The sequence below is a fragment of the Kitasatospora sp. NBC_00240 genome (genome assembly GCF_026342405.1).
Taxonomy (GTDB): domain Bacteria; phylum Actinomycetota; class Actinomycetes; order Streptomycetales; family Streptomycetaceae; genus Kitasatospora.
The window spans coordinates 8,944,808-9,002,478 of sequence record NZ_JAPEMU010000001.1 but is presented as its reverse complement, the minus strand read 5'-3'; the positions used below and the strand labels follow the sequence as shown (position 1 = coordinate 9,002,478).

The following is a 57,671-nucleotide window of genomic DNA, read 5'->3' as shown; positions in this document are numbered from 1 at the left end:
GCCCTGGAAGGACCGGACGGGCGGCTCGTCCCGGACGTCCGCGGCGCCGGCTTCGCCGTCCCCGACTGGGCGCCGGTGCCGGCGGTGATCGCCCCGGCGGTGGCCGAGCGCGCGGCGCAGCGGGACTCCGGGCTGCCGTACATCGTGGAGCGGGTGCTCCACTTCTCCGACGCAGGGGGCGTGTACCTGGCCCGGGACGGGACCGATGGCCGGCAGGTGGTGCTGAAGGAGGCCCGGCCGTACGCGGGGCTGGACCAGCGCGGTGTCGACGCGGTGGCCCGGCTGCGCAACGAGCACGACATCCTGGCCCGGCTGGCGGGGGTGCCCGGGGCGCCGGCGCAGCACGGGCTGCTCACGGCCTGGGAGCACGAGTTCCTGGTCCAGGAGTACGTCGAGGGCCGCTCCCTCAGCGAGTGGCTGACCGCCAACTACCCACTGATCCACCCGGACGCCGACGAGGCCACGGTGGCGCAGTACACCCGCGAGGCGCTGGGGATCGTGGAGCGGGTGGAGCGGGCGCTGGCCGCCATCCACGCCCGCGGAGTGGTCTTCGGCGACCTCCACCCGCGCAACCTGATCATCCGGCCGGACGGCGACATCTGCTTCATCGACTTCGAACTCGCCAGCACCGTCGACGACTTCGTCCGTCCGGCGCTGGGCGCCGCCGGCTTCACCGCGCCCAAGGGCTACACCGGGACGCAGATCGACCGGTACGGGCTGGCCGCGATCCGGCTCTGGCTGTTCCTGCCGCTGGCCCAGCTGACCGCACTCGACCCCGGCAAGGCCGGCGAGCTGGCGGACGTGCTGGAGCGCCGGTTCCCGGTGCCGCCCGGCTACACCGAGGAGGTCCGCCGGCTGCTCGGCTCCTCCCCCGCCGACGGCCGTGCCCCGCGCCCCGAACTCGGGCAGCGCCGGGCGGAGACCAACGCGCTGCTGACCGCCCCGGCAGCTGACTGGCCGCGACTCAGGGACTCGCTGGCCGCCGGCATCACGGCGATGGCCACCCCCGAGCGTCCCGACCGGCTCTTCCCCGGCGACGTCGCCCAGTTCACCCGCGGCGGCCTGGGCCTGGCCTACGGCGCGGCCGGCGTCCTGTACGCCCTGCACGTCACCGGCGCCGCCGTCGACCCCGCGCACGTCCACTGGCTGGTGCGCGCGGCCCGCAACCGTCCGGCGACGCCGGGGCTGTACTTCGGCGGGCACGGCGTGGCCTACGTGCTCGACCTGCTGGGCGAACGCGGCGAGGCGCTCGGCCTGCTGCGGCGCCTCGGCACGGCGGCGGACGAGGATCCCGGGCCGGGCCTCGGCACCGGCGCCCCGGGCACGGCCCTGACGCTGCTGCACTTCGCGACCGCCACCGGCGAACCCGGGCTGCTGGACCAGGCCCTGGCGCTCGCCCGCACCTCGGCCGACGCCCTGGAGAAGGCCGGCCGCGGGGACCCCAGGCGCCGGGCCGGCCTGCTGGCCGGCGCCTCCGGCACCGCCCTCGCGTTGGTCCGCCTCTACGAGCACACCGGCGAGCACGCGCTGCTCGACCAGGCCGAACACCTGCTGGAGCTGGACCTCGACCGGTGCGCGAGCGTCGCCGACGGTACCTTCCAGGTGGTCGACGGCCGCCGGGTGCTGCCCTACCTGGAGACCGGCAGCGCCGGCATCGGCCTCGCCCTGGACGCCCTGCTGGCGCACCGCCCCGACAGCCCGTCGGCCGGCCACGAGGCGTCGATCCGCCGGGCGGCCGAACCCGAGTTCATCATCCAGCCCGGTCTCTTCAACGGGCGGGCCGGCCTGCTCGGGTACCTGGCGCTGACCCAGCACCGGGCGGACACCCGGGCCGGTACCGGGGCGGCGGACGGGACTTCGACAACCGACGGGACCTCCGCCGCCGAGCCGGCCCCCGGCGCGGCCCTGCTCGCCCGGCAGCGTGCCCTGCTGGCCCTGCACCAGGTCTCCTACCGGGGTGAACTCGCCTTCCCCGGAGACCATTTGCTGCGGCTCTCGGCGGACTTGGCCACCGGCTCCGCCGGCGTGCTGCTGGCGCTGGGCACCGCCCTGGCCGGCACGCCCTTCCTCCCCTGGACCGGCCCGTCCGGCGCGCCCGCGCCGACCGCCGGCACCCCCGGCTGACGGGCCCACCGGCCCGAACGCCCAGGGCGCGCCCCCACCGACTCCCGGCCGCCGGCGGGCGATCCACCCTCTTGATGAAGGAGACAGTCATGGCGATCCTCGACCTCCAGACCATGGAGCTGCCCGAGACAGAGACGGCCCCGATCGACGACACCCTCGCCAGCACCAGTTCGCTGAGCGTCCTCAACTGTGGCACCAGCACCGTCAGCACGCTGATCTGCCTCTGAGCCGTGCCCTCGCCCGCAAGGGCGGGTGACACGGCGGAGCCGGCCGGGCCTTCGGTACGGGCCCGGCCGGCCACCGGGCCGGAGCGGCACACCGCCGCTCCGGCCCGGTCCGCCTTCCGCCGCTCCGCCTCGCGCGAACCCACCCGCCGACTCCGAACCCACCCGCCGACTCCGAACCGAACCGCCGACTCCGAACCGAACCGCCGGCACCACCCCGCGGGCGACAGCAGAGCCGGCAACACCCCGCGGGCGCAACCACCGCCCGCACCGCCCGCACCGCCCGCACCGCCCGTCAGCGACAGCTCCGAACCACCAGAGAGGTTGCCGTGGCCGACCAGCCCCCTCCCCCCGCCCCCAGCGCGCCGGACCGGGTGCGGCTGCGCCGCGACCTCACCGCCGAGCCCGGCCGGCTCACCTGCGCCCTGCTGCTCGCGCTCGGCGCCACCGCGGCGGCCCTCGCCCTGCCGCTGCTGGTCCAGAAGATCATCACCGACTTCTCCGCGCACCGCCCGCTCGGCCCGGACGTGCTGATGATGTGCGTGGCAGCCGTCGGCGGGGCCCTCACCCAGGCGGTGTCCGGGTTCCTGCTGGCCAGGATCGGCGAGCGGATGACCTACCGGCTGCGGATCCGCATCATGGACCACGCCCTGCGGCTGCCGCTGGCCGTGGTCCGGGCCCAGGGCACCGGTGACCTGGCCGCCCGGATCACCTCGGACGCCATGCTGCTGCGCCAGGTGGTGGAGGTGGCCACCCAGCTGCCGCTGGCGGCGCTGACCGTCTCGGCGACGCTGCTGGTGATGGTGTGGATCGACTGGGTCCTCACCCTGGTCACCGTCGTGTCGCTGGCCGTGCTGACGGTGCTGGTGGTGCTGATCCTGCGCCGGCTGAAGGACACCGTCACCGGTCAGCAGAACGCGGTCGGGCAGATCGCCCAGCGCTTCACCGCCGACCTGGAGGCCCTCACCACCATCAAGGCCTACCGGGCCGAGCCGGTGGCCGCCCGCGCGCTGGCGGCGGACGCCGAGCGGCTGCGGGCCGTCTCGCTGCAGGGCGCCCGCCTGGGCGCTTTGATCCCGGCGGCGCTGACGCTGGGCAACCAGCTCGCGATGATCGCCGTGATCCTCACCGGCGGCGCCCGGCTGGCCGCCGGCGATCTCCAGGTGGCGGCCTTCGCCGCGTTCCTGCTGTACCTGTTGCAGACCGTGCCCTCGGTCAGCACCCTGGCCACCGGGTTCGGCCGCCTGCAGTCCGGCCTGGCCGCCCGGGACCGCTGCAACGAGCTGCTGGCCCTGGCTCCGGAGAGCGATCCCCAGGACGCCGGACGGATCGCCCCGACCCCACTGCCGGGCGCCCCCGCGGTGGTGTTCCGCTCCGTCTCCTACACCCATGCCGGGGCCGGCGACGCCGCTCTGCGCGGCATCTCCTTCACCACCGCCCGCACCGGCCTGACCGCCGTGGTCGGCCCGTCGGGGGCCGGCAAGAGCACCACGCTCTCGCTCATCGACCGGTTCATCCGGCCGTCCTCCGGCTCGATCAGCGTGCTCGGCCACGACGCCCGGCAGTGGCCGCTGGACGCGCTGCGCGCCCGGATCGCGTACGTGGACCAGGCGTTCACCCTGCTGGAGGCCACCGCCCGGGAGAACCTGCAGCTCGGCCGTGTCACCGAGGCCAGCGACGGCGAGCTGGCGGCCGCGCTGGACGCCGTCGGCCTCACCGAGGACATCGCCCGGCTGCCGCAGGGCCTGGACACGCCGCTCGGCCGCGAGTCGGACCTGTCCGGGGGCCAGCGCCAGCGGATGGCCCTGGCCCGCGCCCTGCTCTCGGACGCCGAGATCGTGCTGCTGGACGAGCCCACCAGCCAGCTGGACGGGCTCAACGAGCAGCGGTTCCGGGCCGTCGTGCAGGACTTGGCGGCCACCCGGGCGGTGATCGTGGTCGCCCACCGGCTCTCCACCGTCCAGCACGCCCACCACGTGATCATGCTGACCGGGGGCACCGTGGTCGACGCGGGCGACCACCCCACCCTGCTGGAGCGCTGCACGCCCTACCGGGAGCTGGTGGCCAGCCAGCGCGTGCCGGCGCACTGAGCCGGCCGGCGGCGGGGCGCTCCGCCGCCGGGCGGCCCGTCAGTCCTGCGCGGGCTCCCGCTCCGCGACCACCCGTCCGGAGGCCACCGCGTCGACCAGCGCCTGGAAGTCACGCTCGTTCTGGTCGGCGTACGCCTCGGCGAAGCCCACCAGCGCGCGGTCGAAGGAGTCGCCGCCGCCGAGGTAGGCGCCGATCGCGATCGGGTCCCCCGAGCGGGCGTGCGCCCGGGCCAGGGTCGCGCCGCACAGCTCGCCGAAGGCTCCCAGCCCCCGCGGCGACATCAGCTCGGGCTTCGCGATGCCCTTCCAGTCGCGCAGCTGGCGGATGTAGAAGTCGCGCTGGCGCCCGTCGATGCCCTTGGTCCGCTCCCAGCCGAGGAAGATGTCGCTGGTGGCCTGCATCAGCCGCTGGCCGGCGACCGCACGCTCGCCCTGATTGTCGTACTCGCTGGCACCCACGTAGGGGGCGAGGACGGACGTCCCGGCCTCCTTGGCCTGCAGGAACAGCGGATCCTCGTCGTCCCGGCCGAGCAACAGGATGATCCAGCAGCGGGTGCCGACACTCCCGACGCCGACCACCTTGCGGGCGACGCTGACCACCTGGTACTGGCTGAGCAGGTACCGCCGGTCGGAGGGCAGGGTGCGGGCGTAGCTCTCGACCAGCTGGCCGAACTGGTCCTCCAGGGCGGTGTGTTCCGAGTCCGGCATGATGTCGCGCAGCGGTACCAGCAGCGGCGGGTCGGCCGCGATCCGGCGCCGGCCGTCGACCAGTTCGGTGAGCCGGTCGTAGGCCTGCAGGCTGTCCCGGGAGTGGGCCTTCTCCACGGCCTTCTCCAGGTTCTTGCGCCCGGCCTTCTCCAGCCGCCCCGCGGCCACCTCGCGCAGGCGCTCCACGTCGGCCTGGGCGTACCAGACGTCGATCCGACGCATCCCGCCGAACTCGCGCATCCGCTGACGGTACGAGCCGACGGCGGCGCGCACGATGCCCGCCCGCTCCTCGTCGGTGAAACCGTTGGCCCGGCCGGCGATCACCAGGCTGGTCGACAGCCGCTTGACGTCCCACTCCCAGGGTCCCGGCAGGGTCTCGTCGAAGTCGTTGATGTCGAAGAGCAGATGGCGCTCCGGCGAGGCCATCAGCCGGAAGTTCAACAGGTGCGCGTCACCGCACAGCTGGGTGCGCAGGCCGGAGTCCGGGCTCCCGGCCAGGTCGGCCGCCATGATCGCGGCGGCGCCCCGGTAGAAGCGGAACGGGGACTCGGTCATCCGGCCGTAGCGGATCGGGATGAGCTCGGCCAGCCGCTCGGCCGACTGCTGCTCCAGGAGGTCCACCGGGTCCGCGCGGCCCGCCGGAGGATCGAACCAGCCGTGGCCCGACCTGGGCGAGGTCGTCCGGGCGGCCTTGCCCCGGGCAGCCCGCTCCTGGGGCGTGTGGCTCCGATCGAAGGTGAGCCCCGCGGGTGCCGCGTTCTCGGCGGGTGCCGCCTCCTTGGCAGGTGCGGCCTTCCTGCCGGGAGCCGCCTTCTTGCCGGCGGGGGCCTTGGCCCGTGCATCTGTCATGAGAGGTCCTCCTCACGCGGCGCGAACGGCGGGAGAGGGCGGCTGCCCCGGCCCGTCGCCGCGTCCAGGTCCCGGAACGGCCGCTTGGTGCACGGCGCGTCCGGTCCGCCTGTCCGACCCGGCGGCTGCTCCGATCATCGCCGGTCACGGCGGCCTCGGCATCCTCTGCCGCCGCGCCACGCCGGGCGGGCGTACCGCCCCGACCCGACCTACCCGCGGGTAGCACCCCGCCGGCGCGGACCGGGCCAGGGCGGGCGGTTCGCCCCGGCCGCAGCCGCGCAGCGCATCCGCCGGGTTCACCGCCCGGCACCGCGCTTCACGCTCCGTCCTCCTGCACGGGTCTATCCGGACGACCCACCCCACCGATAATGTCCATGCCACAAACCGCCATCACCGGAGGTAGGCGCCCGTGAGTCCGACCGACAGCACGATGACCAGGCGCGTCTTCACGCGCGGAGCACTCGCCACCGGCACGGCGGGGCTGCTGGCGGGCCTCGGCCCGGGCACCGCCGCGGCCGCCGCCTCCGCGCTGCCCGGCGGCGCGGACTGGATGGGCGCCCTCGACGGGCGGACCCCGCTGTCGCGAATCACCGTCCCCGGCACGCACGACACCTGCTCCCTCCACGGCGGCGCCCTCACCGAGACCCAGACGCTCCCCCTGGCCGCCCAGCTGACCGCGGGCGTACGGTTCCTGGACATCCGCTGCCGGGCCGTCGACGGCGTCCTCGCGATCCACCACGGCCCGGTGTTCCAGCAGATCTTCTTCGGCGACGTGCTCAACGCCTGTCAGGCCTTCCTCCGCGCGCACCCGCAGGAGACCCTGCTGATGCGGGTCAGGCAGGAGTACTCGACGGTCTCCGACGCCGAGTTCGGGGCGATCTTCGCCGGTTACCAGGACCGCTGGCCGGGACTCCTCCGGACGGAGGACGGCATCCCCCGGCTCGGCGAGGTCCGCGGCCGGGTGGTGCTGCTCGCCGACCACCGCGCCCTGCCGGGGATCCGCTGGGGCGGCCCGCTGACGGACATCGAGGACGACTACCAGATCGGCACCATCTTCGAGCTCAATTCCCGTAAATGGCCCGAGGTCTCCGCCCACCTGGACGCCGCCCGGGCCGCCACCGACCCGCAGCGGCTCTTCCTCACCTTCACGTCGAGCTCCGGCTGGGGGCTGTGGCCGCACACGGCCGCCGACGCGATCAACCCCCGGGTGGCCGGCTACGTCGCGGCCGCCGGCCGCCCGGCGGTGCTCGGCACCGTCCCGATGGACTTCGTGACCGAGCCGGACGTCCGGCGGCTGTACGCGCTGAACTTCGCGGGCTGATCCCGGCGCCCTCGGCGGCGGGGAATCGAGCGCCAGGGGCCCACGGCCGTCCGGCGGGGAGTCGACCACAGGGGGGCCACGGCCGTCCGGCGGGGCGCGGCCCCGTGCCCCATTCGGCGGCGCGCTCCGCTCCCCGCCGGGTCCCGGCCCGGTCGGCGGCATAGAAAGGTACGGGCGACAGGCCGGTGGCGGCCGCCCGGCCCTTCCCCCGCACCCGTCAGGAGCCCCCCATGAAGGCCCTCGTCTCGACCGAGTACCAGCCGCTCGACCGGATCTCCCTGGCCGACCGGCCGAAACCCGCCGCCGGCCCCGGCCAGGTCCTGGTCAAGGTCTCCGCGGCGGCGCTCAACCCGCTCGACCTCGCGCTGATCACCGGCGCGATGAAGGAGTTCTACCCGGTCGACCACCCGCATGTGGTGGGGATGGACGTGGCCGGCACGGTGGCCGAGGTCGGCCCCGAGGCCCCCGGCTACGCGCCCGGGGACCAGGTGCTCGCCTTCGTCGGCTCCGGCGGCACGGTGGCCGAGTACACCGTGGCGACGGTCGGCCCGAAGCTCGCCCGGCGGCCCGCCGGCCTGGACGCCGAGCACGCGGCGGCGATCCCCGAGTCCGGCATGACCGCCGTCTGCCTGCTCCGGGCGGTCGGCCTGGGCGCGGACGAGAGCGTGCTGGTGATCGGCGCCACCGGCGGCATCGGCCTGTACGCCGTCCAGCTCGCCACCGCCCTCGGGGCCCGGGTGATCGCCACCGCCGGCCCGGACGACGCCGGGTACATCCGGGAACTCGGCGCCACCGACACGGTCGACCACCACGCCGGGGACGTGGTGGAGCAGACCCTGCGGCTGCTGCCCGGCGGTGTCGACGTGGTGCTGGACCTGATCAACCGGGGCGACGGCCTGGCCGCCACCGCGAAGGCCGCCCGGCCCGGCGGGCGGCTGGTCTCCCCGCTGTTCGGGCCGGCCGAGCTGGAGCGCGAGGTGACGCCGGTCTACATCGGCTCCTTCGACCCGGCGCCCGGCGACCTGGAGGACCTGGCCCACCGCGCGGCGGACGGCCGGCTGCGGGTCGAGCTGGGCGCCCGCTACCCCTTCGACCAGGCTGCCCGCGCGGTGGCCGACTTCGCCGGGAAGCACACCCGCGGCAAGATCGTCGTCACCGTCGACGCATCCTGACCGGCCCCGGCGTCCCGCCGGAGCGGGCCGCCGGCGGCGCGGCGGCGGAGCGGCGGCGCCGGTCACCGGCCGCGGTCCGGACCGTACCGGGGCGCGGGCCGGTCCTCGGGCGTCATCGGCAGCGGCTCCAGGAGGACCGGGAGCCTCGCCGAGTGGCTCCACCGCTACCTGATCGGTGAGGACATGTTCGGCCCGGACAGCTCGGCCGACCACCGCGGAGAACCTCTTCCTGGCCCGGCTGCCCGACGGCGAGGGGTACCGGATCTGCGCGGTGGAGCACGACGGCGCCTGGTACGAGCACCGGATGGGGATCGGCCCCGGGTGTCCGCGGCGATCCCCGGCCTCGGCCGGTCAGCTCTCGATGAACTGGAAGTCGCTCCTGATCCGGCCGTCCTCGTCCAGCAGCAGGAACTCCAGCCCGACCCCGCCCACCTCGCCCGTCCCCGTGTCCACCGCCTCCCAGTGGAACTTGACCACGTCGTGCAGCCGCTCGGCGTCGGCACGGGCCCGGAACAGCAGGCCGCCGGGCGCCACGAACTCCTCGTGCGCCCGGCGGACCCTCGCCTCCAGCGCCCGGTGCCCCCGGGCCTCCAGCACCGGGTCGGCGAAGCCCAGCTCGACGGCCGACCTGCGCATCTCCTGCGGCGGCTGCAGCACGTGCACGCCGTCCGGCCGCCACAACTCCTCGACCCCGGTGCGGCGGGCCTCGGCGTCCGGCTCGTTCCACAGGGCGGCGTAGCGGTCGGCAAGCACCTGCGGGTCGGTCTTCGGCATCGTTGTTCCCCTGACTTCCGGACTTCCGCCGACGGTCCTGCCAGCGGTCACCCAGACTCTCGCCCGCCGCCGTGCGGTCGGACAATTCCCTTCCGGGAATGGGCCGTCGGCGCGCCGGGCCACCGGCCGGCGGACGTGCAGCAGCCCCGGACCTGGGGGGGTAGGTCCGGGGCTGCGCTGCGGGCGGCCCGCCCGGGGGGAGTGTACGAGCCGTCCCGACAGGACGTCTGACCCGGATTCCCGGGAGCAAACCTGGCCAGCCGGAACTTTTTCACAGACCTGCCGAGGCCTTCCCGATCAGGGCGGCAGCCCGGTCAGGCCGGGATCCGCCGTCGCGCCGCGTGCCGGGCCCCGCCGCGGCTATGTCGCCGGAACGCCGACGGGCGGGCCCGTCGATGGCCGCGGCCGGACCCGGCCAGGACGACGGCGAGCAGCAGGGGGGCGGTCAGCAGGAACAGGGTCACCATCGGGACGCCTCTCGTACGCGGGGCCTGGTGGCACCAGCGTGTCCAGGCGCAACCTGCGGAAATCCCGTTCAGGGCCGTTCGGCCCTCATGATCACCCGCAGGGCTGAGTCGTACACCTACGGTCGGCCCCACCGGCGCGCGCCGAGGCCCTTGAAGCCCCCAATCGTGACCCTGGGGGAGCAGCCGGATCCGGAGGGTGTTCAATGGGCAGGCCCGTCAGGGCACGAGCGGAGAGGACACCCCGGGATGGGACGCAAGAAGATCGGCAAGCCGCGCCGGGAGCGGGCCGCGGCCGAGTACTCGCTGCGGGAGCTCCGGCCGCCCGGCTACGACGAGTGGATCACGGTCGCGCCCGGGATGAGTCCGGACAAGGCCGCCGCCGACCCCCTGATCACCCCGGGCGCCGTCGGCATGATGCGGCGTCTGGCCAGGCTCCGCCCGCTGTACGGGCCGCAGGTGCCGGTGCAGGCGCTCTGGCTGGACCTGGCGGTGGACGAGGGCGAACTGCGGCTGCGCCGGCCCGGCGGCACCGACAGCCTGCCGGTGGCGGAGCTGGCCGGCCGGCTCGGGGCACCCGACGGATCGGCCGAGGACGTCCGGACCGGCCTGCACGAGCTGCACGCCCGCGGTGTGGTACTGGTCGAGCCGGACGAGGAGCGGACCGTCCTGCGGGTGGTGACGGGCCGGCCCGTCCGCCCGGGCGGGCGGTGGCTGTTCGAGGAGGAAGCGAGCCCGGCCCGCTGACCCGGCGGCCGACGGCCGGTCGAGCCGGCGCGGTCCGGCGGCGGGTCGAGCCGGCGCGGTCCCGCGGCGGGTCGAGCCGGCGGCAGGAGTCAGCCCTCGGCCTCCTCCTGCTCCTTGCGCACCTCGTCCTCCGCCGTCTGCTGGGCGGCCCGGACCTCCGCCTCCACCGCCTCGGCGGGGCGGCGGACCAGGCGCCCGCCGTGGCGCTCGGAGATCGCGTCGACCGGGTCGGGCGACTCCTCCCGCAGGTCCAGGATCAGCATCGACTCGCCCTCGGCGAGCCCGCTGCTGAAGACGGTCAGGCCCTCGGCCGCGTCCTGGAAGCGCTTGAACTCGGTCGCGCCGCCGAGCACGGTGCCGGCCGTCCAGCCGAGGAAGAACCCGACCGGGCCGCCCAACAGGCCGACCAGGCCGCCCAGCAGCCCGCTCACCACGGTCGGCGTGCCGGCGCCGTGCACCCAGCTCTCCGGCACGTCGAGAATGCCCTCGGCCGAACGCTCCAGCACCGCCGCCTGGCGCACCCCGTGCAGCTCCCTGACCTCGTCGTAGGCGGCCCGGACGGCCGCCGGGTCGTCGAAGGTGACGAACAGCATGCTGTGCGATTCCGGCATCGGAAGGACCTCTCGTCGTGTCCGGCGGGTACAGGCTGCACGTTAGACCGCCGAACGGGCGCACGGTGGGAGCGGCGGTGCCGGGCGGGCCCGGTGTCACCGGGCCCGCAGGCCGGCCGGAGGCGGACGTCGGGTGCGCCGCGGACCGTCCGGGTGCGGCCGCGGAGCACGGCCGGCAGCAAGTCGGCAGCGCCCCGGCGGCGCCGAAATGCGGTGTCGCGACGGGTGCCCGCGCTGCGAGGATGGGGCCCCCTCAGGTCCCTCTCCGCACCGACCTCCGCCCCAGGAGACGTTCATGGCGTTGCCGGAAGGCCCGCTCAGCCACCGCTACCGTGGCGAACACCCCGTCCGTACCCTGCTCTACCTGTTCCATCCCGACCGGCGGCGGGTGCTGCTCGCCGTGCTCGCCTACTTCGCCAAGCACACGCCGGTCTGGCTGCTCCCGCTGATCACCGCGAACATCATCGACGTGGTGGTTGAGCACCAGCCGATCCCGGTGCTCTGGTGGAACGCCGCCGTCCTGCTGGTGATCCTGCTGCTCAACCTGCCGCTGCACCTGCTCTACGTGCGCTGGATGCACGGCAGCATCCGCCGTACCGGCACCCGGCTGCGGTCGGCGCTCTGCCACCGGATGCAGCAGCTCTCGATCGGCTACCACTCGCGGGTGAGCGCGGGGGTGCTCCAGGCCAAGGTGGTCCGGGACGTCGAGGGCATCGAGAACGCCACCCAGCAGACCGCCGACATGGGGCTGGGCGCCATCGCCACGCTGACCGGCGGCGTGGTGGTGCTCGCCGTGCAGGCCCCGGTGTTCCTGCCGGTGTTCCTGGTCGTGGTGCCGGCCTCGGCCCTGCTGGTGGTCCGGCTGCGCGAGCGGCTGCGCTCCGACAACGAGTCGTTCCGGGTCCAGGTCGAGCAACTCTCCTCCCGGATCAACGAGATGACGACGCTGATCCCGATAACCCGGGCCCACGGGCTGGAGCGGACCGCGCTGCGCCGGGTCGACCGGACGCTCGGCTCGGTGCTCAGCGCCGGGCTGCGGCTGGACCTGCTGAACGGCCGCTTCGGCGCGCTCACCTGGATCCTGCTGAACGCCATCGGGGTGAGCTGCCTGGCCGGGTCCGCGCTGGTCGCGTACTACGGCTGGATGAACGTCAGCGCGGGCCAGGTGGTCATGCTCAGCGCCTACTTCTCCACCCTGACCGGCTCGGTGACCAGCCTGATGAGCCTGACCCCGGTGATCGGCAAGGGGCTGGCGTCCGTCCGCTCGGCCGGCGAGGTGCTGCAGGCGCCGGACCTGGAGGTCAACTCCGGCAAGGCCGAGGTCGAGCAGGTCCGCGGCCGGGTGGACTTCCGCGGGGTCGGCTACCGGTACGAGAGCGCGGACCGGCCCTCGATCAGCGGGTTCGACCTGACCGTGCGCCCCGGCGAGACCATCGCCCTGGTGGGCGGCTCGGGCGCCGGCAAGTCGACGGTGCTCAACCTGGTGATCGGCTTCCTGCGCCCCACCGAGGGCCGGATCCTGCTGGACGGCCAGGACATGGAGTCGCTCGACCTGCGCAGCTACCGCAAGTTCCTCTCGGTGGTGCCGCAGGAGTCGATCCTCTTCGAGGGCACCGTCCGGGAGAACGTCACGTACGGGATGCCGGCGGTGACCGAGGAGAGCGTCCGCACCGCGCTGCGGGACGCCAACGCGCTGGAGTTCATCGACCGGCTGCCGCAGGGTCTGGACACCGTGGTGGGTGAGCGTGGCGCGCGGCTCTCCGGCGGGCAGAAGCAGCGGCTGGCGATCGCCCGCGCGCTCATCCGCGACCCCCGGGTGCTGGTGCTGGACGAGGCCACCTCGGCGCTGGACTCCCGTTCGGAGGCGCTGGTGCAGCAGGCGTTGGGCCGGCTGGTGCGGGGTCGGACGGTGTTCGTGGTCGCGCACCGGCTGTCGACCATCAAGGGCGCGGACCGGATCGTGGTGCTGGACGAGGGCCGGATCGCCGAGATCGGCTCGCACGCCGAACTGCTGCGCAGCGGTGGGGCGTACGCGGGTCTGCAGGCGGCCCAGCTGGCCTGATCGGGGCAGGCCGGCCGGGTCGGCGACGGCTGTGAGGGCGGGGGCGGTCCGTGGTCCGGGCCGCCCCCGCTCCGCGCGTCCGGGGCCGGTGGTCGGCTCGGCGACGGCCGACGGCCGCGTGGTCCGGCCCACGGTCCGTCAGCCGGTGGACGGGGTGGCCGGGTTGCCACCGGCGGGCCCGGCGGCCGTGTCCGGCACTTGCGTTCAAGCATTGAATGCTGAACTCGCTCTTGACGCCCCGACCGTCCATGGATTCACTGGACCCCGCCCACTCGGCGTGCCCGCCTTCGCCACCGGGCTCCATCCCCCCACCTCCGGCAGGAACCGAAGGCGTCCTCCGACGTCAGCTATGGGAGCGCTCCCACCTCAGCCCCACCCACGTTCGCCGCGCACCCTCCGCACCCCCTGCCGGACCGTCCCAGAGAGGACAGCGACGTGCTCCACCCCGTACGCCGCCTGCGCGAGGCCCTGCTGGCCGTCGCCCTCGCGTCAACCGCGCTCATCGCCACCGTCCCGGCCGCACAGGCCGCCGGCGCCGCGACCCCGGCCGCCGCAGCGGCCGCCACCACGGCCGATGCCACTGCGGCCGGCTCCGGCTACTGGCACACCAGCGGCCGCCAACTGCTCGACGAGAGCAACCGCCCGGTCCGCATCGCCGGCATCAACTGGTTCGGCTTCGAGACCGCCAACTACGTTCCGCACGGGCTCTGGTCCCGGGACTACAAGAGCATGATCGACCAGATGAAGTCGCTCGGCTACAACACCATCCGGCTGCCCTACAGCGACGACATCTTCAAGGGCACCTCGCCCGTCAGCGTCAACACCTCGGGTGGCATGAACGCGGACCTTCAGGGCCTGAACTCACTCCAGGTCATGGACAAGATCGTCGACTACGCGGGGACCACCGGCCTCAAGGTCATCCTGGACCGCCACCGCCCGGACTCCGCCGGCCAGTCCGCGCTCTGGTACACCGCCGCCGTCCCCGAGACCACCTGGATCAGCGACCTGACCGCCCTCGCCACCCGGTACGCGGGCAAGCCCGCCATGATCGGCATCGACCTGCACAACGAGCCGCACGACCCGGCCTGCTGGGGCTGCGGCGACACCACGATCGACTGGCGGCTCGCCGCCGAACGCGCCGGCAACGCGGTGCTGGCCGCCAACCCCAAGGTGCTGGTCTTCGTCGAGGGCAACCAGTCCTTCAACGGCAGCTCGTACTGGTGGGGCGGCAACCTCCAGGGCGCCGGCCAGTACCCCGTCCGGCTGAACGTGCCCAACCGGCTGGTCTACTCGGTGCACGACTACGCGACCAGCGTGGCCCAGCAGACCTGGTTCTCCGACCCGTCCTTCCCCGCCAACATGCCGGGCATCTGGGACAAGAACTGGGGCTACCTGTTCAACCAGAACATCGCCCCCGTCTGGGTGGGCGAGTTCGGCACCACCCTGCAGGCCACCGTCGACCAGAAGTGGCTCAAGGCCTTGGTGCAGTACCTTCGGCCGACCGCGCAGTACGGGGCCGACAGCATCAGCTGGACGTTCTGGTCGTGGAACCCCAACTCCGGTGACACCGGCGGGATCCTGAACGACGACTGGACCACCGTCAACACCACCAAGGACGCCTACCTCGCCGACGTGAAGGCGCCCGGCTTCGGCGCGACCGGCGGTGGTGGCGGCGGGGACACCCAGGCGCCCGGCACCCCGGCCGGCCTGGCCGCGACCGGCACCACCGCCGCCACGGTCTCGCTGGCCTGGACGGCCGCCACCGACAACGTCGCCGTCACCGGCTACGACGTCTACCGCGGCGGAACCTTGGTGGGCAGCACCGCCGGCACCTCGTACACCGACACCGGCCTGGCCGCCGCCACGGCGTACTCGTACACCGTCCGGGCCCGGGACGCCGCCGGGAACGTGTCGGCGGCCTCCGCCGCCGTCAGCGCCACCACGGCCGGCAGCGGCAGCGGCGGCGCCGGGTGCACGGCCGGCTGGCACATCGACAACCAGTGGAGCACCGGCTTCACGGCGACCGTGACGGTGACCGCCACCGCGGCCACCAAGTCCTGGCAGGTCGGCTGGACCTGGCCGTCCGGCCAGCAGCTGAGCAGCGCCTGGAACGCCACCGTGCAGCAGACGGGCGCCACCGTCACCGCGGCCAGCCTGGCCTACAACGGGACGCTCCCGGTGGGTGGTTCGACCACCTTCGGGCTGCAGGGCACCTGGTCGGGCGGCAACACCGCGCCGGCGCTCAGCTGCACCGCCTCCTCCTGACCGTCGTACTCCGGGGGCGGGGGCACCACCCGCCCCGCCCCCGGGGCACGCCGCCCCGGGGCGGTGCCCCCGCCACCGCCCCCGCCCCCGCCCCCGCCCCCGCCCGACGAAAGGCTCCCCCACCGTGCCTCCCGTCACCACCCCCGCCCCCGCCCGGCGCGCCGGCGACCGGTCCGCCCCCGCACTGCTGGCCGCCGCCCTGTTCGCGGGCGCCGCCCTGACCTCCCCACCGGCCCTCGCGGCGGCCGCCCCGGCCCGCGCCACAGCCGCCGGCGCGCAGGCCGCGGACACCGGCCCGGCCGTCCGCGTCAACCAGCTGGGCTACCTGCCCGACGGGCCCAAACGCGCCACCGTGGTCAGCTCCGCGAGCACCCCGCTCGGCTGGCAGCTGCACGACGCCGGCGGGCGGGTCGTCGCCACCGGCAGCACCCTCGTGCACGGCGCCGACCCGGCCTCCGGCGACCCGACCCACCTGGTGGACTTCTCCGCGTACACCGGGACGGGCACCGGGTTCACCCTGGTGGTGAACGGGCAGACCGGCTATCCGTTCGACATCTCCGCCGGCCTCTACGACGGGCTGCGCGCGGACAGCCTCTCCTTCTTCTACCAGCAGCGCAGCGGCATCGCCGTCGACCCCGCGCTGGCCGGCGCCGGCTACGGCCGCCCGGCCGGCCACCTCGGGGTCGCGCCCAACCGGGGCGACGTCGCCGTGCCCTGCCGGGCGGGCGTCTGCGACTGGACCCAGGACGTCCGGGGCGGCTGGTACGACGCCGGCGACCAGGGCAAGTACGTGGTCAACGGCGGCATCGCCACCTGGCAGCTGGTCAACTCCTTCGAGCGGGCCGGGCGGGCGGGGGCGGACGCGGCGCTCGGCGACTCGACCCTGCGGGTACCCGAACGCGGCAACGCCGTGCCGGACGTGCTGGACGAGGCCCGCTGGGAGCTGGAGTTCCTGCTGCGGATGCAGATCCCGGACGGCAAACCGCTCGCCGGGATGGCCTTCCACAAGATCCACGACGCGAGCTGGACCGATCTGCCGACCAGGCCCGAGCTGGACGGCGAACAGCGCGAGCTGCACCGGCCGTCGACCGCCGCCACCCTCAACCTGGCCGCCACCGCCGCCCAGTGCGCCCGGGTGTACGCCCGCTACGACGCCGCCTTCGCCGCCGGATGCCTGGACGCCGGACGCCGCGCCTGGGCGGCCGCCCGGGCGAACCCCGCGATGCTCGCACCGGCCTCCGACACCACCGGCGGCGGCGCCTACGACGACGCGCAGGTCGGCGACGAGTTCTACTGGGCCGCCGCCGAGCTGTACGCGACCACCGGCGAGGCCCAGTACCGGGACGCGGTGACCGGCTCCGCGTTCCACACCGCCGAGGTGTTCGCGCCGGGCGGCTTCTCGTGGTCCGACACGGCGGCGCTCGGCCGGATCACCCTGGCCACCGTCCCGGGCGTCGGCCTGCCCGCCGCCGACCTGGCCCGGGTCCGCGCCTCCGTCACCTCGGCCGCCGACCGCCACCTCGCCACGATGGACGCCCAGGGCTACGCCGTGCCACTGCCTGTGGACGGGTACATCTGGGGCTCCGACAGCCAGGTCGCCAACAACGCCGTGGTGATGGCGGTCGCCCAGGAACTCACCGGCCAGGAGCGCTACCGGACCGGCGCCCTGGAGGCCCTCGACTACCTGCTCGGCCGCAACGCGCTCAACCAGTCCTACGTCACCGGCTACGGCGAGCACGCCTCGGCCAACCAGCACCACCGGTTCTGGGCCCACCAGAACGACGCCTCGCTCCCGCATCCGCCGGCCGGCTCCTTCGCCGGCGGCCCCAACTCCGGCATCCAGGACCCGGTCGCCCAGGCCCGGCTGGCGGGCTGCAAGCCGGCCACCTGCTACCTGGACGACATCGGCTCGTACTCCACCAACGAGGTCGCGATCAACTGGAACGCCCCGCTCGCCTGGCTGGCCGCCTACGCGGCCGAGCGGCACGGCCCGCCCGCGCAGCCCGCGCCGCGGATCCTGGTGAGCCCCGGCACGGTGAGCGTCCCGGAGGGCGGCAGCGTCCCGGTCCGGGTCCGGCTGTCGGCCGCGCCCACCGGGAACGTCGCCGTCACGGTGGCCCGCGCCTCCGGCGACCCGGACCTGACGGTCGTCACGGGATCGGCGCCGATCTTCACCCCGGCGAACTGGTCCACCGAGCAGACGGTGACCGTGGCCGCCGCCCAGGACGCCGACACGACCGGCGGCACGGCGGTCTTCACGCTGACCGGCCCCGGCGCCGGCAGTGCCGCCCTGACCGCCACCGAGGCCGACGACGACCGGCCGGCCACCGGCTCCTGCCGGGTCGCCTACCACGTGGACAGCACGTGGGCCGGCGGGTTCACCGCCACCGTGACCCTGACGAACACCGGTCCGACCGCCCTCCAGGGCTGGTCGCTCGGCTGGTCGTTCCCCGCGGACCAGCGCATCACCAACGCCTGGAACGCCGCTGTCACCCAGAGCGGGGCCGGCGTCACCGCCGAGCACCTCGGGTGGAACGGCGCCCTCGCGGCCGGCGGAACGGCGAGCTTCGGCTTCCAGGCCGACCGGACCGGCGCCGACAACGCTCCCGCGCGGTTCACCCTGAACGGCGCGGTCTGCGCCTGACCGAGCGAGCGGCCCGGCCTCGTACCGGCCTGCCCCGGTACGGGCCCGGCACCGCCCGCCGGTCCACGGCGTGCCCAAGGTACGGCCCTCCCCCACCCGAAAGGACCACCCCCGTGCGACACCCCACCCCCGGCGGCGAGCCGCCCACCCGCACCAACGTGCCCCCGGGCACCGGTGCCCCCGCCCGCACCGCACCGCCCGCCCGGGCCGGCGGCCCGCTGCGGCGAGCCGCCCTGGCCGTGACGGCCCTGGTCTGCACCGCGCTGGGCGCCGTCCTGCTCCCGGCGGCCGCCCAGGCCGCCGACCCGCCGCTGCGCGACCTGGCCGCCGCCAAGGGCGTCTACATCGGCAACGCGGTGGCCGGCGGAAAGCTCAGCGGCAACACCCAGTACGCCGCCCTGGCCGGCGGCCAGTTCAACTCGCTGACCCCCGAGAACGCCATGAAGTGGGGCTCCGTCGAACCCACCAGGGGCAGCTTCAACTGGGCCGAGGCCGACCAGATCGTCGCCTTCGCGCAGGCCCACAACCAGCAGGTCCGCGGCCACACCCTGGTCTGGCACAGCCAGAACCCGAGCTGGCTGACCAACGGCGGCTTCGGCGCGACCGAGCTGCGCGGCATCCTCCAGCAGCACATCGCCACCGAGGTCGGGCGCTACCAGGGCAAGATCTACGCCTGGGACGTCCTCAACGAGCTGTTCAACGAGGACGGCACCTACCGCTCCTCGCCCTGGTACGGCACACTCGGCGCCGGATTCGTCGCCGACTCCCTCACCTGGGCCCACCAGGCCGACCCGGCCGCCAAGTTGTACATCAACGACTACAACGTCGAGGGCTTGGGGACCAAGAGCGACGCCCTCTACAACCTGGTCCGCTCGCTCAAGGCGCAGGGCGCCCCGATCGACGGGGTAGGGTTCCAGGCGCACTTCGTGCTCGGGCAGGTCCCGTCCACCCTGCAGGCCAACCTCCAGCGTTTCGCCGATCTCGGCGTGGACGTCGCCGTCACCGAGCTGGACGTCCGGATGCAGACCCCCTCCACCCAGGCCAAGCTGGCCCAACAGGCAACCGACTACGGCACGGTGGTGAAGGCCTGCCTGGCAGTCACCCGCTGCAGGGGAATCACCGGCTGGGACGTCTCCGACGCGGACTCCTGGGTGCCTAGCGTGTTCTCCGGCTACGGCGCCGCCACCCTGTACGACGAGAACTACCAGCCCAAGCCGGCGGTCCGGACGGTCGCCACCGCCCTGGGCGGTACCCCGGGCGGCGGCACGGCGTCCCCGTCCCCCTCGGCCACCGCCACCCCGAGCCCGACTGCGACCCCGACCCCGACGGCCACCAGCACGCCGCCGCCCGGCGGCGCCGGCTGCTCCGCCGCCTACACGGTGCCCAACCAGTGGAACACCGGCTTCAGCGGCAGCGTCACCGTCAGCTGCCCGGCGGGGGCCTCGCTGAGCAACTGGCACCTGGACTGGAACTTCACCGCCGGCCAGCAGCTCACCCAGGCGTGGAGCGCCGTCTGCACCCAGACCGGTACCCATGTCAGCTGCGCCAACGCGGCCTGGAACGGGGCGGTCGGCCCGGGCGGTTCGGTCACCCTGGGCTTCAACGGCACCTGGAGCGGCAGCAATCCGCCCCCGGTGGTGACCCTGAGCTGACCTGAGTGCGGTACAGGGGGTGGCGGCGCGCCGGTGCCGTCACCCCCTTCGGCATGCCCGCGCACAGCCCGCCCGGTGGGTTCCGGCGGAGCACCGCCGTGTTCCAGAATTAACGTCAGAACCCATACAAAAGCGACCTATTGCATCGCTCCGCGTGCACATGCCTTGACACGTCGGAAACGACGCCGCAATCATCACCCCTGTCGGAGAGCGTTCTCCCCACCCTCCCCCGCCCGGCCGTACGAACTCTCCAGCGATCCGCAGCGCCAACCCCACCCATTCGGAACCGCTTCCCCCCAGGAGGTTTCGTGCCCACCCTTCCTTTCGACTTCCGAACGCGGTACGGCCCGGCCCACGCCCGGCGCTCCGTCACCCTGTTGCTGGTGGTCGCCCTGCTCGCCGGCCTCGTGCTGGCCGTGACCGGGAGCCCCGCGCGGGCCGCGGGCACCCTGCTGTCCCAGGGCAAGCCGGTGACCGCCTCCTCGGTGGAGAACGCCGGCACCCCCGCCTCGGCCGCCGTGGACGGCAACACCGGCACCCGGTGGTCCAGTTCGGCCAGTGACCCGCAGTGGATCCAGGTCGACCTCGGCTCGACCGTGACGATCGGCCAGGTCGTGCTCAACTGGGAGGCCGCCTACGCCAAGGCCTACCAGATCCAGACCTCCGCCGACGGCACCACCTGGACCACGATCCACGCCACCACCACCGGCGCCGGCGGCACCGAGACCCTGAACGTCACCGGCAGCGGCCGCTACGTCCGGGTGAACGCCACCCAGCGGGCCACCCAGTACGGCTACTCGCTCTGGGAGTTCCAGGTCTACGGCAGCGGCAGCGGCACCGGCGGCGGGTGCAGCACCAACAACGCGGCCCTGAACCACACCGCCAGCGCCTCCACCGCCGAGAACGCCGGCACCCCGGCGAGCGCCGCCTTCGACGGCAACACCGGTACCCGCTGGTCGAGTTCGGCCATCGACCCGCAGTGGATCCAGGTCGACCTGGGCTCCGTCCAGTCGGTCTGCGGTGTCCAGCTGAGCTGGGAGGCCGCCTTCGCCAAGGCCTACCAGATCCAGATCTCCTCCGACGGCAACACCTGGACCACCGTCTACTCCACCACCACCGGCCCCGGCGCCACCGAGCTGATCACGCTCTCCGGCACCGGCCGCTTCGTCCGGATGTACGGCACCCAGCGGGCCACCCAGTACGGCTACTCGCTCTGGGAGTTCCAGGTGTTCACCGGCACGCCGGCCGACAACGGCCCGGTGCTGCTGTCCTACGCCAAGCCCGCCACCGCCTCCACCTTCCAGGACGACGGCAACTGCTCCGGCTGCACGCCGGCCAAGGCCTTCGACGCCAACGCCGCCACCCGCTGGGCCACCAACGCCACCACCGGCTGGAGCGACCCGGCCTGGATCGCCGTCGACCTGGGGGCGAGCGCCACCGTCAGCAAGGTCGTCCTGCAGTGGGATCCGGCCTTCGCCAAGGCCTACCAGATCCAGACCTCCGCCGACGGGGCCAACTGGACCACGATCTACTCCACCACCACCGGCGCCGGCTTCAAGGAGACGCTGAACGTCTCGGGCACCGGTCGCTACGTCCGGATGTACGGCACCGCGCGGGGCACCGCGTACGGCTACTCGCTCTGGGGCTTCGACGTGTACGGCACCGGCGGCAACCCGACCGCCCCGCCGGCCACCCCGCCGAACCCGGGCAACCCCCAGAAGCTGGTCTGGAGCGACGAGTTCAACGCCGCCGCCGGCACCGGGCCGGACCAGTCCAAGTGGACCAGCGACGCCGGCGCGGGCGTCAACAACGAGCTGGAGTACTACACCACCGGCAACAAGAACACGTACCAGGACGGCACCGGCAACATGGTGATCGAGGCGCGCAAGGAGGTCACTCCCGGCTCCGCCTGCCCGCGCGACCCGCTGAGCGGCAGCACCACCTGCCAGTACACCTCCGGCCGGATCAACACCTCGGACCACCTGAACTTCACCTACGGCCACGTCGAGTCGCGGATCAAGGTGACCGGCACCCAGGGACTGTGGCCGGCATTCTGGCTGCTCGGGTCCGACTTCAAGACCGGTACGCCGTGGCCCAACTGCGGTGAGATCGACATCATGGAGCACGTCGGCAAGGTCGCGGACAGCGTCTACTCCACGCTGCACGCCCCCGCCTACTTCGGCGCGGCCGGCTACGGCTCGCCGTACACGCTGCCGGGCACCGACTTCGCCTCGGCCTTCCACACCTACGCCCTGGACTGGGACTCCAGCCACATGACCTTCTCGGTCGACGGCAACGCCTTCTTCACCGTCAACCGCAGCACTCTGGAGCAGACCCGGGGTCCGTGGGTCTACGACCACCCCTTCTACATCATCCTCAACAACGCGGTCGGCGGTGACTGGCCCGGTTCGCCGGACGCCTCGACCGTGTTCCCGCAGAAGATGCTGGTCGACTACGTCCGGGTCTCCCAGTGACCGCAAGGTAGTTCCTCGCCCGACCACCGGCCGGGCCACCCCGACGCACATCGCGCCGGGGTGGCCCGGCCGCCTGCGTGCGGGCGACGGGCGGTCGCGGGTGACGCCGGGCGCCTGCGTGCGGGCGACGGGCGGTCGCCCCTCCGGTCGCCCCGCCCTCGTGAACCCCCTCCGCCACAGGGGACGTTCGTCCGGGCCACGCTCTCCCACCGCCGGTCAGAACTTCCGACGCGGTGTCAGGAGAATTCCTTGTCATGTCACCTCGAATCCGCTCGGATGGACCAGGCTTTCGCCGCCGTCCCGGCATCTGACGAGGAGACACCGTGTCCGTACGCCCCATCATCGCCGCCGCCGCCCTCTTCCTGGCCGCCTCCGCGGTCGCCGTCGCCGTCGCCGTACCCGCCGAGGCGGCCGGCCCGGGGGACCTCCCGTTCGGCTCCGCGACCACGGTCGGGCTGCACAACACCTACGACCCGGCCGCCTTCCCCTTCCTCGCCCAGGCCCTGGACACCGGTACCGGCATGATCGAGCTCGACGCGTGGACGGACACCGTCACCAAGGAGTGGAAGGTCAGCCACTCGAACCCGCTCGGCAACGCCAACAACTGCGTCAGCGCGACCACCCCCGCGCAGCTCTACACCGGCGGCGCCAACAAGAACCTGGAGACCTGCCTGGACGACGTCCGGGTCTGGCTCGGCGCCCACCCGGCGGCCGGCCCGCTGGTGGTCAAGCTGGAGCTGAAGGGCGGCTTCGCCGCCAACCGCGGGATGGGCCCGGCGCAGCTCGACGCCCTGATCGCCGCCCACCTCGGCAGCGCCGTCCTGCGCCCCGCGGACCTGCTCGCCAAGCCCGCCGGCGGCTCGTACGCCACCCTCGACGAGGCCGCCCGTGCGGGCAACTGGCCGAGCCGCGCCTCGCTCGCCGGGCGCGTCCTGGTGGACGTGATACCCGGCACGGTCGAGGAGCAGAACCCCTTCGACACCCTGCACACGGACGTGGAGTACGCCCGCTACCTGCGCGACCTCGCCGCGGCCGGCCAGCTCGCGCGCGCCCAGGTGTTCCCGGTGGTGCACGGCGCCCGCTCCGGCGACCCGCGCGACCAGTACTCCGAGGCCTCGATCCGCCCCTGGTTCGTGGTCTTCGACGGCGACGCGGCCGCGTACGTCTCCGGTGTCGACACCGGCTGGTACGACGCCCGGCACTACCTGCTGGTGATGACCGACGCGCAGAACGTCGCCCCGGCGATCAGCGCCACCGACCCGACCGCCGACCAGGCCCGCGCTCGCGCCTCCCAGCTGGCCGCCGCGCACGCCAGCATCGTCTCCAGCGACTGGCGCCACCTGCCCGAGGTGCAGTCGGTGGTCCTCCCCCGGGGCTGAGGCACCGGGCGCCCGGCGGTCCGGCACGCAGCTTCCCGCGCCCACCGGGCCGCCGGGTGCGGCACGGCCGCCCCCGGTCGAGGACGGGTGTCCCCCGTCCGTCACCTGCGGCAGCCGTCCCCCGACTGCCGCAGGTGACGGGCGGGTGCCGGTGCCGGCTGCCAATCTGGCTGGGCAAGGGACACCCGAAGGGAATCATCATGATCACCACTGACTTCGTTCCCGGCTCCCCGTGCTGGCTGGACCTCGGCGCCCCGGACGTCAAGGCCACGGCCGGCTTCTACAGCGCGGTCTTCGGCTGGGAATTCGAGTCCTACGGCGAGGAGGCGCAGGGGTACGGCGCCCTCAAGCTCGGCGGCCGTACCGTCGGCGCGATCGGCAAGCTCACCGAGGAGGGCGCCCGCTCGGCCTGGATGGTCTACTTCCGCGTCGCGGACGCCGACGCCACCACCCGGGCCGTCACCGAGGCCGGCGGCGCGGTACGCGGGAAGCCGTTCGACGTCCCCGACGGGGGCCGGATCGCCCAGCTCACCGACCCGCAGGGCGGGCAGTTCGCGATCTGGCAGCCGGGCGGCGACGAACCGGCCCTGGAATTGGTGGACGCGGCCGGCAGCCTCAGCTGGATCGAGCTCTACACCACCGACTCCAAGGCCGCCCAGGCCTTCTACGGCGGCGTCTTCGGCTGGACGTACCAGGACCAGCCGCTCCCCGGCGGCGACGAGGGTGTGTACACCCTGATCACCCCGGCCGGGCTGCCGCCGGAGCGGATGCACGGCGGCCTGATGGAGCTCCCGCCGCAGTTCCTGCAGGCCACCGGTGGAAAGGCCTACTGGCATCCGGTGTTCGGCACGGCGGACTGCGACGCCTCGGTCGCCAAGGTGACCGGTAACGGCGGCAGCGTCCAGATGGGCCCGCAGGACGCGGAGGGGGTCGGCCGGCTCGCCGTCTGCCTCGACCCGAACGGAGCGGACTTCGTGCTGCTCAACCCCTCGGAGCCGCTCGGCCAGGCCTGACGGCTGCCGGCTTCCGACGGCCGGGCCTCGACCGGACCTCGGCGGAAGGGGCGCACCACGCACTTGCTGCGCGGCGCGCCCCTTCCGGCTGTCTCCGACCGGCCGACGGCGGGGTGCCGGGCCGCCTGACAAACCGGCCGACGGGCCGACCGACGGACGGACGGCCGCTCGTGCGGCGACGAACAGCCGTCCGGCGGCGGCGGGCGACGACCGGAGAGCGGTGTCCGCGCGCCCTCGCCCGCGGGTCAACGGTTGGTCAAATCATCGGCCGCGGGCGTTCCGCAGGCGTTCAGGCCTTGACCTGTCAACTGGTCTAGTCCAACTTAGGGGCAGGCCGATCCGCCCGCTGCCCGGCGCCCAAGTCCCCTCCGGCGTACGGGTCACGGCCCCCCACACCCTGGGCGGGCGGCCTCCCCCACAGCCTGCCCTGAGAGGTTCACCATGGAACGAAGCCGGCCCCCGGTGGCATCCGCACCTCCCGTACCCGGCCGCCACCGTCGGCGCCGCCGCGCCGTGACGGCCATGGCCGCCTTCGGCCTGCTGGCCGGTGGCCTGACCGCGCTGGCCACCGGCGGCGACGCGCTCGCCTCCGCCAGCGCCAGCACCGCACTCAGCAGCAACTGGTACGCCTCCGCGCCGTACCTGATGCCGGAGGACAACAGCCCGCCGGACGTCGCGGCCGTGATGGACGCCACCGGCCAGAAGGCGTTCCAGCTGGCCTTCATCCTCGACTCCGGCGGCTGCAAGCCCGCCTGGGGCGGCACCTCCTCGATCGACACCGACACCACCATGCCGGCCGTGATCCAGAAGATCCGCGACAAGGGCGGCGACGTCTCGGTCTCGATCGGCGGCTACGGCGGCAACAAGCTGGGCCAGAGCTGCGGCACCCCCGAGGCGACCGCCGCCGGCTACCAGAAGGTGATCACCAAGTACGCGCTGAAGGCCATCGACTTCGACCTGGAGGAGCCGGAGTACGAGAACACCGCGGCGATCCACAACGAGATCGGCGCGGCCCGGATCCTCCAGCAGAACAACCCCGGCCTGTACGTCTCGATCACCACGGCCGGCACCAACGCCGGCACCGGCTGGTTCGGGCAGCAGATGCTCAACGAGGCGAAGTCGCAGGGCTTCACGCCCAACAACTTCTCCATCATGCCGTTCGACGGCGGGTTCAACGGCGCCGCCGCGCAGACCGACGCGCTGGTGAAGTTCAACGGCCTGCTGCGCACCACCTTCGGCTGGAGCGAGTCCGTCGCCTACGCCCACGAGGGTGTCTCGCTGATGAACGGCCGCACCGACGCCGCCGAGTACTTCAAGCAGGCCGACTTCCAGACCGTGCTGGACTTCGCCACCTCGCACGGGCTGGCGCGCTACACGTACTGGTCCGTCAACCGCGACCGCCAGTGCTCCGGCACCGTCGACCCGGGCCTGTCCGGAGCCTGCTCCAGCGTGGCCCAGGCCGACTGGGACTTCACCAAGTACACGGTGAAGTTCGCCGGCGCCACCCCGCCCACCAGCACCCCGAGCGCCAGCCCCACGGCCACCGCCTCGCCGACCGTCTCCCCGACCAACCCCGGCGGGGTCTGCACGGCCCCGCCGTGGAACGCGGGCACCACCTACACCAACGGCAACCAGGTCTCGTACGCCGGCCACAACTACCACGCCAAGTGGTGGACGCTGAACGAGGTCCCGACCGCCAGCGGCCAGTGGGGCGTCTGGGGCGACGACGGCCCCTGCTGACCCCTCGGCCGGGCCCCTGACCCGGGCCGGGCCACCCGATCCGCTGTCCCCGGCCGTGCTGCCGCACCGCCGGGGACAGCACCCACGCGCGTCCGGAGCCCGGCCGGGCGGTCCCAGGTCGGGCCTGCTCAGGCCGGGCGCGTTCGGTCCGCGGCGGGCGCACCGAACCAGGCCGCCAGCGCCGAGCCGAGCCCTTCGACGACCTGCCCGTCCGGCTCGCCGACCGCCGCGGCCCAGGCCACGTAGCCGTCCGGGCGGATCAGCAGGGCGGCGGCCGGCGGCCGGGCGCAGCCGGCCGCGACCACGTCGATCCGGTCCTTCCAGGGCGCCGCGGTGGCCGCCGGCAGCCCGGTTCCGCCGGTCAGGTCCAGCAGCAACGGCCGCCCACCACGCATGAGTTCGGCCGGCCGGGTGGACCCGGAGGCGGTTTCCAGGTCGGTGTCCGGGACGAACCGACCGGCCAACGGGTGCGCGGACGTCATGGCGTAGCGGACGTCGCTGCCCGCGAGCGTGTCCGCGATGTGCTGGACGTTGTCCTTGTTCCGCAGCAGTTCGGCGAACAGCCCGCGCAGCGCGGTGACGCCCTCGCCCGGTGCCATCAGGGCGAGTTGGGCCTGCGAGTGGACGAACACCCGCTCGCCGACCGGGTGGCGTTCGGCATGGTAGGTGTCCAGCAGGCCGGGCGGCGCCCAGCCCTGGACGGTGGCGGCGAGCTTCCAGCCGAGGTTGGCGGCGTCCTGCAGTCCGAGGTTGAGGCCGGGCCCGCCGACCGCCGAGTGCACGTGTGCGGCGTCGCCGGCCAGCAGTACCCGTCCGTGCCGGTAGCGTTCGGCGAGCCGGGTGTTCCCGCCCGTCACGCGGCGCAGCAGGTGCGGACCGGGCGAAGTCGGCGGTTCGACGGGCAGTTCGACGCCGAGCACCCGGCCGGCGCTGGCGCGCAGCTCCGTCAGCGTCATCGGACCGTCCTCGCCGGCCGGCGGCGGCCCCCACTCCAGCGTGCTGAGCAGCGGCTTGCCGGGTTCGGGTGCCGCGAAGACGATCACCCCCCGTTCGGTGCGGGTGTGGGTGAACGGCCGCAGCCGGCCGAAGCCGGGGATGTCGAGTTCGCCCGTCCCCGCCACCAGCAGCGACCCGGGCAGGCTGATGTGCCCCGTCCTGGACACCAGGTCCGGGCCGGTGACGCCGGGGAAGGCGATCCCGGCCAGCTTGCGGACGGTGCTCCGGCCGCCGTCGCAGCCGACCAGGTAGCGGGTGCGCAGGCGGTAGCCACCGTCGGGGCCCTCGACGTCGACGGTGACCGGGCCCGACTCGCCCCCGGCCGGGTCGCCGTCGCCGTGCTCCTGCTCGGTCAGGGCGACCACCCGGTGTCCGCGCCGGATCTCGACGCCGAGGGCCAGCGCACGCTCCTCCAACTGCGCTTCCAGGAGCCGCTGTTGCACCGGCAGGATGGTGACGGGGTTGGGGTCGAGCCCGCCCAGGTCCAGCGTGAAGGCCCCGAAGACGTAGTGCGGTACGGGCCTGGGCGCGCCGGGGCCGCCACCGAGACCTTCGTAGAGGCCGCGGTGGTCGAGCAGCCGGACGGCCTGTCCGACCAGTCCGTTGGCCTTGGGCTCCCCACTGCGCTCCGGCAGCTGCTCCAGGACCACGGGGCGGACGCCGGCCAGGCCGAGTTCGCAGGCCAGCATCAGCCCGTTGGGGCCGGCGCCGGCGATCAAGACGTCGAATGTCATCGGTCTTCTCCTCCGGAGGATCTGTCGGGGGGCCGGCGTTCGGCCCCTCGGTGGGGACATGGCGCCGCACGGCATGCCCCGCATTACGGCAAGGGCATGACAAGAACATGACTGGGGCCGCTCCGGCGCGGGCAGGGCCCGCCGCCGAGGGCGTAGGACGGCCGGGCCGGGCTACCCCGCCGGGCGACCCGCGGACGGGTCCGGCAGGCCCGCGGCAAGCATCCCGAGAGCCTCCCGCACCAGCGGGAGCAGCGGGACGGGCGGGTCGGCCCGGAGCCACCGGTCGGTGGCCGTCTGCTGGGCCGCCATCACGGCGGCGGCGACCAGGCCCGGGTAGAGGTCGGTGTCGATGTCGGTGTCGGTGCGCGCGGCGACGGCCGCCGCGAATTCGCCCGCGGTCGCGGCGCCGGCCTTCATCATCTCGGCCCGCAGGGCGGGTTCGGCGAGCAACAGGCGCACACCGGCCGTCCAGGCCGGGTCCGGACTGCGGTCCGCCTCCTCGAAGTTGGCCAGGACGACCTGCTCCAGGGCCTCCCAGAGCGGCTCGTCGGCCGGCCGGGCCCGCAGGGCCACGGCCGCTTGGAGCATCCGGTCCGCGCTCCGGGAGACGATCGCCTCGTACTTGCTGGAGAAGTAGTTGTTGAAGGTCCGCGGCGACACCCCCGCCTCGGCGGCGATGTCGTCGATCCGGACGTTCTCCAGCCCCCGCTCCTGGGACAGGCGCAGGGCCGCCCAGCTCAGGGCCTGCCGGGTGGCCAGCCTCTTGCGCTCCCGCAGGCCCCCCGGGGAGTCGCCGGCCCCCGGCATGTCGTTCGTCATGGCTCCACCCTAGGAAGAATCTGCGCGGCAGGCAATATTGCGTGGTGCGCAAAATTTTCTCCCGCGACCGCGAATCCACCGCCGCCGGATCGCCTGCCGAGCCGACCCGCCGAGGACCTCGCCCCATCCACGGAGCAGGCCGTTCATGCCGCCGGGGTCGCCAACTCGCCCGCCGTGGCGCGCGGTGCCCGCCGCCGGCCGAGGAGCCGACCCGCCCGAAGCCTTGACGCGGCCCTGTCTAGACCAGTTAAATCGCGACTTGAACTAAGAGCCGAACAAAGCCCGTTCGCGCCACCGCGCCGACGTACGGGCAGCATCCGCGACGGTCCCCGACCCCGTTCGCCGGCCGGCTCGGCATGCCCCGCGCGAGGCAGCACGAGCTCACGCGGCACCAGGCCACACCCCCGCGACACCCGTCCGGCAGCCGATGAGCGGACCACCGGCGCCGGGCCCCCTAGAGCACGTCTTCAAAGGTTGATCCAGAGCAGGGTTGAGGCGAGAGTGACGGCGGCCTGGTAGGACTCGCGGGTCTGGTCGTAGCGGGTTGCTATGCCGCGGTACTGCTTGAGCCGGTTGAAGCAGCGTTCGACTGTGTTCCGGTGGGTGTACTTCTCCCTGTCGAAACCGGGCGGCCGTCCGCCGTGTCGTCCCCTTCGGCGGCGGCCGGCTGCCTGGTCAGCGCGTTCCGGGATGGTGTGGGCGATGCCGCGCCGACGGAGGTAGGTACGGATGGCGCGGGAGCTGTAGCCCTTGTCGCCCAGGACGTGGTCGGGGCGGGTGCGCGGGCGGCCCGCCCCGAGGCGGGGCACGCGGATGTCGGCCATGACCTGTTCGAAGCGCGTGCAGTCGTTGACGTTCCCGCCGGTGACCACCAGGCCCAGTGGGCGTCCCCGCCCGTCGCAGGCGAGGTGGAGCTTCGTGGTCAGTCCGCCCCGGGATCGACCGAGGGCGTGATCATCCGCTTTGTCCCAGTCGGGAGCCCCCTTTGCGGCCGCCGGCCGCGTGCTGGTGGGCACGGGCGATCGTGGAGTCGACCGACACCAGCCAGTCGATGTCTCCGGCCGCGTCCTTCTCCGCCTGGATCGAGCGCAGCATCCGGGTGAAGGTCCCGTCCAAGGCCCACCTGCGGAAACGCGTGTACAGGCTCTGCCACGAGCCGTACCGCTCCGGCACGTCCCGCCACGCCGAGCCGGTCCGCAGCTTCCACACGATCCCGTTCAGCACCATCCGGTCGTCCGCCCGAGGCCGTCCCGTCCCCGCTCGCGGCAGGAGACGGGACAGCACCTCCCACTCCACGTCCGACAGCTCATGACGACGAATCACGACCAACATGATCGCTCATCAGCCCATCGCCTTTGAAGACGCGCTCTAGGCCGGCGCCGCCCCACCGGCGCCGGGGATGGAGGACCTTCATGACCACAGCCCAACTCCCGCGGCCCGCAGAGCCGAAACCGCCCGCAGCCGGGCGCCGGGGCCTGTCCCTGGCGGTGACCGGCGCCCTGCTGGCCACCCTCGGGCTCACCCTCGGCACCGCGCCGCACGCCCAGGCAGCCGACACTCTGCCCACCGGCTGGACCTCGGTCGTCAACAAGGCCAGCGGCAAGTGCGTGGACGCCCGCGCGGCGGCCGCCACCGACGGCACCGCCGTCCAGCAGTACGCCTGCAACGGCACCACCGCGCAGCAGTGGCAGCTCCAGGGCACCGACGCCGGCAACGTCCGGGTCAACAGCCGGATCGACGCGAGCCGGGCCTGGGACGTCACCGGCGTCTCGGCCGCCGACAACGCCCTCGTCCAGCTGTGGTCCTACTCCGGAGGCCTGAACCAGCAGTGGCAGCCGGTCGCCGAGGGCGGCGGTTACTACCACTTCGTCAACCGCAACAGCGGCAAGTGCCTGGACGTGCCGGCCGCCTCGACCGCCGACAGCGTCCAACTGGGCCAGTACAGCTGCAACGGCACCGGCGCACAGTCCTTCTCCTTCGGCACGCCCGTACCCCCGGACGGCACGCCGGACTTCGGGCCCAACGTGAAAATCTTCGACCCGTCGATGCCGGCCTCGACCATCCAGTCGACGCTGAACTCGGTCTTCTCCCAGCAGGAGAGCAACCAGTTCGGCAGCGCCAGGTACGCCCTGCTGTTCAAGCCCGGCAGCTACAACGTCGATGCCAACGTGGGCTTCTACACCCAGGTGGCGGGCCTCGGCCTCTCCCCCGACGATGTCACCATCAACGGCGCCGTGCACGCCGAGGCGGACTGGTTCCAGGGCAACGCCACCCAGAACTTCTGGCGGGACGCCGAGAACTTCTCGGTCAACCCCTCGGGGGGAACGGACCGTTGGGCGGTCTCGCAGGCGGCGCCGATGCGCCGGGTGCACATCCGCGGCGATCTGCAGCTGGACGACGGCGGCTGGTCCAGCGGCGGATTCCTGTCCGACTCGAAGATCGACGGCCAGGTCCGCTCCGGCTCCCAGCAGCAGTGGCTGTCCCGCGGCGACCAGTTCGGCAGCTGGTCCGGGTCCAACTGGAACATGGTCTTCGTCGGCGTCAACGGCGCCCCGGCCACCACCTTCCCCAACCCGCCGATCACCGCGGTCGGCCAGGCCCCGGCCGTCCGGGAGAAGCCCTTCCTGTACGTCGACCAGTCCGGCGGCTACCAGGTGTTCGTGCCCGCGCTGCGGACCAACACCTCCGGCACCAGCTGGGCAGGCGGCAGCACCGCCGGGTCCTCGCTGCCGATCTCGCAGTTCTTCATCGCCAAGCCCGGCGACTCGGCCGTCACCATCAACGCCGCCCTGGCCGCCGGGAAGAACCTGCTGTTCACCCCGGGTGTCTTCCACCTCTCGGACACCATCCGGGTGACCCGCCCGGACACCGTGGTGCTGGGCCTCGGCCTGGCGACCCTCGTCCCCGACAACGGCGTCACCGCGCTCTCGGTCGCGGACGTCGACGGCGTCAAGCTGGCCGGACTGCTGATCGACGCCGGCACCACCAGCTCCTCGGTGCTGATGCAGGTCGGCCCGGCGGGCTCCACCGCGAGCCACGCGGCGAACCCGACCTCGCTGAGCGACGTGTTCTTCCGGATCGGCGGCGCGGGCGTCGGCAAGGCCGCTCAGAGCCTGGTGGTGAACAGCAACAACGTGATCGGCGACCACATGTGGTTGTGGCGCGCCGACCACGGCAGCGGTGTCGGCTGGACCTCCAACACCGCCGCCAACGGCCTGGTGGTGAACGGCAACGACGTCACCATGTACGGCCTGTTCGTCGAGCACTACCAGCAGTACCAGACCATCTGGAACGGCAACGGCGGACGGACGTACTTCTACCAGAACGAACTGCCCTACGACCCGCCGAACCAGAGCGCCTGGATGAACGGCTCCACCCAGGGCTGGGCGGCGTACAAGGTCGCGTCCACGGTGACCAGCCACGAGGCGTGGGGGCTGGGCAGCTACGCCTACTTCAACGTCAACCCGGCGGTCGTCGAGGCGCACTCCTTCGAGGTGCCGAACACCGCGGGCGTCCGCTTCCACGACATGGTGACCGTCTCGCTCGGCGGTACCGGGACGATCAGCCACGTCATCAACAACAGCGGTGCCGCGGCCAACTCCGGGAGCAACGTGGCGAACCTGGTCAGCTACCCCTGACCGGACACCGGGTCGGCCGTGGTGCGGGGCTGGGTGCCGCCCCGCACCACGGCGTTCGCCCGGCCGGCGACCGGGCCTCGGCGGCCCGGCCGCCGGTACGGCCCGCTCCGGGTCACGGCGCCCAGGGGGCGTCGACCGACCACGTGGTGTCGGCCAGGAAGCTGCCCGGGTTGCCGTCCCACGGGTTGCTGCCGCCCTGGGTGGCGATCCACACCTCGGAGTTGATGTGCCGCAGGTAGCGGTCCGGGTAGGCGAGCGCCGTCAGCCGGACCCCGCCGCTCCCCGGGCGCGCGCAGAAGGTGGCGTCCGAGTTGTACAGCGCGCCGCTGCCGGCCTCCCGGTAGACCCTGCTGTCCCGGTGGCGCAGGTACTCGCCGGGGTAGTTCCGCGACTCGAAGGAGTAGCAGGAGCCGTCCGCCAGACCGGGGACGATCTTCCAGGTCGCGTCGCTCCTCAGCACCGCGCTGCTGTTCGCGTCGACCACCTCGGTGTTGGCCAGACCGGTGAAGTGCCGCAGGTAACGGTTGGTGAAGCCGGGCGTGGTGACCCGCAGCGACTTGTACTGCCCGGTCGGCAGGGTGACCGGCGCCGGGGGGTTGCGGGAGGCGTCGATCAGCGCCAGGTTCGCGGCCTTCACCCGAGCGGCGTCCACCTTGACCACCTGGCGGTCGTACGTGAGCAGGCCGTTGACCTCGTTCTCCACGTCGGTGATCTCGGTGTAGACCGACGCCGACAGCCCGGCGGGCATCTGGTTGTTGCGCAGGCTGTCGATCAGTCCGACGAAGCGGTCGGTGAGGGCCGCCTGGCTGGGCTGGTCCTCGTAGCTGAACCCGCCGCCCGGGTACCACTCGTGGCCCGGGATCCGGAACCCCAGCCCGCCGTACTCACCGAGCACGGCGGCCCGGGTCGCGGTGGGCAGGGTGCTGCCGGGGCCGACGTAGACGTGGTTGTCGACCACGTCGCCGTTGCCGCCGTCCACCGCGCCGCAGCAGTTGACACCGCTCATGTTGTCGACCAGCCGGGACGGGTCGTAGGCCTTGACGTCATTGGCGATCCGGGCCTGGTCGTACTGGCCCCAGCCCTCGTTCTCGTCGACCCACTGGATCAGCGCGGGCGAGCTGCGGTGCTGGTCGATGATGCGGTGGTACTCGGCCTCCCACTGGGTCCGGGCGGCGGCGTCGGGCGTCCGGGTGTCCATCGCCGGCATGTCCTGCCAGACCAGCAGGCCCAGCTTGTCCGCCCAGTAGAACCAGCGCTGCGGCTCCACCTTGATGTGCTTGCGCACCATGTTGAAGCCGAGGTCCTTGTGCGCCTGGAGGTCGGAGCGCAGGGCCGCGTCGGTCGGCGCGGTGTAGATGCCGTCCGGCCAGTAGCCCTGGTCCAGGGTGCCGGTCTGGAAGACGAACTTGCCGTTCAGCACCGGCCGCAGGACGTTGTTCACCTTCGCCACGGCGATGGTGCGCATGCCGGCGTAGCTGCCGACCGAGTCGACGGTGCTGCCGCCGGAGACCAGGTCGGCGCGGACGTCGTAGAGGAACGGGTCCTCCGGGGACCACACGTGCGGGTTGGGCACGGGTACCGCGATCTGGCCGCCGACCGCGCCGGTGGCGGTGCCGACCACCGTGCCGCCGGTGGAGACGGTGACCCGGACGCTCTGCCCGTTGGCACCGTCGGCGAGGACGGTCGCCCGCAGGGTGTTGTCCGTCAGGCTGGGCACCAGGTCGAGCCGGCTGATGTGGGCCGGGGCGACGGGCTCCAGCCAGACCGTCTGCCAGATGCCGGAGGCCGCGGTGTAGAAGATGCCGCCGCCGGAGTGCGGGGTGACGCTGTTGTTGTTGCGTTGCTTGCCGACGGCGCCGCCGCCGGTCTGGGTCGGGTCGTAGACCGAGACCACCACGGTGTTGGTGCCCGCGGTCAGGTACGGGGTGATGTCGTAGCCGAAGGCGTCGTAGCCGCCGCTGTGCGCGGCGCCGACCTGCTGTCCGTTCACCCAGACGGTGGTCTGCCAGTCGCTGGCGCCGAAGTTGAGCAGCACTCGCCGCCCGTTCCAGCCGGCCGGGACGGTGAAGGTCCGCTTGTACCAGAGCTTGTCGTTCTGCGAGACCTGCCGCTGGACGCCGGAGAGCGCGGACTCGGCGACGAAGGGCACCCGGATCTTCTCGTTGAACGAGGCCGGCTGGCCGGCCCCCACGGCGGTCACCGCGAAGTCCCAGATGCCGTTGAGGTTGGCCCAGTCGGGGCGGGTGAGCTGCGGCCTGGGGTACTCGGGCAGCGGATTGTCGACCGGCACCTGGTTGGTCCAGGGCGTCGTCATGGGCGCGGTCTTCGGCGTCCACGAGGCGGCCCGGGCGGGGGTCTGCCAGGCCAGCAGCACGGCGGCGGCCAGGGCGAGCACGGCGAGCAGGGCGATCGGCCGGCGGCTTGCCGGTGAGCGCCCGGGCAGGGCTGAGCTGTGCATCTGTTCTCCTCCGGTGTGGTGGGGGGGACGGGAGAGGAATGGGTGCGCGGGGTTCGGCGCCCGGTGGACGCGCGAAGGCGCGGCCTTCGGCGGGCGCTCGGGGGCGGGGCAGCGGTCAGATCAGCTGCCAGAGGTGGTCGGCGGTGCCGTTGTCGGCGAACTGGACGACCTGGGCGCTGTCCGCGGTCGACATCCGGTCGACGCCGAGCACCTTGCCCGAGTTCTGGTTCCGGATCCGGTACCAGCCGCCACCGTCGTCCAGCAGCTGCCACAGATGGTCGGCCGTCCCGTTGTCCGCGAACTGCACCACCCGGGCGCTGTCGGCCGTCGACATCACGTCCACCCCCAGCACCTTGCCCGAGTTCTGGTTCCGGATCCGGTACCAGCCGCCACCGTTGTCCACCAGTTGCCACAGATGGTCGGCCGTCCCGTTGTCCGCGAACTGCACCACCCGGGCGCTGTCGGCCGTCGACATCACGTCCACCCCCAGCACCTTGCCCGAGTTCTGGTTGCGGATCCGGACCCAGGGGGCGGGCGGGGTCCACGGCCGGCCGGTGGGCGAGGTGGTGGGGAAGGCGGTGATCCGCAGCCGGGCGGCGCCCATCGGGATCAGCGTCACGGTCTCGACCGCGGCCGTGCTACGGGCCGGACCGTCCTGCAGCGGCGCCACCACGTGCTGGCTGTCGGCCTGCCACTCGGCGATCCGCCGGGCCGGCACGGTGATCCGCAGCGGGCTCCCGGCCTGGGTGAAGGGGTTGGCGGCGAGCGGCCCGCCGGTGGCGGTCAGGACGGGCGCGCCGGCGTCCAGGGCCAGCCCGTAGTTCCACGGGCTGGTGGCGTGCACGGCGTACGAGGGGAACACGGCGCTGCCGCCGTACTGGGTGAACTGCTCACCGATCCGCAGCGAGTAGGTGAGCGGCCCGTGGTCCACCGAGACCGCACCGTGGTTGGCGCCCCAGTTCCGGACGGTGGTGCGCTGCGGCAGCCGCAGGGTGACGGTGTCGCCGTCCTTCCAGGTACGGGAGACCACGGTGTACGCCGGTCCGGCCGGGGCCGCCACCGGCGCGCCGTTCACCGTGAGGACGGGGGCCTGGCACCAGCCGGGCACCCGCAGGTACAGCGGGAAGGCCACCGCGCGCGGGGTCGACAGGCGCAGCGTGACCGTCTCCGAGAAGGGGTAGTCGGTGGTCTCGGTGAGCGTCACGGTGGTGCCGTCGGCGACCTTGGCGGTGACGGTGCTCGCGGCGTACATCGCCGCCGCCAGGCCGTGGTCGGGGGTGGCCAGCCAGAGTTCCTCCAGGAAGTACGGCCAGCCCATACCGTAGTTGTGCGGGCAGCAGCGGTACTGGTCGACGCCGGCCTGGTAGGCCTGCATGGCGAAGCCGTTCTGGAACTGGCCCTGGGTCTTCGCGGCGTCGTCGAGGTCCACGCTGTTGGCGCTGGTGATGTAGTGCACCGCCCGGCCGGAGGGATCCAGCGACGCGGGCAGCGAGTTGAAGGCGAGGTCCTCGCAGCGGTCGGCCCAGACCGGGTCCCCGGTGAGGCGGTTCATCAGCTGGTGGCTGGCCATGAACTCGACGATCCCGCAGGTCTCGAAGCCCTGCCGCGGGTCGCCGAAGCCGGGCCGGACGTTCTCGTCACCGGCGAACCCCCCGCCCGGGAACTGTCCGTGACCCGCCATCACCGCATCGTAGTTGTGGTACGCCGCGGCGGTGTGCGCGGCCGATCCGGAGCGCAGCGCGTACTGGGCCGGCTCGCGGTAGCCCTGGGCGATGTTGACGTTGTGCGGGCTGGGCAGGTTGTCGACCCAGTCGGCGCCGCCGCTGTGCATCCGGTCGGCCAGGCCCAGCAGGAAGCTGTCCCCGGTCCGGTTGAACAGCCAGAAGACGCTGTCCAGGGCGTCGCCCCAACGCTGGGACACCCAGCTGCTGTTGAAGGCGCCGGGGCCCTGGGCATCCAGGTAGCGGAAGAAGCCGCTGAGCAGCGGGATGATCCGGGTGTCGCCGGAGTACTCCTGCCAGCTGCGCAGCGCCCAGGTGAGCGGCAGGAAGGGCCAGGCGTCGAGGCCGCCGTTCAGCGAGGTGCGCAGCGCCGCCGGGCCGAAGAAGCCGTCGGGCTGCCGGGTGGCGACCACGGCGTCGATCCAGCGGCGGGCGGCGGCCAGGGCGGTGGCGTCGCCGGTGGCGACGGCGAGGTCCACGTAGCCGCGCAGCCAGTACGGCACCTCCTCCCAGCCGGCCCGTTCGGGGTGTACCCAGCCACTGCTGTTCATGTCGAGGAAGTGCGACATCTCCTCGTACCGTCCACACAACCCGGCCAGCTGCAAGCGTAGTTGGCCGTCCAGCCAGCCGCGGGCGGTGATGCTTCCGGGCGGCAGGCGAAGGAAGGAGGTGGGCTGGAGCGGCGCGGCGTTGGGGGTGTAGAGACCGCCGCGGGCGGGGGCGACGGCGGACACTGCCGCCGCTGCCTCGGGGGCGGCGGACAAGCCGGGGGCGGCGGACGGCGCAGGGGCGGCGGACGCCGGGTCCGCGCCGCGTAGGGCGAGGACCGAAGCACCGGCGGCGACGGTGCCGTTGACGAACTGTCGACGGTTCAGGGGCATGGCGGTACTCCTCGGGTGGCGAGCCGGAGTCCGTACGGGTGGGACGGGGCGGGGTCGGCCCAGGGCGGCATGCGGACGGGGCAGGGTCCGTCCGAGGCGGGTGCCGATGGGCGCGGGGCGTGCGGTGCCGGAGCTGCGGCCTGCGGAGCTGCTGGATCCGGGGGCGCGGCGGGTGCGGGGCGGAGCCTGCTGCGGTGAACGATGTGCGCGGCGTGCGGCGGAAGGGATCATTCTTCCAACGTTGGAAACCGCTTTGCCAACGGAATCAGAGCATGCGTCAGTTGCCATGTCCAGAGCCTTGACCGACTTGGCCCCGAACGTTTCCGACCACCGGGCGATGGGCCCAGAATCCCGGAGAACGCTCTCTTGTCGACCCTCGGCGGGGTGTGTATAACGTTGTAAACACCTGGCGCCGCCGCGCCGCGAAGCGCCGACGGACCTCGGCTTCGTCACCAACCGCCTTTCCGTGCAGCCTGATCGGGCCACCCACCCGTCGACGGCCGCACCTTTCGACCACTCAAGCCCCATGAACCGCCCGGCGGCCCCCACCGCCGCCCTCAAGGAGTGTCGTGAGCATGTCCGTTCGCAGATCCCGTACCCTCACCGCCGCCTGCCTGCTCACCGCGGCGGTCACCCTCGCCGCCTCCGGCTGCGCCAAGCAGGAGGGATCCCCCACCTCCGCCTCCGGCAACTCCACCGCCGGCGCCCAGGTCGTCGCCTCCCCGAGCGCCGCCGCGGGCGACGCGGCCGGCGGCTGCGACCTCAAGACCTACGGCGCGGCCAAACTCGACCTCAAGGACGCCGTGGTCGGCTTCTCCCAGTCGGAGAAGGAGGCCAACCCGTTCCGGATCGCCGAGACCCAGTCGATCAAGGACGAGGCCGCCAAGCTGGGCGTGAAGAAGCTCCTCACCACCAACGCCCAGTCCCAGCTCCCCAAGCAGATCAGCGACATCCAGGACATGCTCAACCAGGGCGCCCAACTCCTCATCGTCGCGCCGCTCAACTCCGACGGCCTGGAGCCCGCCCTGCAGGCCGCCGCCGCCAAGCACGTCCCCGTCATCACCATCGACCGCAAACTCAACGCCACCCCCTGCAAGGACTACCTCACCTTCATCGGCTCCAACTTCGTCGACCAGGGCAAGCGCGCCGCCGACGCCCTCGTCAAGGCCACCGGCGGCACCGGCAAGGTCGCCATCCTGCTGGGCACCTCCGGCAACGGCGTCACCACCGACCGCACCAAGGGCTTCGTCGACCAGATCGCCGCCACCGCCCCCGGCCTCGAGATCGTCGCCCAACAGACCGGCGAATTCGCCCGCGACAAGGGCCAGCAGGTCACCGAACAACTCCTCCAGTCCCACCCGGACATCACGGCCGTCTACGCCGAGAACGACGAAATGGGCCTCGGCGCCGTCACCGCCGTCAAGGGCGCCGGCAAGAAGCCCGGCACCGACATCAAGATCGTCTCCGTCGACGGCACCCGCAACGCCGTCCAGGCCCTCGCCACCGGCGAATACAACGGCGTCGTCGAATCCAACCCCCGCTTCGGCCCCCTCGCCTTCGCCACCGCCCAGAAGTTCTTCGACGGCACCGCCATCCCCGCCAACGTCATCATCACCGACCGCGCCTACGACCCCGACAACGCCAAGACCTCCCTCGACGGCGCCTACTGACAGGCGCCCTGGTCGGCCGCTTCGCCAACGCGGTCTGCGACCGGCCGACCGTGCTGAACCTGACCAACCACGCCTACTTCAACCTGGGCGGCCCCGGCTCCGGCGACGTGCTCGGCCACCTGGTCGAGGTGGACGCCGACCGGTTCCTGCCGGTGACCCCCAACGCGATCCCGTTCGGCCCGCTCCAGGCGGTGGCCGGCACGCCGTTCGACCTGACCCGGGCCCGGCCGATCGGCGACGCCCTGGCCGCCGGGGACGAGCAGGTGCGGCAGGCTGGCGGCCTGGACCACTGCTGGGTGCTGCGTCCGCCGGGCCGGCCGGGGGCGTCACGCCGGGCGGCCCGGCTGGCCGACCCGGTCGGCGGGCGGGCGCTGGAGGTGTGGACGACCGAGCCGGGACTGCAGGTCTACACCGCCAACGGACTGGACGGCACGCTGGCGGACGCCGACGGCCACCACCACCCGCGACACGGCGGTGTCTGCCTGGAGACCCAGCACCTGCCCGACTCGCCCAACCGCCCGGAGTACCCGAGCACCGTCCTGCGCCCGGGCGAACGCTTCACCAGCCGCACGGAGTTCCGCTTCCCCCACCTGTCGCAGACCCCGCCGGCGGCCGGCTGAGCGACGGCCGGTTCAGGCCGGGCCCGGGGCGGCCGGCTCCTCCTCGCCCTCGGTGTCCAGGTGCGGCAGGATCCGGTCCAGCCAGTGCGGGATCCACCAGGCGTGCTTGCCGAGCAGGGTCAGCACGGCGGGGACGAGCAGCAGCCGCACGATGGTGGCGTCGATCAGCACGCTCACCGCGAGGCCCAGGCCCAGCATCTTCACCACGATGTTGTTGCTGAGCAGGAAGGCGGCGAAGACGCTGACCATGATCAGGGCCGCGCAGGAGATCACCCGGGCGGTGATCTCCAGGGCGTGCGCGACGGCGCCCTTGCTGTCCCCGGTGCGCAGCCAGGCCTCGCGCACCCGGGCGAGCAGGAACACCTCGTAGTCCATGCTGAGGCCGAAGACGATGGCGAACATCATCATCGGCACGTAACTCTCGATCGGCACCTTGCCGTTGACCCCCAGCGCGGGGCCGCCCCAGCCCCACTGGAAGACCGCCACCACCACGCCGTACGAGGCGGCGATCGAGAGCAGGTTGAGCACGGCGGCCTTGACGGCGATCAGCACCCCGCGGAACACGATCAGGATGATGATGAACGCCAGCCCGACCACGGTGGCGATGATCAGCGGCAGTCGCTCCGACACGATGTCCAGGAAGTCCACCTGGGCGGCGGTCGTACCGGTGACGTACCCGGCGGCGGCGGTGCCGGCCACGGCCTGCGGCAGGGTGTCGTCCTTGAGGGTGTTCACCAGGTTCGTGGTGGACCGGTCCTGCGGGGCGTTCACCGGGATGACCGTGGAGACCAGCGCGTTGCCGTCGCTGGTGGGCTGGAGCGGGGTGACGGTCGCGGTGCCGGGCACCCCGGCCAGGGCGTTCTGCACGCTGGTGGCCAGGGCCGCGCGGTTCGCCGAGGGCACCGCGTTCTGGTCGATCACCACGGTCAGCGGGCCGTTGGTGCCCGGGCCGAAGGCGTCGCTGATCAGGTCGAAGGCGCGCCGGTCCGTGAAGCTCGTCGGATCGGCGCCGTCGTCGATGTGCCCGAGCTGGATGGAGAACAGCGGGATCGCCAGCACACCGATCACCACCACCCCGACCGCCAAGAACCACCAGGGCCTGCGCTCCACCTTCTGGGCGTAGCGGTGCCACGGGCCGGTGGCCTGCTCGTCGGGCCCGGTCTCGGTCTCCGCGATCGGCTTGCGCAGGTGGAAGCGGTCGATGTTGCGCCCGGCCAGGCCCAGGAACGCCGGGGTGAGGGTCAGCGCCCCGAGCACCGCGGTGATCACGGTGACCGCCGCGGCGATGCCCAGGTTGCCGATGAAGCTCACCCGGGAGACGTAGAGGCCGGCCAGCGCGACGATGACGGTGCAGCCGGAGACCAGAACGGCCCGTCCGCTGGTGGACACCGCGTGGCCGGCGGCGGTCGCCGGATCCTCGCCGTCGATCAGCCGTTGCCGGTGGCGGGTGATCAGGAAGAGCGAGTAGTCGATGCCCACGCCCAGGCCGATCATGGTGGCCAGGGTGGGCGAGACGGTGGCGAAGGTGAGCGCGTTCGCCAGCAGGCTCAGACAGCTGAGGCCGACGATCACCCCGATCAGTGCCGTGACCAGGGGCATCCCGGCGGCGATGACGCTGCCGAAGCCGACGATCAGCACGATGACCGCGACCGCGAAGCCGATCGCCTCGCTCAGCAGGTCGGTCGTCTCCGGCCGGGCCAGCTCCCCCAGCGAACCGCCGTACTCGACCTCGACGCCGGCCGATCGCAGCGGTGCGACCGCGGCGTCCACGCCGTCCAGGTACTCCTGCCCGAGGGAGGACGGGCTGACCGAGAACCGGACCGTGATGTAGGCGGTCGTGCCGTCGGCCGACAGCGGCGCGTTCGGGGGCGGCTGGGCGCCCGGGGCCGGCGGGGTGGCGGGGATCGGGTTCACCGCGGACAGCACGTCGGGCAGCTGCTCCAGGGCGGTGACCGTCTGGCCGATCTGGGCCTGGAACGCCGTCAACGGCGTGTCGTCGTGCAGGACGATCGGCGAGCTGAACCCGCCGGCCGAGGGCTCGTACATCTTGAGGACGTTCAGGCCGGTGTCGGATTGCGTACCGGGCAGCGTGAAGTCGTCGGAGTAGGTGCCGCCGACGGTGTTCTGCAGGGCGTGCAGGCCGCCCAGGCCGACCAGCCACAGGACCATCACGATCACGAAGTGCCGCGCGCACCACTCACCGAGTGCCCGCAACCCCTTGGGCGGGGCGGCGGCCCCGGGGGTGCTCGCGGCCCGGCTCTCTGGTGCTGACATGCGGACTCCCGGGCTCGCTCGTGGCAACGGCCGGAGCAACGGCCGGCACCGGGGCGGGCGGCGGGCGGCTCCCGGCCCGAGCGTAGGTGTCGGCCGAGCCGCCGACACCCGGGACGTGGGCCATTCGCCGGGCCAGGCACGCTAATGGCTGACCGTCCGCCGCCGATCGGCCGTACGGCCGGTCAGGCGGCGGACGGCCCTGCCGGGCGGCGGCCCGGCCGCGGAGGGCTCCGGCGGCCCGGCCACCGTTCAGCCTCCTCGGGCCGCCGTCGGGCGCGGCCCGGTGGTCCGGCCGGCGGGGCGGTCCGGGGCGGTGAGGAAGTCCGTCACCACCACCGCGAACTCCTCCGGCCGGGCCGCATGCACCAGGTGCCCGACCGGGATGGTGACGATCCGGCAGTCCGGGACGAGCCGGGCCAGCTCGGCGATGCCGTCCTGCGGCACGTGGCTGCGCGAGCCGCCGGCCACCACCAGCGTGGGCGCGGTGATCAGCCCCAGCGCCGCGAGCCAGGCCGGGTCCGGTTCGTCCAGCTGGCCCTTGATCGCCGGCACCACCGCCCAGTCGTACGGGAGCGGCCCGTCCGGCCTGGTCAGCTCGGACGGCTTTCTGGGGAACGGCGCCGGGACGTCCTCCAGCACCAGCCGCCGCACCCGCTCCGGCGCGGCCGCAGCGACCAAGTACGCCACCACTGCGCCCATCGAGTGCCCGACCAGATCCACCGGCTCGGGCCCGAGCGTCGCCAGCAGGGCCAGCACGTCGTCCCGCATCAGCTCGAAGGAGTACGTGCCCGGGCGGTCGCTGCGCCCGTGGCCGCGCAGGTCCGGCGCGTACACCCGCCGGTGCCGCGCGAAGGTGTCGCGGACGCCGTCCCAGTCCGCCGCGCCTTCGCCGAGCGCGTGCAGCAGCACCAGCGGACGGGATCCGGGATCCCCCGACACCCGGTGGGCCAGTCGGATTCCACCGAGCAGGATCTCGCAGTCATCGGTCATGCCCGAAACGTACCCGCGAGGGGCGGGCGCGGGAACACCACGCGCCCGCGCGTGGCGCGGCGCCCTGCCGTTCCGGTGACAAGTCCCGGCGGGCGGTCCGGCGGGCCGCCGCCGTGTGGCTGCCCGCGAGATCACAGGGGTGCGGGCAGGCTGCCGGCCCGGCCCCGGACCCGGCCCGGCGGACGAGCCGGTACCGGCCGGGGCACGTCAGGACCGGCTCGGTCCGCCGGCCGCGCCGCCGACTGGCGGTGGGCGCAGAGGTCCCGAAGCAGCCTGCGCCGCAGTAGGGATCGCCCGTCAGATCCCGGAGGTGGCTTCGGCCCGGCCGTCGACCACGGCGAGCTGCAGGGCGGCGAAGTCCTCTTCGTTCTGGTCGGCGTAGGCCTCAGCGAAGTCCGCGACGGCCTGGTCGAAGCGGTCGGAGCCCCCGAGGTAGGCGGCGAGTGCGACCCGGTCACCGGTGCGGGCGTGCGCCCGGGCCAGCGTCCAGCCGCACAGCCGTCCGTACACCGCCATGCCCGACGGGAGCATCATCTCGATCGGCGCGGAGAACTTCCAGTCCCGCAACTGGCGTACGTAGAAGTCGCGGTTCACCTTGTCCGGGCCGGTGACGCGGGTCCAGCCGAGGAAGATGTCGCTCTGGGCCTGCATGAGGTGCTGCCCGGCGACGACGCGCTCGCCCTCGTTGCCGTACCTGCTGCTCCCGGCGTACTCCGCCAGGACGGAGGGCTGGGCCTCCTTGGCTTGCAGGAACAGCGGCTCCACGCCGTCCCCGCCGTCCATCAGCACGATCCAGGCGCGGGTGCCGACGCTCCCGACCCCGACGACCTTGCGGGCCATCTGGACCAGCGTGAAGTGATCGAGCAGGTGCTGCCGGTCGGTCTGCAGGGTGCGCCGGTACTTTCCCAGCACCGTGCGGATCAGCTTGTAGATCTCGTCGGACTGCACATCACCGAAGAGCTCTTCGACGGGGACGATCGTCGGGGGGGCACTGATGATCCGGCGCCGGCCGTCGACCAGGGTGGTGAGCTTGCCGAGCGCCTGCGTACTGTCACGGGTGTGGGCCTTGGCCAGCAGCTCCTCGGTCGCCCTGAACCTCTTGGCCTTGATCTGGGACCTGAACTGCTCGATGGCTTCCTCGATGTCCAGGTGCGCGTACCAGACCTCCAGGAAGGGCTGCTTCGCGAATTGGCGCATCGCCTTCCGATAGCCCTTGGCCGCTTCCAGGACGATCCTGCGCCGGGCCTTGTGGGAGAAGTCGTTGTCACGCCCCGCCACCACCAAGCTCGCGGCCAGCCGCTTGACGTCCCACTCGAAGGGCCCGGGCAGGGTTTCGTCGAAGTCGTTGACGTCGAAGACCAGTCGTCGCTCCGGCGAGGCGAACGCGCCGAAATTCGCCAGATGCGCGTCGCCGCAGAGCTGGACCCGCAGACCTGAGGTGGGTGTGGCGGCCAGATCCGCCGCCATCGGCAGTGCGGCCCCCCGGTAGTAGGTGAAGGGCGACACGAGCATGCGCCCGTGCCGTACCGGCACCAGTTCGGGTACCCGCGACGCCGCCTGGCCGAGGAGCAGCCCCACCGGATCCCGCGACCGGTCCGGCCGGAACTCGCCGTGCGCCTCCAGCGGCGCCGTCCTGCGGGCCGCCTTCCCCGATGCCACCCGGTCCGCCCTGCTCAGGAGTTCCGGCGCGGCGCCACGGGTGGATGCCCCGGCATCGGAATTCCCGTCCGTCACGCTCTTCTTGGTCACCGTCATGGCCACTCCCGTCGGGCCGCAGCCGCGCGTGCTGTCGACTGACAAATCATCACAGACGTTGATGGATACACCCATTCCAGGCAGTGCTACCACGCCAGGACGTCATTCCCCCGAAAGGGCGAGCTGTGTCGTCACGGCGGCGCAGCGATACGGCGACCGCTCCCGTGCCGCTCACGAAGTCCCCGGAGGTCCGTCCCGAAAGCGCGCGTCACTGCTTCGGCATCAGAACCGGCGAGGCCACAATGGGGTATGGCATCAGGCCCGAACGAGGTCGCTCCGCCCCCCATGACACCGGACCGGGCCGCGGTCAGGGGTGAGCACTGGTGGCCGGTGGCCTTGGCGATCCTGGTCGCCGCCTCGCTCCACGTGCTGTTGCCCGAGAAGTACCGGGTGGCCCCCTCGTGGGTGGTCCCGTGCGTCCTGCTCGTGCTGCTGACCGCGCTGTTCATCGGCGACCCGGGCCGCATCGATCGCCAGAAGCCGTGGCTGAGGGTCCTGACCGGTACCATGATCGCCTTCATGACGGTGGCGAACCTGTTCGCCGCCGCCCGCTTGGTCGACGACATCCTGACCAACAACAAGCTGTTCGCCGACAACGCGATCGGTCTGCTGGCCACCGGCGGAGTGGTCTGGGCCACGATCGTGATCACCTTCGGGCTGTGGTTCTGGGACCTCGACCGCGGTGGAGCCGCCGCCCGCGCGCACCAGCCCTTCGCGAATCCGGCCCTCGTGTTCCCCGAGATGCAGAACACGAACTACGCGCCGGCCGCCTGGGTGCCGATCTTCGCCGACTATCTGGTGCTGGCCTTCTGGACCGCCACCGCCTTCAGCCCCACGGACATCTCCGCGGTCAAGCGGTGGGCCAAGCTGCTGATGATGACGGAAGCGGTGGCGTCCCTCGGAATCGGCGGGCTGGTGATCGCGCGCGCGATCAACATCCTGCAGTAGCGGAGCACCCGCCCTTCGGGACGCCGCGGTGGCCGAAGCCCTGCCGGCTCGCCCTTCGGTCGGGGATCCGCAGGACCGCTGCGGTTCCGGTGGCGCTCGCCGGGCCTGCACGTGCTCGGCTCGGCGCCTCGGCGGGCATGAACCTCGCCCGGGCAGGTGCGGCGTCGGCGGCCGTGGGGCGGGCCCGGGAACAACGCCCCGCGCACGCAGAACCCGGCGTCTCGGGCGTGCGGAACGACCCACCGTGGTTGTCGAGGCACCCGCTCGGCGGTCACTCGCGTGCCCACCCCCGTTGGCGGTCCCGAGGCGCCGCGCATTCCCTGAAGAAGGGCTGGCCCATCGTCGGACCAACTCACGACGGACAGCTGACGACGGGAGTTTGCCATGCCTTCCGACACATCCGAGCCGGATCCGAGGGACGAACCGCCCCGGGGCGGCTCGTCCAGGCACGAACAGCCGGGTGCCGGCGGGTCGCCGAAGCCGGCCGAGCTCTCGACGGACGAGCGCGGCGAGCTGGACGAGCTGCGGCACCGGCTCACCGCCCTCGAAGCGTCCACCCCGCCGCCCAGGCCGCGGCACCACCGCCTTCGAACGTCCGGCTCGGTCGTACTGATCGTCATCTCCTCCCTGCTGGCGTTGATCGCCGTCATCGCGGTGTGGACGAACTCGATCGTCGGAGACACCGACCGGTACGTCGCCACGGTGGCACCGCTCGCGAGCAATCCCGACGTCCAGGCCGCGCTCACCAACCGGGTCACGTCGGAGGTCCTGGCCCAGATCGACGTGAAGGCCGTGGTGAACGAGCTCTCGCAAGCAGCCGTCCAGCAGGGTGCGCCGCCCGAGCTCGGCAAGCTGATCGGCGGCCTGACAGGACCGATCACCAGCGGCCTCACCCAGTTGGTCAGCAGCACCGTGAACAAGGTGGTGACCAGCAACCAGTTCGAGACCCTGTGGGTCGACGCGAACCGGGCCGTGCACTCCTCGCTCGACAAGGCGCTGACGGGGAAGGGCGGCGGTGCGGTCTCGTTGGAGAACAACCAGGTAGCCATCGACATCGGGCCGTTCGTCGCCAAGGTCAAGGACCAGCTCGTGGCCTCGGGCTTCGGACCCGCCGCGAAGATCCCGGAGGTGCACACCAACTTCGTCGTGTTCGCCTCGAAGGATGTCGGCAAGGTCAAGAGCTACTTCCGGCTCCTGCAGATCATGGGCGCGTGGCTCCCCGTCATCGCCGTGCTGGTGGCCGCCGCAGGCGTCTTCACCGCCGTCAACCGGCGCCGTGCCCTGGTCGGCGCAGCGCTCGGGGTGGCGATCGCCATGCTCCTGCTGGGAGTCGTGCTGACGGTCTTCCGGTCGTTCTACCTCGACCACCTGCCGCCCGGAGCATCGCAGGCGGCCGCCGGCGCGATCTACGACGCACTGATCCGCTTCCTGCGTGCGAGCATCCGCGCCGTCGGCGTGACCGCGCTCGTGACGGCGGCCGGCGCCTTCCTGATCGGCCCGTCCAAGGTCGCCGTCGCGATCCGTACCGCGTGCAGCTCGACGATCGGCGCGCTGCGCGAGGTGTCGGCCGCACACGGCCTGCACCTCGGTCCGGTCGGGCGGTTCGTGCACCGCTTCAAGCGCTGGATCGGAGCCGCGATCCTCGCCGTGGCGGCCGTCGTCCTCGCGACATGGAGCTACCCGACGGCGGCCGTGGTGCTGTGGATCGTCGTCGTGGTGCTGGTCGGATTCGCCGTTCGGGAGTTCCTGGACGCCAAGCCGGGTGACTCCACTCCACCCCGGTCGGATCCGACCGTCGGGAGCGCCCCGCGCGCGGGCACCTGAGGCTCAGGGGCCGGGCGGCGGGTCCGCCCGGCCCCGGGCACGCTGGGCCGACCGGGTGGTCTGCACCGCCGCAGAGGTCTCGGCGAGCGGCTTACCGGCGCCTGTCCTGCATCGTGGTGTGCATGGCGTTTCCTCGGTTGACGTGGTGGTCCTGACTGGTGGGCGACGGGATGGTGGGGCCGGACCTTCAGGACCTTCCCCGGCGGAAGCGGCGCCGACTCCTGCTGCGCGCACTGCTACGACCGCTGCTGACCACCGTCGGTCTGGTGACGGCCTACTACCTGATCCCCATGGACAAGCCCTACGGCGCCGCGACGGTGCTGGGCCTCGTGCTCGGTCTGCTGGCGGTGTCCGCCCTCCTCGTGTGGCAGACCCGGTCGGTCAGCCGGTCCCCGTACCCGAGGCTGCGGGCCGTCGAGGCGCTGGCTGCCGTCTTCCCCTCGCTCATCCTGCTCTTCGCCACAAGCTACTTCCTCCTGGAGCGGAGCCAGTCGGGATCCTTCACCGAGTCCTTGTCCCGCACGGACGCCGTGTACTTCACGGTCACGGTCTTCTCCACGGTGGGCTTCGGCGACATCGCCCCCAGAACAGGGGTGGCAAGGACCACCGTCGTCTTTCAGATGCTCGCGGACGTACTCCTGATCGGGGTCATCGCCCACGTCATGCTGGAGGCCGTGCGCAGGGGCCTCGACCGGCGTGTGCGGCCCGGAGGCCCGCAGCCCGATGCCGGCCTGCCGTCGTCGGACAGGCCGGGTGACCCGGCGGACGACGACCCCGGACCGTCCGCATGACCGCCGCGCCACCGGCGCGCCGTTGCCGCGGAGGAGTCACTCCGCCTGCCGGCCTACCGTTCCGACGCAGGACCGCGCCCACTGCCCGGCACCACGCGTGTCCGGAAATCCCGAAGGTGGCTGACGATGGTCCTTGAGCTCATGGTGATCGGTCTGGCGATCACGCTCGAACCGCTGCCGCTCATCGCCTTCGTCCTGCTGCTGTCGGCCGATCGGGGAGTCCGCAAAGGCCTGGCGTTCCTCCTTGCCTGGCTGACGTGCCTGGTCGTGGTGATCGCCGCGGTGCTGCTGTTGACCGGAGGTCAGCCTCCCGCCAGGAATTCGGCCTCGTCGACGGCCGCCCTGGTGGTCAAGCTGGTGGTGGGCATCGGCCTGATCGCCTACGGCGAGCACAAGCGGCGCCGCGTCAAGGTGCGGCACGAACGGAAGACCCCCAAGTGGCAAAGGCACCTGGACCAGGCCAATTCATGGTCGGCGGCCGGAGTCGCGGTGCTCCTCCAGCCCTGGGGGCTGGTGGCCGCCGGCGCGGCCGCGGTGGTCCAGGCGGATCTGTCCGACTCCGCCACCTGGTTCGCCCTGTTCGCCTTCTGCCTCCTGGCGGCGTCGAGTCAGCTGGTGATGGAGCTCTACACCACATTCGCCCCGAGTGCTGCCGAGGTCGGGCTGGAGCGGCTGCGCCGGTGGATCGTCGACCACCAGGAGCCGGCGATCGTCGTGCTCTCGCTCCTGGTCGGCTTCTGGTTGGTGGGCGAGAGCCTCTCGCAGCTCGTCTGAGTCGGCGATGCCGAGGCGGGATCGCGGTGTCGTTCCCCTCGACGGGCGCCGTGCCTGTCGAGGGGAACGACTCGCGGGCGGCGCAGCGCCGCCGGTCCCGCACGGCGGGCCGGCGGCGGCAGATCAGACCCGCCACGAGCTTCTGGTCGTTCCGGCGCAGAGAGCCCAGATGACGAAGACGTCGATGGCGATCAGCACGATGGCCCAGAACGGGTAGTAGGGCAGCCACAGGAAGTTCGCGATCATCCCCAACCCGGCGACGACGACACCGACGGCGCGTGCCCAGACGGCCCCGGTGAAGAGGGCCAGGCCGGCCAGCACGATGACGATGCCCAGGATGAGGTGGATCCAGCCCCAGCCGGTGGTGTTCATCTGGTAGGCGTAGTTACGGGTGACGACGATCAGGTCGTCCTTGGCGATGGCGGCTATCCCCTCGAATATGGCCATCGCGCCGCCGAAGATCATGAGCACTGCGGCAAATACGGTCCAGCCGGTCGCGAACGGCCGCCGGGAATCCTGAGCATCCGTCGCTGTCCCGCTGACATTGCTGGCCATGTTCGGGCTCCTTCGAGAACAACCTCGTCGCCCATCCGGCGACCTGGTCGGAGACTCCACATCCAGGCTGCCATGACGGCAGCCAGGATGCCTCTCCGGGGCTTTCGCCTCCATGTCGATCGGGGCCGCCCCTCGGAGCCGGCCACCGGGAACCTGACTGCGGACGCCGCCCCCGCCGGTGGTGCCGCCCGGTGCGCGAGCCTTCCCGGCCTTCCGGACGGTTCGTCAGGTCTGCCGGCGGACAACGACATTGAGAATCCTCACGGGTCGCCCGGCGCCCGGTCACGCAGCCCGGCGACAAACCGCCGTCCCGTCGCCTCTCCCGGACAGCGCCCTCACCCCAGGCGCCTCGGCCGTGCGACGGCCCCGGACTGCGCCGGCCGGTCCGATGTGCGAGGAATGGAGCATGAACGAGCTGGACTCCTACGGTCACCAGGAAACGGAGAAACCGAGCAGATGACACTGAGCATCCCCTCCTGCTGCGCGCCGGGCCGCCGCCCGGAGGGGTCCGGGGAGTCGGATCCGCCCGGGCTGTCGGCACCACCGGTCGCACAGTCGGGCGCGGCCCCGGCCGGTCCGCGGCCTGTCCGGCTGGACGGCGGCTGGTTCCGCATGGGCAGCGACGACGCGCTCGCCTACCCCGAGGACGGTGAGGGCCCGGTGCGACGGGTGCGGGTCGGCCCGTTCGCCATCGACGCGCACTGCGTCAGCAACGCCCGCTTCGCCTCGTTCGTGGCCGCCACCGGACACGTCACCGATGCCGAGAGCTACGGGGCGTCGTTCGTCTTCGGCGGCCTCCTGCCCGACGACTTCCCGCCCACCCGGGCGGTCGCCGCCGCTCCGTGGTGGCGGGAGGTGCTCGGCGCCGACTGGCGGCATCCGTTCGGCCCCGCTTCCGACCGCGGCGGGCGCGCGACGCACCCTGTGGTGCACGTCTCGTGGAACGACGCCCTCGCCTACTGCTCCTGGGCCGGCCGACGGCTTCCGACGGAGGCCGAATGGGAGTACGCCGCCCGCGGTGGGCTCGAACAGGAGCCCTTTCCGTGGGGCGGCGACCTCCGCCCCGGCGGCCGGCACCGCATGAACGTCTGGAACGGTTCCTTCCCAGGCCACAACACCCTTGAGGACGGCTACCTCGGTACCTGCCCCGTGGACGCGTTCCCCCCGAACGGCTACGGCCTCCACAACATGACCGGCAACGTCTGGGAGTGGACAGCCGACTGCTTCCACGCCGTCCGCCACGCCACCGGCGGGCGAGACGCCCCGGGCGCCCCGGCAGCCGGCCCCCCGCGTGCCCTTCGCGGTGGCTCCTACCTCTGCCACGCCTCGTACTGCCGCCGCTACCGGGTCTCCGCGCGGATGGCCAACACCCCCGACTCCTCCACCGGCAACATCGGCTTCCGCTGCGCGGGCGACCCGGCCGCTCGATGAGCGGCCCGGACACCACCGTCCGCGACGCCGCGCCCACCACGGCTGCATCACCTCGCATCGGTTGTCCGAACCGGCCGCCCGCCCTGGGTCACGGATCAGCGCCGGTCCCGGCGGTCGTCCCGGCGATCCTCGCGCCGGTCCCTGCGGCGGCCGACGCCAGCCTTGCACGGTGCCTGTGGGCCCACATCCCGTCCCAAGTTCCATCCCGGGTACGGCAGATGTCGTCCACCTCGACCGCGGACCTGCCGTGAACAGCACATCCGCGTGGGGCCGGCGACCGGTCCCTGCCACCGGGCGGACAATGGTGAAGTCGCCGTCATCGCCGGCAACGACATCTCGGGCCCGCCACGCCCACGGCTGAGCCGGACGCCAGGTCCTCCCCCCACCCCGAACAGGCCGGCGCGCGGGCGGAGACAGCCCGATCACCTCGGCTTCCCGCAGTCCGGTACCGGAGTCAGCGGGAGGGCTTGCGCCCACGGGGAGACAAGACGGCCCACCCCGTCAAGTACCCGACGCCGCAGGCGGGGACGGAACAGGGACAACGGCGCGGGGCGGGCAACGACACAAGAGAGCATCAGAACTCAGCCGTCCAAGGCCGGTCACGGTTCGGCCGCCGCCGACAACGGTGCCGGGGACTCGGGACGGGCTTCCTGCCCCCGTGCCCTCGACGCTGACGGTTGTGAACGGGAAGTAGGACAACGATGAGCGAGCTCGACCGCACGAAGCTTCCGATACGCAGGCCGGCGTTCCAAGGAGTGAGTAACAGGACACTCGACGGATCGAGGCCGGACTGGGACCTCATCGGGCACCCGGAGCCCCCGGAAGGGGCCCCGAATGTCGTGGTGGTGCTGATCGACGACGCCGGCTTCGGCAACCCGAGCACGTTCGGTGGTCCCATCAACACCCCACGGTTCACCCAGATGGCCGAGGCGGGGTTGCGATACAACCGGTTCCACCACGGCGCTCTGCTCCCCGACCCGAGCGGCGCTGCTCACCGGGCGCAACAGTCACACGGTGGGCTTCGGCTCGATCGGCGAGCTCTCCAGCGGCTTCCCCGGCTACACGGCGATCGTGCCGCGGGACTGCACGCCTTGGCCGAGGGTCCTGACGGAGAACGGCTACAGCACCGCGGCGTTCGGCAAGTGGCACCTCACCCCCGACGGTGACCAGGGACCGGCCGGACCGTTCGCCCGCTGGCCGAACGGCTGGGGCTTCGACTACTTCTACGGGTTCCTGGGTGGTGACGCCGGCCAGTGGGATCCCTGCCTCGCCGAGAACCAGAAGATCATCGGTACCCCGGAGGGCTTCTACGACAAGGAGAACCCCTACTATCTGCCGGACGACATGGCCGACAAGACCATCGAGTGGCTCCACGGGGTCCGGGCGCAGGACGCCGCCAAACCGTTCTTCGTCTACTTCGCGACCGGTTGCAGCCACGCCCCGCACCACGTGGCCTCCGAATGGGCGGACAAGTACAAGGGCAAGTTCGACCAGGGCTGGGACCGGCTTCGGGAGGAGGTCTTCGCCCGGCAGAAGGAACTGGGCGTGATCCCTGCCGAAACGCAACTGACGGCGCCTTCCCCGCATGGGACGACATCTCCGACCGGCTGAAGGCGTACTACGCCCGTCAGATGGAGGTCTACGCGGGATTCTCGGAGAACGCCGACCACAACGTCGGCCGGGTCATCGACGCGATCGACGAACTCGGCGAACTCGACAACACGCTGATCATCTGGGTCTGGGGTGACAACGGGGCCAGCATGGAGGGCACCGTCACCGGCTCGTTCAACGAGATGACGATGCAGAACGGCATCCCGCTCAGCGACGAGATGCAGCTTCAACTGGCCGAGCGCTACGGCGGCATCGAGGCCTGGGGCTCACAGCTCATGGATCCGCACTACTCCGCGGCGTGGGCGTGGGCGGGCAACACTCCGTTCAAGTGGGGCAAGCAGGTCGGGTCCCACCTGGGCGGGACGCGTGACCCGATGGTCGTCCACTGGCCGGCGCGGATCACGGACCCGGGCGCGCTGCGCTCGCAGTTCACCCACGTCATCGACATCGGTCCGACGATCCTGGACGTCCTCGGGATCCCGGCCCCCTCGCATGTCGACGGTATCGAGCAGGAGCCGCTGCACGGTGTGACCTTCGCGGAGTCGCTGTTCGCCGCGGCCGCCCCGGAACGGCACGCGCAGCAGTACTTCGAGAGCATCGGCAACCGTGCCATGTACAAGGACGGCTGGTGGCTGGCGATGAAGACCGAGCGCATCCCTTGGGTGGTCACACCCGAGGCGCTCAAGCCGTACGCGCCCGGCGTCTGGAACCCGGACGACGACCCGACCGAGCTCTACTACCTGCCTGACGACTTCAGCCAGGCGCACGACCTCGCCGCGGATCACCCCGAGAAGGTGAGAGAGTTGAGGGAGCTCTTCTGGCAGGAGGCGGAGAAGTACAAGGTGCTCCCGCTGCTCGCCACGCTCTCCGCGTTCTTCGGCATCCTCCCGCCGCGGCCGGATCTGGACCACTTCGAGTACCGGGGAGACGTCCAGAACGTCATGTCGGGGATGATCCCGCGCATCTACAACCACTCGTACACGATCAGCGCCGACCTGATGGTCCCGCCCGAGGGGGCCGAAGGCGTGATCGTGGCCGAGGCCGACCATCTGGGCGGGTTCTCGCTCTTCGTCCAGGACGGCAGACTCACCCACACCTACTCGATGATGGGCGTGTTCGTCTACCGGCAGCAGGCCGACGTGCGGCTGCCGGCGGGTGAGGTGAACGTGCGCATGGAGTTCGTGGCCGATGCGCCCAAGCCCGCCACCGGCGGGCAGGTCACCCTGCTGGTCAACGGCGAGGCCGTCGCCACCGGCCGGATGGACCACACCGTCCCGATCCGTTTCTCTGCCTACGCCGGCATGGACATCGGCCGTGACAACGGCGGAGTCGTCGACCTCAGCTACGAGGACAAGAAGCCCTTCGCCTTCACCGGCACCGTCAGGAAGGTCACGTTCGACATCACGTCGCACCCGTCGGCCGAGGACGAGGACGCGCTGCACACGGCTGCCCACCATGGGCACGCCGGGCACGGACTCTCGGCGTGAGGAACGTTCGGAGCTGAGGAGGACCGATGAAGTTCGACGACGAGACGATCGATGTCCTGATCGGCGGTTACATGTCGAAGGAGGCCGCCAAGGAGGACTACGAGGCGGTCCTGGCCGGCGGCGGGTACCTGCACGGGGCGGTGGTCGTGAGCAAGGGCCTCGACGGCGACCTGTCGGTGGAGGAGACCGATCACATGGTTCGCGAGGGCGCAGCGGGCCTGGGCTCCGTCGGGTTCGTGGTCGGGCTGTTCGCGCCGCCTCTGCTCGCCGCGACCGCGGTCGGCGCAGCGATCGGCGCCGGGGCCGGCAAGCTCCTGTCGCACAAGACCTCCGCCAAGCTGGGGGAACAGGCCGGGGCCACCATCCCGCTCGGAGGCGCGGGACTGGTCGTCGCCTACCCGCACTCGGCGGCCGGAAAGATCGAACCGGCAGTGACCCGCGCCGTGAGGAAGGCGGTCGGTGAAGCCGAGGGTCACCACGTACAGGCCCTGAAGGGTGCGATCGCCGAGGCGCAGCAGAAGATGACCGAGGAGGATCCCGACGCTCCGGGGAGTACGTGACACGAGGTGCTGGTGGCCGGCCCGGAGCGCCGGCCCCGGACCCCGTCGAGGGCGAACGACCGCAGGGTTGGCGCATCACACCGTGTAGGAGAGGGCATGGCAACGCTTCCTCACCGTCCGCGGACGGCACAAGACGATCTGGGTACGGCGCTGGCCGCGGTCGAGACGGCGTACCGGCGCCTGACGGCTGCTCCCCGGCCGGACCCGGACTCCTCGCTCGATCTCCAGTGTCGGGCACGTGAACTGACCGAAGCAGCGCTGCAGTTGTCCGACGACGTACCGCACACGCGGCACGCGCGGATCAGGCGTCGCTGCGCGGGCGCCGACCGCGGCGTCCGATGGATCCTGCGGCACAGTCACTGACGAGCCGCTCGCCCACCTGTCCCCGCGGGTCCGCCGGCCGGACCGGCACGCGACGACCGCGGGGGCGTGTCGACATCAGGTCCGCGCCGGCCCCGGAGGAGGTCCGGCGCGGACTGCTGCCGGCGCAGGCCGCGGTCGCCGCACCGGTGTGCGAGGCGCCGGAGGTGCTGCGGGCGGCGGCTCGGAGCCGCATGGATCCGTCACCACCGGCACACGTCGTGGCCCGAGGTTCGACCGCCCCGGCAGCGGCGGATATTCACACGAATCTTCCGGCTCCGACCGGACAGATGAACTCTGTCAGCATCGCGGGCCACCGACCGAGGAGATCTCCGATGAGCAGGGGCGACACGATCGAGAACACCGGTGACACGGGCGCCGTGGGGCAGGCGGGCGATGACTTCCAGGGCGCGCTCGAACGCTGACCGGCCGGCCGCACGCCACCACGATTGCGCCGCTCCCGGGGCCGCCGTAGCCGATGCACCCCGGAGCCCGCGCCTCTCCGGGCCGTCAGTGGTCCGCCCCGACGCGGGCACGGTCGGTGCGGGCCGGATCGGCAGGCACCGCGGGCGGCGTCGCCGGGAGGCCGAGCGCGCCCCCGGTGCCACTGAGGGCCGCCAGACGCACCAGCATGGGCGGAGGATTCTCCAGATGGAAGACGGCATGTGCACCGACGATCCGCTGCCGGGCCCGCAGCAGGCCGCCCAGGCCCGCGCAGTCGCAGAAGGAGAGGCCTCGGACGTCGAAGATGACGATGCGGGTCCGGGCGAGCAGCGACTGGCGGACGGTCTCCTCGACCTGCGGGACGGTGTCCATGTCGAGCTCACCGGACAGTTCGATGTAGGCGACGCTCGCGCCGGCGCTGACCTGCACCGTCAGGTCGCCCGGTGCCGTGCTGGGTCGTTCGGCCATGACGGCCTCCCTTCACCGGGCGGTGCGCAGCGCGCGGCCCGGTACCGCGAACTGCGGCACAGGGCTACCCTAGAGGCAACATTTGCTTTTCGACAACAATCCACCCTCGACAACAATTGGCTGGCCGCGCGGGAACGACCGCCCGGACGGCTGCGACGCGCGATGGACGGGACCGGGGCACGCCGGCGGTCAGGCGCTCCGGGCGGACCCGATGCCGCGCACGCCCTCGGCCACGGCCGTGGGTCCGGCCCCGGCCGGTTCCGTGCCTGTGCCTGCCCCGGGGGCCATCTCCGCGGCCGTGCCCAGCGCGGCGGCGCGGAAGGACCTCAGCCCGGACAGCAGGGCACGGCGGTCCGCCTCGGGCATGTGCTGGAGGATCCCTTCCAGGGACTGCTGCCGGCCCGCGCGCAGGCCGGCGAGAAATGTCCGTCCGGCGGGCGTGAGGCGCAGTTCGAGCTCACGCCGGCTGGCCGCGCTGGCGGTGCGCTGCACCAGGCCGATCGCCTCCAACCGGTCGCACAGCCTGCTCGCCGAGGAGGGGCGGGAGTCCAGCGTCTCGGTGAGGGTGCGCAGGTTGATGCCGTCGTGGGCCTCCAGGACGTAGAGCACCCGCAGCTGCGACACCGACACCGGCGCGGCGACGAGATCGCGGCCGCCGCCCCAGAGCACCTCCAGGAGTTCCACCACGGAGGACGCGACGGCTGCGTCGTCCGGGCGGCCCGGCAGCGGGGAGACTTTGTCCATGTAGCCCATCTTGACATCTGCACCACCGCAGAAGACACCCGTCGGCCGGCCGGCCGGCGCTCGAACGGGAGGACAGACGATTGACGGCCGACCTGTCGGCGGTCGAGCGCGCCCTGCGCACCGCCGCACCGTACGCCCTGCTGGACGCCGTACGCGCCTCACTGACCGGTCTGTACGACGTCCAGCAGGTCGAACTGCTCCTTGCCGACTACAGCCTGACCGTGCTGCAGCCCGTCACGGAACTGCCCCGGACGGCCCCGGCGCTCCCGGTGCACACCACCGCCCCCGGCCGCGCCTTCGGATCGCAGAGGCCGTTCGCCGAACCCGGGGCCGCCGAGGGCCGGACCGTGCTGCACCTGCCGGTGACCGTCCGGGGAGACCGCCTGGGGGTCCTGAGCGTCGGGCTCGACCGCACCGCCCTCACGCCGGCCGTGCAGGCCGAGCTGTGGGAGGTCGCCGAGATGCTCGGCTACCACATCGTCGTGGCGGAACGCGACACCGACCTCTACCTCCAGGCCCGCCGCAAGAACCGCCTCACCCTGGCCGCCGAGATGCAGTGGCAGCTCCTGCCGGCGCGTGCTTGCACCCGCAACGAGTACGCCATCGGCGGTCAGCTCGAACCGGCCTACGCGATCCACGGCGACAACTTCGACTGGTCCGGCACCGAGGACCGCCTCACCCTGACCGTCACCAACGGCATGGGTGAAGGCATCGAGGCGTCCCTGCTCACCAACCTCGTCATCAACGCCCTGCGCAATGCCCGCCGGGCCGGTGTGGACATCGCCGACCAGGCGGCGCTGGCGGA

The 57,671-nt window shown here is 72.6% G+C and carries 37 protein-coding genes and 3 pseudogenes (2 of these 40 running past the window's edge); 26 read left to right on the top strand and 14 right to left on the bottom strand.

All coding sequences use genetic code 11. The annotated features are described in order from the left end of the window. From lanKC to OG689_RS38160, 3 genes are all read left to right on the top strand, one after another. Positions 1-2,124, top strand: the 3' portion of a protein-coding gene (lanKC, locus tag OG689_RS38170; protein WP_266326166.1) for a class III lanthionine synthetase LanKC. Its footprint begins 534 nt before the window's first position; 2,124 of the gene's 2,658 nt are visible here — the last part of the coding sequence; its start codon lies beyond the left edge, outside the window; the stop codon is at positions 2,122-2,124. An 89-nt stretch (positions 2,125-2,213) separates the two neighbouring features. Beyond that, positions 2,214-2,351, top strand: coding sequence for a SapB/AmfS family lanthipeptide (locus OG689_RS38165; RefSeq protein WP_266326164.1), 138 nt, complete (start codon positions 2,214-2,216; stop codon positions 2,349-2,351). 326 nt (positions 2,352-2,677) lie between these two features. Next, entirely contained in the window at positions 2,678-4,438 is a 1,761-nt protein-coding gene (locus OG689_RS38160; protein ID WP_266326162.1) for an ABC transporter ATP-binding protein, read from the top strand. Positions 4,439-4,477: 39 nt separating this feature from the next. On the opposite strand, the gene OG689_RS38155 is transcribed toward OG689_RS38160, so the two are convergent. Further along, positions 4,478-5,995 (bottom strand): DUF2252 domain-containing protein, encoded by a 1,518-nt coding sequence (locus OG689_RS38155; protein WP_266326160.1) that lies wholly within the window; start codon positions 5,993-5,995, stop codon positions 4,478-4,480. 409 nt (positions 5,996-6,404) lie between these two features. Between OG689_RS38155 and OG689_RS38150 the strand changes: the two genes are divergently transcribed. Together OG689_RS38150 and OG689_RS38145 are read left to right on the top strand one after the other, a co-directional pair. Further along, positions 6,405-7,316 (top strand): phosphatidylinositol-specific phospholipase C, encoded by a 912-nt coding sequence (locus OG689_RS38150; protein ID WP_266326158.1) that lies wholly within the window; start codon positions 6,405-6,407, stop codon positions 7,314-7,316. Positions 7,317-7,546: 230 nt separating this feature from the next. Beyond that, positions 7,547-8,488 (top strand): NADP-dependent oxidoreductase, encoded by a 942-nt coding sequence (locus tag OG689_RS38145; protein WP_266326156.1) that lies wholly within the window; start codon positions 7,547-7,549, stop codon positions 8,486-8,488. Between the two features lie 351 nt (positions 8,489-8,839). Here OG689_RS38145 and OG689_RS38140 read toward each other — a convergent pair whose 3' ends face one another. Then, positions 8,840-9,262: a hypothetical protein gene (locus OG689_RS38140; protein ID WP_266326154.1), complete on the bottom strand. Its 423-nt coding sequence runs from the start codon at positions 9,260-9,262 to the stop codon at positions 8,840-8,842. Between the two features lie 713 nt (positions 9,263-9,975). Between OG689_RS38140 and OG689_RS38135 the strand changes: the two genes are divergently transcribed. Continuing rightward, complete coding sequence (locus tag OG689_RS38135; protein ID WP_266326152.1) at positions 9,976-10,473, top strand: hypothetical protein; 498 nt, start codon at positions 9,976-9,978, stop codon at positions 10,471-10,473. A gap of 89 nt (positions 10,474-10,562) precedes the next feature. Here OG689_RS38135 and OG689_RS38130 read toward each other — a convergent pair whose 3' ends face one another. Continuing rightward, positions 10,563-11,084 (bottom strand): histidine kinase, encoded by a 522-nt coding sequence (locus OG689_RS38130; protein WP_266326150.1) that lies wholly within the window; start codon positions 11,082-11,084, stop codon positions 10,563-10,565. Between the two features lie 295 nt (positions 11,085-11,379). Here OG689_RS38130 and OG689_RS38125 point away from each other — a divergent pair, with 295 nt between their 5' ends. The 8 genes from OG689_RS38125 (at position 11,380) to OG689_RS38090 (ending at position 26,313) form a co-directional block, all read left to right on the top strand. After that, the gene (locus tag OG689_RS38125; RefSeq protein WP_266326148.1) at positions 11,380-13,146 is read left to right on the top strand and encodes an ABC transporter ATP-binding protein; all 1,767 of its coding nucleotides are present in this window, start codon (positions 11,380-11,382) and stop codon (positions 13,144-13,146) included. A gap of 435 nt (positions 13,147-13,581) precedes the next feature. Beyond that, positions 13,582-15,411: a cellulase family glycosylhydrolase gene (locus OG689_RS38120; RefSeq protein WP_266326146.1), complete on the top strand. Its 1,830-nt coding sequence runs from the start codon at positions 13,582-13,584 to the stop codon at positions 15,409-15,411. Positions 15,412-15,535: 124 nt separating this feature from the next. Then, entirely contained in the window at positions 15,536-18,055 is a 2,520-nt protein-coding gene (locus OG689_RS38115; protein WP_266326144.1) for a glycoside hydrolase family 9 protein, read from the top strand. A gap of 239 nt (positions 18,056-18,294) precedes the next feature. Further along, the gene (locus tag OG689_RS38110) at positions 18,295-19,707 is read left to right on the top strand and encodes an endo-1,4-beta-xylanase (RefSeq protein WP_266327735.1); all 1,413 of its coding nucleotides are present in this window, start codon (positions 18,295-18,297) and stop codon (positions 19,705-19,707) included. 383 nt (positions 19,708-20,090) lie between these two features. Then, positions 20,091-22,181: a discoidin domain-containing protein gene (locus OG689_RS38105; protein ID WP_266327733.1), complete on the top strand. Its 2,091-nt coding sequence runs from the start codon at positions 20,091-20,093 to the stop codon at positions 22,179-22,181. Between the two features lie 323 nt (positions 22,182-22,504). Beyond that, complete coding sequence (locus tag OG689_RS38100) at positions 22,505-23,560, top strand: phosphatidylinositol-specific phospholipase C domain-containing protein (protein WP_266326143.1); 1,056 nt, start codon at positions 22,505-22,507, stop codon at positions 23,558-23,560. Positions 23,561-23,760: 200 nt separating this feature from the next. Continuing rightward, complete coding sequence (locus OG689_RS38095; protein WP_266326141.1) at positions 23,761-24,573, top strand: VOC family protein; 813 nt, start codon at positions 23,761-23,763, stop codon at positions 24,571-24,573. Between the two features lie 522 nt (positions 24,574-25,095). After that, complete coding sequence (locus OG689_RS38090; RefSeq protein WP_266327731.1) at positions 25,096-26,313, top strand: carbohydrate-binding protein; 1,218 nt, start codon at positions 25,096-25,098, stop codon at positions 26,311-26,313. A gap of 128 nt (positions 26,314-26,441) precedes the next feature. On the opposite strand, the gene OG689_RS38085 is transcribed toward OG689_RS38090, so the two are convergent. The 3 genes and pseudogenes from OG689_RS38085 to OG689_RS38075 form a co-directional block, all read right to left on the bottom strand. Continuing rightward, complete coding sequence (locus tag OG689_RS38085) at positions 26,442-28,043, bottom strand: FAD-dependent monooxygenase (RefSeq protein WP_266326139.1); 1,602 nt, start codon at positions 28,041-28,043, stop codon at positions 26,442-26,444. A gap of 171 nt (positions 28,044-28,214) precedes the next feature. Continuing rightward, positions 28,215-28,862: a TetR family transcriptional regulator gene (locus OG689_RS38080; RefSeq protein WP_266326137.1), complete on the bottom strand. Its 648-nt coding sequence runs from the start codon at positions 28,860-28,862 to the stop codon at positions 28,215-28,217. Between the two features lie 467 nt (positions 28,863-29,329). Next, a pseudogene (locus OG689_RS38075) lies at positions 29,330-30,182 on the bottom strand (IS5 family transposase). A gap of 92 nt (positions 30,183-30,274) precedes the next feature. Between OG689_RS38075 and OG689_RS38070 the strand changes: the two are divergent. Then, a complete protein-coding gene (locus OG689_RS38070; protein WP_266326135.1) occupies positions 30,275-32,500 on the top strand; it encodes an RICIN domain-containing protein in 2,226 nt (741 codons plus the stop codon). A gap of 112 nt (positions 32,501-32,612) precedes the next feature. Here OG689_RS38070 and OG689_RS38065 read toward each other — a convergent pair whose 3' ends face one another. Next, the gene (locus OG689_RS38065; protein ID WP_266326133.1) at positions 32,613-34,958 is read right to left on the bottom strand and encodes an AbfB domain-containing protein; all 2,346 of its coding nucleotides are present in this window, start codon (positions 34,956-34,958) and stop codon (positions 32,613-32,615) included. 115 nt (positions 34,959-35,073) lie between these two features. Continuing rightward, complete coding sequence (locus OG689_RS38060; RefSeq protein ID WP_266326131.1) at positions 35,074-37,560, bottom strand: beta-L-arabinofuranosidase domain-containing protein; 2,487 nt, start codon at positions 37,558-37,560, stop codon at positions 35,074-35,076. 575 nt (positions 37,561-38,135) lie between these two features. On the opposite strand from OG689_RS38060, the gene OG689_RS38055 reads away from it, so the two are divergent. Both OG689_RS38055 and OG689_RS38050 read left to right on the top strand, forming a co-directional pair. Further along, complete coding sequence (locus OG689_RS38055) at positions 38,136-39,230, top strand: ABC transporter substrate-binding protein (protein ID WP_266325378.1); 1,095 nt, start codon at positions 38,136-38,138, stop codon at positions 39,228-39,230. Between the two features lie 29 nt (positions 39,231-39,259). Then, positions 39,260-39,850, top strand: a pseudogene (locus tag OG689_RS38050) (galactose-1-epimerase); the annotation flags it as partial. Between the two features lie 12 nt (positions 39,851-39,862). On the opposite strand, the gene OG689_RS38045 reads toward OG689_RS38050, so the two are convergent. The 3 genes from OG689_RS38045 to OG689_RS38035 all read right to left on the bottom strand — a co-directional run bounded on the left by OG689_RS38045 (position 39,863) and on the right by OG689_RS38035 (position 44,869). Next, positions 39,863-42,124, bottom strand: coding sequence for an MMPL family transporter (locus OG689_RS38045; protein WP_266326129.1), 2,262 nt, complete (start codon positions 42,122-42,124; stop codon positions 39,863-39,865). Between the two features lie 249 nt (positions 42,125-42,373). Next, a complete protein-coding gene (locus tag OG689_RS38040) occupies positions 42,374-43,114 on the bottom strand; it encodes an alpha/beta fold hydrolase (protein WP_266326127.1) in 741 nt (246 codons plus the stop codon). A 297-nt stretch (positions 43,115-43,411) separates the two neighbouring features. Then, entirely contained in the window at positions 43,412-44,869 is a 1,458-nt protein-coding gene (locus tag OG689_RS38035; protein WP_266326125.1) for a DUF2252 domain-containing protein, read from the bottom strand. A gap of 285 nt (positions 44,870-45,154) precedes the next feature. Between OG689_RS38035 and OG689_RS38030 the strand changes: the two genes are divergently transcribed. From OG689_RS38030 to OG689_RS38015, 4 genes are all read left to right on the top strand, one after another. After that, complete coding sequence (locus OG689_RS38030) at positions 45,155-45,817, top strand: hypothetical protein (protein ID WP_266326123.1); 663 nt, start codon at positions 45,155-45,157, stop codon at positions 45,815-45,817. Between the two features lie 384 nt (positions 45,818-46,201). Beyond that, positions 46,202-47,641 carry a hypothetical protein gene (locus OG689_RS38025; RefSeq protein WP_266326121.1) on the top strand — a complete coding sequence of 480 codons (1,440 nt, stop codon included), beginning with the start codon at positions 46,202-46,204 and terminating at the stop codon, positions 47,639-47,641. A 158-nt stretch (positions 47,642-47,799) separates the two neighbouring features. Next, a complete protein-coding gene (locus OG689_RS38020) occupies positions 47,800-48,432 on the top strand; it encodes a potassium channel family protein (RefSeq protein WP_266326119.1) in 633 nt (210 codons plus the stop codon). Positions 48,433-48,558: 126 nt separating this feature from the next. Then, entirely contained in the window at positions 48,559-49,206 is a 648-nt protein-coding gene (locus OG689_RS38015; RefSeq protein ID WP_266326117.1) for a GAP family protein, read from the top strand. 123 nt (positions 49,207-49,329) lie between these two features. Here OG689_RS38015 and OG689_RS38010 read toward each other — a convergent pair whose 3' ends face one another. Further along, positions 49,330-49,761 (bottom strand): hypothetical protein, encoded by a 432-nt coding sequence (locus OG689_RS38010; RefSeq protein ID WP_266326115.1) that lies wholly within the window; start codon positions 49,759-49,761, stop codon positions 49,330-49,332. Between the two features lie 456 nt (positions 49,762-50,217). Between OG689_RS38010 and OG689_RS38005 the strand changes: the two genes are divergently transcribed. From OG689_RS38005 to OG689_RS37990, 4 genes and pseudogenes are all read left to right on the top strand, one after another. Beyond that, positions 50,218-51,192 (top strand): formylglycine-generating enzyme family protein, encoded by a 975-nt coding sequence (locus OG689_RS38005; RefSeq protein WP_266326113.1) that lies wholly within the window; start codon positions 50,218-50,220, stop codon positions 51,190-51,192. Positions 51,193-51,893: 701 nt separating this feature from the next. Beyond that, positions 51,894-52,803 (top strand): annotated as a pseudogene (locus OG689_RS38000) (sulfatase-like hydrolase/transferase). 20 nt (positions 52,804-52,823) lie between these two features. Further along, a complete protein-coding gene (locus OG689_RS37995) occupies positions 52,824-54,290 on the top strand; it encodes a sulfatase-like hydrolase/transferase (RefSeq protein WP_354536918.1) in 1,467 nt (488 codons plus the stop codon). A gap of 26 nt (positions 54,291-54,316) precedes the next feature. After that, complete coding sequence (locus OG689_RS37990) at positions 54,317-54,850, top strand: hypothetical protein (protein WP_266326110.1); 534 nt, start codon at positions 54,317-54,319, stop codon at positions 54,848-54,850. An 870-nt stretch (positions 54,851-55,720) separates the two neighbouring features. On the opposite strand, the gene OG689_RS37985 is transcribed toward OG689_RS37990, so the two are convergent. Both OG689_RS37985 and OG689_RS37980 read right to left on the bottom strand, forming a co-directional pair. Further along, a complete protein-coding gene (locus OG689_RS37985) occupies positions 55,721-56,122 on the bottom strand; it encodes an STAS domain-containing protein (protein WP_266326108.1) in 402 nt (133 codons plus the stop codon). Between the two features lie 189 nt (positions 56,123-56,311). Then, on the bottom strand, positions 56,312-56,866 hold the full coding sequence (locus tag OG689_RS37980; RefSeq protein WP_266326106.1) for a MarR family winged helix-turn-helix transcriptional regulator: 555 nt from the start codon (positions 56,864-56,866) through the stop codon (positions 56,312-56,314). A gap of 80 nt (positions 56,867-56,946) precedes the next feature. Here OG689_RS37980 and OG689_RS37975 point away from each other — a divergent pair, with 80 nt between their 5' ends. Beyond that, on the top strand, positions 56,947-57,671 hold the 5' portion of the coding sequence (locus tag OG689_RS37975; RefSeq protein ID WP_266326104.1) for a PP2C family protein-serine/threonine phosphatase. It continues 469 nt past the right edge of the window; the window shows 725 of its 1,194 coding nt (coding positions 1-725); the start codon lies at positions 56,947-56,949; the stop codon falls past the right edge of the window.

Excerpts from the sequence above, each read along its gene's own strand:
- OG689_RS38165 (WP_266326164.1), top strand. The coding sequence starts at position 2,214 with ATGGCGATCCTCGACCTCCAGACCATGGAGCTGCCCGAGACAGAGACG.
- OG689_RS38155 (WP_266326160.1), bottom strand. The coding sequence starts at position 5,995 with ATGACAGATGCACGGGCCAAGGCCCCCGCCGGCAAGAAGGCGGCTCCC.
- OG689_RS38145 (WP_266326156.1), top strand. The coding sequence starts at position 7,547 with ATGAAGGCCCTCGTCTCGACCGAGTACCAGCCGCTCGACCGGATCTCC.
- OG689_RS38140 (WP_266326154.1), bottom strand. The coding sequence starts at position 9,262 with ATGCCGAAGACCGACCCGCAGGTGCTTGCCGACCGCTACGCCGCCCTG.
- OG689_RS38135 (WP_266326152.1), top strand. The coding sequence starts at position 9,976 with ATGGGACGCAAGAAGATCGGCAAGCCGCGCCGGGAGCGGGCCGCGGCC.
- OG689_RS38130 (WP_266326150.1), bottom strand. The coding sequence starts at position 11,084 with ATGCCGGAATCGCACAGCATGCTGTTCGTCACCTTCGACGACCCGGCG.
- OG689_RS38125 (WP_266326148.1), top strand. The coding sequence starts at position 11,380 with ATGGCGTTGCCGGAAGGCCCGCTCAGCCACCGCTACCGTGGCGAACAC.
- OG689_RS38095 (WP_266326141.1), top strand. The coding sequence starts at position 23,761 with ATGATCACCACTGACTTCGTTCCCGGCTCCCCGTGCTGGCTGGACCTC.
- OG689_RS38090 (WP_266327731.1), top strand. The coding sequence starts at position 25,096 with ATGGCCGCCTTCGGCCTGCTGGCCGGTGGCCTGACCGCGCTGGCCACC.
- OG689_RS38085 (WP_266326139.1), bottom strand. The coding sequence starts at position 28,043 with ATGACATTCGACGTCTTGATCGCCGGCGCCGGCCCCAACGGGCTGATG.
- OG689_RS38080 (WP_266326137.1), bottom strand. The coding sequence starts at position 28,862 with ATGACGAACGACATGCCGGGGGCCGGCGACTCCCCGGGGGGCCTGCGG.
- OG689_RS38070 (WP_266326135.1), top strand. The coding sequence starts at position 30,275 with ATGACCACAGCCCAACTCCCGCGGCCCGCAGAGCCGAAACCGCCCGCA.
- OG689_RS38065 (WP_266326133.1), bottom strand. The coding sequence starts at position 34,958 with ATGCACAGCTCAGCCCTGCCCGGGCGCTCACCGGCAAGCCGCCGGCCG.
- OG689_RS38060 (WP_266326131.1), bottom strand. The coding sequence starts at position 37,560 with ATGCCCCTGAACCGTCGACAGTTCGTCAACGGCACCGTCGCCGCCGGT.
- OG689_RS38055 (WP_266325378.1), top strand. The coding sequence starts at position 38,136 with ATGTCCGTTCGCAGATCCCGTACCCTCACCGCCGCCTGCCTGCTCACC.
- OG689_RS38045 (WP_266326129.1), bottom strand. The coding sequence starts at position 42,124 with ATGTCAGCACCAGAGAGCCGGGCCGCGAGCACCCCCGGGGCCGCCGCC.
- OG689_RS38040 (WP_266326127.1), bottom strand. The coding sequence starts at position 43,114 with ATGACCGATGACTGCGAGATCCTGCTCGGTGGAATCCGACTGGCCCAC.
- OG689_RS38035 (WP_266326125.1), bottom strand. The coding sequence starts at position 44,869 with ATGACGGTGACCAAGAAGAGCGTGACGGACGGGAATTCCGATGCCGGG.
- OG689_RS38030 (WP_266326123.1), top strand. The coding sequence starts at position 45,155 with ATGACACCGGACCGGGCCGCGGTCAGGGGTGAGCACTGGTGGCCGGTG.
- OG689_RS38025 (WP_266326121.1), top strand. The coding sequence starts at position 46,202 with ATGCCTTCCGACACATCCGAGCCGGATCCGAGGGACGAACCGCCCCGG.
- OG689_RS38015 (WP_266326117.1), top strand. The coding sequence starts at position 48,559 with ATGGTCCTTGAGCTCATGGTGATCGGTCTGGCGATCACGCTCGAACCG.
- OG689_RS38010 (WP_266326115.1), bottom strand. The coding sequence starts at position 49,761 with ATGGCCAGCAATGTCAGCGGGACAGCGACGGATGCTCAGGATTCCCGG.
- OG689_RS38005 (WP_266326113.1), top strand. The coding sequence starts at position 50,218 with ATGACACTGAGCATCCCCTCCTGCTGCGCGCCGGGCCGCCGCCCGGAG.
- OG689_RS37995 (WP_354536918.1), top strand. The coding sequence starts at position 52,824 with ATGGAGGTCTACGCGGGATTCTCGGAGAACGCCGACCACAACGTCGGC.
- OG689_RS37990 (WP_266326110.1), top strand. The coding sequence starts at position 54,317 with ATGAAGTTCGACGACGAGACGATCGATGTCCTGATCGGCGGTTACATG.
- OG689_RS37985 (WP_266326108.1), bottom strand. The coding sequence starts at position 56,122 with ATGGCCGAACGACCCAGCACGGCACCGGGCGACCTGACGGTGCAGGTC.
- OG689_RS37980 (WP_266326106.1), bottom strand. The coding sequence starts at position 56,866 with ATGGACAAAGTCTCCCCGCTGCCGGGCCGCCCGGACGACGCAGCCGTC.